This window comes from Bacillus sp. JJ675 (assembly GCF_036963165.1).
GTDB lineage: Bacteria > Bacillota > Bacilli > Bacillales > Bacillaceae > Bacillus > Bacillus glycinifermentans.
Genome location: NZ_JBALMR010000052.1, coordinates 1 through 45,520, shown reverse-complemented (window position 1 = coordinate 45,520; position 45,520 = coordinate 1). Strand labels below are relative to the sequence as shown.

Genomic DNA, 45,520 nt, shown 5'->3' with positions numbered 1-45,520 from the left:
TTAGGGGAGCATATCAAACAGCTTTTCCAATTTTTGAAGCGCAACAAAAACCGCAAAAAAAAAAAGCCTGAAGCAAAGAGGGGGACTTTGCTTCAGGCTTGATAATGATGACTATATAACCCAAATGATAAGATACAGCTCTTCCAGACTTCGATTCTATTTTATGCAAGCCTTCGGACAAATGTATCCTCTCTTGCCCAGGTCTCCAAAATGTTTCAGTTTTTAAAACAAACTGCAGGAGAGCGGAAAATATGGTGTGCCGGTCATTTCATTTGGTTTTCGAATGTATTCACAAGATCTTCCATCTCGTGGGTTTTGACTCTTGCCATTAATGATTCGACAGCAGTCTCAACTTTTTTGCCGTCAAACAAAACCTTATGCAAGGCTTCTGTAATCGGCATATTGACATGATACTTCTTTGCAAGCTGATATGCCGCCTTTGTTGTGCGTACCCCCTCAACGACCATCCCCATTTCATTCAGAACTTCTTCAAGTTTGAAGCCTTTACCCAGCATATTACCGGCGCGCCAATTTCGTGAATGGACACTCGTGCAGGTGACGATCAGGTCTCCGATTCCCGTAAGTCCGGAAAACGTTAGCGGATTTCCGCCCATTTTCGTGCCTAAACGGGCAATTTCGGCCAGTCCTCTCGTAATCAACGCGGCTTTCGCATTATCACCGTACCCGAGGCCGTCTGCGATTCCCGCGGCAAGGGCAATGACGTTTTTTAATGCGCCGCCGATCTCAACGCCGATGATATCCGGATTTGTATAAACGCGAAAATTCTGATTCATAAACATATCCTGTACCGCCTGGGCAGATTCAAGGCATTTCTTCGCCGAAACGGTTACAGTTGTCGGGTGTCTCAATCCGACTTCTTCGGCATGGCTCGGGCCGGAAAGGACGACGATATCCTCCCTCATGTCCTCAGGGATTTCCTCTTCCATCATCTCCGAAATTCTCAGCAGCGTATCAGGCTCGATGCCTTTTGATACATGGACGAAAATTGCCTTTTGTTTGATAAAAGGAATCGCCTTTTTTAGAACTTCGCGGATCGCTTTCGTCGGAACGGCGACGATGATCGTTTTCACATCGGTCAATGCCGTTTGCAAGTCCGTCGTTCCGCAAACCTTTTCAGGCAGTTTGACGCCTGGCAGGTAGTCTTTGTTTTCATGCTGTTCATTGATTTGCCGTATCAGTTCTTCGCGATGCCCCCATACGCACACATCGTACTGGTTGTCCGCCAAAACGAGCGCCAATGCTGTTCCCCAGCTTCCGGCCCCTAGCATTGCTACTTTAGTCATTTCATTACACCTCTTTATTTTCTTGCTCTTGCAAAAATCTTGATGGGTGTTCCTTCAAAACCGAATGCGTCCCGTATCCGGTTTTCCAAAAACCGTTCATAAGAAAAGTGCATAAGCTCCGGATCATTGACAAAAACGACAAAAGTCGGAGGCTTGACCGACACTTGGGTCGCATAATAAATCTTTAGGCGCTGCCCGTTGTGGGTCGGCGTCGGATTCATGGCGACCGCATCCATAATAATATCATTAAGGATGTTGGTTTGCACCCTCATCGCGTGGTTTTCGCTTGCCGTGACGATGGCGGGCATCAATGTATGGATCCGCTTTTTGGTCAATGCGGACATGAACAAAACAGGCGCATAGTCTAAAAATTGAAAATGTTCCCTTACATTTTGTTCAAATTCCTTCATCGTACGCTCGTCTTTTTCCACAGCGTCCCATTTGTTTACAACGATAACGACGGCTTTCCCGGCTTCGTGGGCATAGCCGGCAATCCGCTTATCCTGCTCAATAATGCCTTCCTCGCCATCCAAGACGACAGCTACGACGTCTGAACGGTCGATCGCCTTTAACGCCCTGAGAACGCTGTATTTTTCTGTTGACTCATATACCTTTCCTTTTTTCCTCATTCCGGCGGTGTCCACGATGACGAATTCGCGCTGATTGTACGTAAATTTCGTGTCAACGGCGTCCCGCGTCGTTCCGGCAATATTGCTTACGATGACGCGCTCTTCCCCAAGCATGGCGTTGACAAGCGACGATTTGCCGACGTTCGGCCGTCCGATCAGGCAAAATTGAATCACTTCATCATCGTATTTCGTCTCAGGCAAGTTTTTAAAATGCTCGCTGACAGCGTCAAGCAAATCGCCGAGACCGAGACCGTGCGTACCGGAAATCGGATACGGCTCGCCAAAGCCGAGCGAGTAAAAATCGTAAATGTTCGCTCTCATTTCCGGGTTATCGACTTTATTGACCGCCAGAACGACCGGTTTTTTTGTCCGGTATAAAATCTTGGCCACCTCCTCATCGGCCGCCGTGACACCCTCGCGTCCGTTTGTCATAAAAATAATCACATCGGCTTCCTCGATGGCGATTTCAGCCTGGTGGCGAATCTGCGCCAAAAACGGCTCATCTCCGACTTCGATTCCGCCGGTATCAATCAGATTAAATTCATGGTTCAGCCATTCGGCCGAGCTGTATATCCGATCCCGGGTCACACCGGGTGTATCTTCCACAATCGAAATTCTTTCACCCGCAATCCTGTTAAAGATTGTGGACTTCCCAACATTGGGCCTTCCAACTATGGCTACGACAGGTTTTCCCATAGTACCCTTCCTTTCAAGTCTCTTCAAAGCATTCTTTTCAATATTCATCGTGAAGAAAGAAACCCTTCTTTTCTTATACAGAAGGGCTTAACTCATATATTATATCAATTTCTAAAGAGATCACAACTCTAATTAAAAATGTTTCACAATCAAAAAGAGGTCATCTCCTATCCCGTGAGCGATTCCGTCTAGAATGGCTTCGAGATTTTTGGCATACTTGTTCATTTCTTCGGCATCATCGCAATAAAACACGGCTGTTCCGCCAATGACGCGGTCCTTCCTTGTCGTGACGACCGCCAAAATATAGTTTTGAAGTGAAATCGAATCGCTCATCGGATCACCTTACCATGCTTTTCTTTTATAAACTCCATCGGGAGGCGTATCGCGTTTTCCAGCGTCGGAACGTCCCCGATCACCCTGATGGCCGTCTTTTTATCCTTAATGGCAGGAAGAACGAAAATCGCAACCCGTCCGTCATTTAAATCCCTTTTTGCCAAAGGCGTAAGGGACGGCTCGCCTGAATCGCGGTACACCCCGAGCACATTTGACACATCAAACAAGATAGCCTGCCGCTGTCCGAGATTTGCGAGGGTGACGGCTGAATTAAAATTTTTCGGTTTCAGGACAAAGCCCATTCCGTGCTCCAAAATGAGCTTTTGCTTTTCGGGAATCCCGATGTTCATAATGTAAATATCGTCTACATAAAGCCCCTGGCCGTCAAAGTGCAACGGTTTATGTTCAATGTCTGCAATATGCTTAATAAAACTTCCTGACATCAAGATTCGGCCGATGATAATACAGATGAGCGCCGTCCCAAGCCCGGCCCATACGGATTTAAAAAGGATGTATGCCAAAGTCGTCAGAAGCGATGTAAAAATGACGATGTAATTCCTGCTTTCAAAAGCGATCGCAATCCCTTCTATGTACGTGCTCCCTCTTGATACAAGCTCATAGCCGTCGAGCTGTGTCAAGGTTTCCCTTTCCATATTGCGGACATCCCGGAATTGGGTCGCAGCCAGCGTCAAAAACGTAATGGCTGTATAATCCGATTTTAAAATGGACGGAATGATGACCGCTCCGATTGCAGCAGCGATCATCGCCTGGGCAATATGTATCGTTTTCCCGTGAAGATAAGTCGGATATTGGCGGTAATCCGTCCTCAGCATATACACTCTGACGACAATCCCGGCGATAATACCGAGGATGATCGGATAGGTAAATTGACTCATGACATTTTTGTTGCTCCTTTGTTCAATCGCTTCCATTTTTGGTGAATCTGATGGACGAGACGTTCGTACTGGGAGACGCCGTAAAGCAAAACAATGCCCGCCGAACACATTGAAAGCCACGAATATCCTCCGACAACCATGCCATCATAAAGCTTCCTGATGATGAGCGAATACAGCAGCTCTCCCTGGCACATTCCGAGCACAAACAGCGCCAGGCGGTTCACGAAGCTTTTTTCAAATGCCGCGGTCATGATCACAAACAGGATGATGATCAGCCACTCAGGCTTTAGGATAAACCAAACAGGATCATATAATGCAAAAAGAAACAAAAATCCGTAAGCAAACACCATTGAAAGATGCAAAAGCAAGCACCTCATGTTTTTATGGATCGCCGCATACCCGCCGAGCATATAAGCACCGGCGTAAAACAGCAAATAGGCGGCATTAAAAAACAAGACGAGTCGCACCTGATACATACTTAAAATGATGTTGAGCAAAATAAATGCCGAGGTAAAAAAACGGGTTTTGTTTTTCTCAAGAATAAAAGTGGTCAAAACCCACAAAAACCACATCGACCAATAATAATAGAATTCTTCCATCATTTCATCCTCCATGTTTAGTATGGGGGGATGAAAGACATTTTAAACATCGATAAGGAGGGTCATACGTTGGGAAAAGACAGGCAGGAAAAGAAATTGAAGAAACAAAGGCGCACCGAATCTGACCGCGATCAGTCCATCAGCCATAATGGGGCTACCTCCCTTGAAAGTGCAGAAGAAGCGCGCAGGCGAAATCCATAAACGGCCGACGTCCTAAAGATAAACCGCCTGGGCAAAAAGGTTTGATCCGCCCGTGATGACGGGCAGATTCCTTATGGGGTTCCGATAAACAAAAAAACTCCTCCGTACGCTGCTTTGCCTCTTGTCAGCGCATGGAGGAGTTTTACAATGTCTCACGGTACACGGCTTAACGCATGCTGTAGGTTGAAGGGTCGACTCCCCTTGCTTTCAGCCAATGATACGTATCCCCTTTTAAAACGAGAGGGGATTTTTTTAGCTCTTCTATCGTTCGGCAGCCCAATACCGTCATGATTCTTTTGAGATCCTTTATGAGGCCGGCGATTTCTTTAACTAAAGCATCCTCGCCGGACGATGTCAGCACTTTAAGGAAATATCCGGCCATTCCGGCCGCCGAAGCTCCTAAGGCGATCGATTTTGCAAGGTCAAGGGCGTTTTGGATTCCTCCTGAGGCGATCACCGCCCGGTTCTGAAAAGCGGAACTCACCTCTGCAATGCTGGCAGCCGTTGATATGCCCCATTGGTTAAAAAAATCAACCGCTTTATCCCTGCGCAAATTTTCGATTTCAGAAAAATTCGTTCCGCCGTAGCCGCCGACATCAACCGCAGCAGCCCCCGCCTCAAACAGCTTGGCAGCTGTTTCCCTGCTCATCCCGAATCCGACTTCCTTTACAGAAACGGGGACGCCGACAGTGCTGCAAATCTCCTCAATTCGGCGCAGTCGTCCGGAAAAGCTGCGGTCACCTTCCGGCATCACGATTTCCTGAATGACATTGAGATGAATCTGAAGCATGTCTGCTTCGATCATATCTACTGCTCTTTGCGCCTGTTCTACCGTCGCTTCGCTTCCTAAATTAGCGAAAACGAGGCCCTTCTGGTTTTCCTTTCTGACAACCTCATAAGAAGGCCGTTCGCCGGGGTCTTTCAAAGCGGACATTTGCGATCCGACAGCAACCGGTATGTTCGTTTCTGCAGCGGCTCTAGCCAGCGCTCTGTTGATCTCAAGCGTAGTCTGTCCTCCTCCGCCTGTCATCGCATTGATAAAAATAGGCGAACTTAAGAACAGTTCGCCTATTTTTGTTGCAGTATCAATTTGTGACAATGCCGTTTCCGGAAGGCTGACGTGAACAAACGTGATATCATCGAACCCTGTCAGGCGCTTTTGTCCCGTGGACAGGGCGTGTTCAATGTGTGCTTTTTTTCTCTCTGCTCGCGTCACCATCATCACCAATTTATTTTAGTTTATTCAGCTTATCTCCGAAAATTTCTCCGAGCTGGAAGCCTGAAGACTCTTCCTTCGCCTGGTATTGGCGGTAGTCTTCCTGCTCTGTCTTATCGTTTTCTTCGAGCTCTTTCATGCTTAAAGAAATCCGCTCTTCTGCTTCATTGACGTCAAGAACTTTGACTTTCACGTCTTGACCCTCTTCAAGCACTTCGTGAGGCGTTCCGATGTGTTTATTTGAAATTTGGGAAATATGAACGAGTCCTTCAACGCCAGGAAGCACTTCTACGAATGCCCCGAAGCTTACCAAGCGCTGAACTTTTCCGTCAAGAATGTCTCCCGGCTTCACTTTTTCACCGATATTGGCCCATGGTCCGGGAAGCGTTTCTTTAATGGACAGCGAAATCCGTTCGTTGTCGCGGTCGACGGAGAGCACTTTCACTTTTACTTCCTGTCCTTCTTCAACGACGTCTGACGGCTTTTCAACATGGGAATGTGAAAGCTGGGAAATATGAACAAGTCCGTCAATGCCGCCGATGTCAACGAAAGCACCGAAGTCTGTCAGGCGCTGAACCTTTCCTTCAAGAACCTGCCCTGCTTCAAGCGTTTGCAGGAATTCCTGTTTCTTTTCTGACTGTTCTTTTTCAACAACCGCACGGTGTGACAAAATCACGCGGTTTTTATCTCTGTCAAGCTCAACGACGATCAGCGAAAGGGTCTTTCCTTTATAATCCGTAAAGTCTTCCACAAAATGCGCTTCGACAAGTGATGCAGGAATAAACCCGCGCACGCCTATATCAACGACAAGACCGCCTTTGACGACGTCTTTTACTTCGGCTTCAAAAACTTCTTTTGACTCAAACTTTTTCTCTAGGTCTTCCCAAGCGCGGTCTGCATCAACAGCACGTTTAGATAAAATCAAAGCGTCGTCTTCCACTTTTGTTACCTTTAATTCAAGCTCATCGTCTACCTTGACGACATCTGATGCTTTTTCAACATGAAGACTTGATAATTCACTGATTGGAATAATGCCGGTTTGTTTGCAGTTGGGAATGTCAACGTCAACATGCTTGTCCTCAACTTTTGTCACAATTCCCTTCACCACATCTCCAACCTCTGGTACTTGAACATCAATTTGATTCATTTCCTCTGTCATTTCAATAACCTCCTTGGTCCAAACCTGCACAGCTTTTGTAAAACGGTTATACCGAACTGAATGTCACATCAATCCGGACAGCCGAATATGTATTAAAGAACCATTCAAAAATGGATATTTTGAATGTTCTATAAAATGATTTATTATTACTAACTTCTAATAAAAGCATGTGTTTGTCAAGTCAAAACATGCGGACAAAAAATAATTTGCCCGATTTTTTTATTTTTGAGCCTTTTTGTCTACAATTTGCAGGATTTTCCCGGCCACTTCATCGATGGACAATGAAGTCGTGTCGATTTCGAGCGCGTCATCCGCTTTTTTCAGCGGGGAAATCTCCCGCTCGGAATCAAGTTTATCGCGCCGCCGGATCTCCTCTGCAAGCGTTTCATAATTCACATTGTACCCCTTTTTGACGTTTTCTTCAAAGCGGCGTTTTGCCCGTTCTTCGACTGATGCCAGCAGGAAAATTTTCACCTCTGCATCAGGGAGGACGTGGGTTCCGATATCACGGCCGTCCATGACGACTCCGCCTTTTTCGGCAAGCTGCTGCTGCCTTTTCGTCATCTCTTCGCGGATTCCTCTGTGCTTGGCGACAATGGAAACCTGGTTGCTGACTTCGTCCATCCGGATCGCTTCAGTTACATCCTCGCCCGCAATATATACCTTCTGCGCCCCATCTTCGGAAACCGTAAGATCGATTGCCGATTTTTGGAGCAGCTCTGTCAAGGCTGCCTCATCATTCAGATCCACGCCTTTTTGCAGCGCCAAATACGTAATGGCCCGGTACATGGCGCCGGTGTCGATGTAAACATAAGACTTTTTGCGGGCCACGATTTTTGCCACGGTGCTTTTTCCGGCTGCGGCTGGACCGTCGATTGCGATACATAATTTCTTTTCCATAATTCCTCTCCTTGCTCTCTGGTACTCCTTATAGGATTGTATCATGTTCTAAGCGAAAAAGGGGAGATTTTCATACGATTTACGGCTTAAATGTCTCGATCCATTCGCCGATATTCGTTTTATTTACGCCTTCATACTGCACAACCTTCGACAAATACGGTTCAGCCTGTGAAAAATGAAAAAGAAGCTGTACGGATAATAGAACAACGCCTTGAACGATGAGCAGTTTTAATAATAAACGCTCAAATGTTTTCATAGAATTCCTCCATCGAATATCGCAGGGCCGTTAACGGGCCTCCATACCTTCAGTATGGAAATGTTCAGGGCTAATTATTCCGAATGCCAAAAAGGAAAAGGCACCTGACCGCCTTTTCCTTTCGTTTTTACAAACTTTTATATATCGGTTCTACATTTTTCATCTTTTCGATTTTTTCTTCAGTGCCGTCATTCGCATTGAGGAACATGCGGAATGTGTCGTTTTCGATCGTCCCGAGAAATTCGTAGCACAGGACTTCCTGGGAAGCTTCATTTGTAATCAGGGCAAGGCGCGTTTCCTGAACCTTTACATTCGAATTCAGCTTCGCTTTCGCTTTTTCCGGCGTTAATTTCGGTTTCGGAAGATTCCTTTTTCTGTGGGCAGTCAGAAAATCCTTCGCGGAAAAACCGACGATTTCCCCGTCGTCGAGTGCGACCTTCATGCGGATGCTGTCAGGATAGAGCCACACGCCGTTTTGAACGGGAACGAATGAAAAAACGCCGACACCGTCGTATTGCGAGCTTTCATCCATTTTGAGATCGCGTGTCTCATAGCCGTTCTTTTTCAAAAATTGAAGCGCGCGGTTTGATGCATCGTTCAAACTGATTTTTTGATCTTTGATTTTTTTGTTTTGAATCAGGTAAACAGGATATCCGCCTTTTGCGGTGATGTCCATATAAATATCGGATTTTTGGTCGGGATCCTGCATGCTGACCGTGTAGACGTCCTTGTTCGTCCTCTTGCCGCTTTTCGCTACTTTAATGTTATAGTTTTTATCCGGTGCAAACTTTTGCGCAATCTTTTTCGCCTCGGCTTGGGTTATTTTATTCCCTTTTAAATGGTTGTACCCTTGTTCTTCTTTTTTCACGTTTGTCATCGTTGCCGGGCCAAAATCGGATTCTGAGAACCCGTTTGCGGTTTTTTCCACCGTTTTGAAGCCGTCAATAATCGTGTTGTCGCTTTGTTTTTGGCCTGATGCAAGCGCAAGCTCAACGTCCATCCACCTCAAATTATTGCCCATGATCTTATGCTGGACACTGCGCAGTTCGTCCTGGATATCTTTCGATTTTTCATAAAGCTTGTTTAAAGATGCGTATTCTTTTTTATTCAGCGGCTCTTTATCAAGGTCGCGTACCGCTGTTTTATAGCTGAAATCCCCTACGCTCGCCAAAAAATCTTCCGTTTTGTTAAACGGCATTAATGTAAGGGGAAGCTGGCTGACGTTGTTGTGCGCTTCAGACGTCGTTCTCCAGACTTCCGCCAATGCAGGGGAAAGGGTTTTTTTGCTGTTCATGGCAAGCGTGCTGCCGATTTGATCGTGGAGCTTGTCCACCTGATACGTTAAATCGTGGAATGCCCGCTGATAATTGTTTTCGGCATGTAACAGAACAGCGTCTTTCTCCTGGTGTTCTTTATAGCCCCAGTAGCTCGTTCCGACGATGGCGACTCCTAAAATGGCGATTAAAATTCCTCTGATCATTTATAACACCTCGCTTTTATTCACAGAAAATGTGTTTGCCTATCCGTTTAATTTGCGGTCTTCCCCATATCCACGGACTTGTGGCCGTGTCAGGGTTGAAATAGTATAAGGCATTTTCTGAAGGGTCCCATCCATTGATGGCATCCAACACGGCTTTTTTCGCGGTTTTATCCGGCGTCATATAGATCTGTCCGTCGGCTACGGAAGTGAAGGCAAGCGGCTCGAAAATAACGCCAGCAACCGAATCCGGGAAAATCGGACTGTTGATCCTGTTTAAAATAACAGCCGCAACCGCAACCTGGCCGTCGTACGGCTCACCGCGGGCCTCGCCGTAAACCGCCTTCGCCAACAGGTTGATGTCATTGCTTGAAAAACCCCCCGGCATGTTGGCCGCAGCGGCATCGTATTTTTTCGGAGCCGCCTGTTTTTTCTGCTGCTTTGGCGCTGCCTGCTTCGGCGCCGGTGCCGCCTGCTTCTGCTGCTGTTTTTGCGCCGCATACTGCTTCGGCGCCGCCTGCTGGCGCTGTCTGGCCTCCGCTCTTTTTCTCGCCTGCTGCTGCACCTCTTTCGAAGGCTTCGTCTGGTATTTCAGCGGAATGCTACCGTAATGCGTAAACTTATTCCCTTTTCTAATCTGTTCATGCACATAAGCGCTGTAGTATTTTGTCGTATTGACTAAATGTTGTTTTGTTTTCGGTCCGACAAGACCGTCTGTTTCCTTTAATCCAAACCGGTCCTGAAAATTCCGGACAGCCCAGTAAGTCGCCCATCCGTACACACCGTCGATTTTGCCATTATAATAGCCGTTATATTGAAGCCTTGCCTGAAGTTCGATCACATCATCCCCTGTCGCCCCCCGCTGTATAACCTGTTCAGTAAAGGCGGAGCTTTTTTGACTGAATGGAAGTGAAAGACTTACTGCCATCATCGTACAAAAAATGACATTCAAACAAAAAGAACCTTTCGACTTCATGTTTAAGCCTCCTCCAGCATTTTTGTATCCATATCTTTTGTAGAGAGGCAGATTTTATACACGCTTTCCTTTCTGTTTCAGCACCATTAAAATCTGGTGATACTGTTTGTTTTGCAAAATAAAAAAGCCGCCTCTATCAGGCGGCTTAGAGATCGAGCGGACGCTCTCCGACATTGACGGAACGTGCTTTTTTTGCTTTTCTGAGGCCGAACCACCAGAGAAACGCCATAAAGGGAAGCATAAAATAAATCCAATTTCTGAGGGCCAGCAGGATGTAGTCATAGAGACCGTGAAGCGCGGCAGGTATAAAAAGCGACAGACAAAGCCACTCGGCCTGCTTCTTCCTTTTTGAAAAACGGGCTTTGCCGATATAAAAGCCCATAATAACGCCGAATAAGGCATGGCTTGATACAGGAAGCAGCGCTCGCATGAACGCGTGTTCGACGCCGTTTCCGATTAAGTACAGAATGTTTTCCAATGTGGCAAACCCGAGCGAAAGGCTTGTCCCGTACATGATTCCATCATAATGTTCATCAAAATTGGCATGCTGGTAGACGCTGAACATGAGCAAAAACCATTTTAAAAATTCTTCCAAAAATCCGGAAGATAAAAATGAAATAACAAAATTGCTCTCAGAAATGTTTTCTTTTTCCAAAACATACTGGATAAACATCGTCGGAAAGACGAGCAAAACCCCTACTATAAAAAGGCGTACGACCATATGAATAGGCTCTGTTTCGTACTTTTCCTTTAAGTAGAAATACATCAGCAATGCGATTCCGGGAGCGACGCCTGCGGAGATAATTCCGAACATGAGAAACCTCTTTCCTTTTCTTCTCATTCTATCCTACCATGATTCACAATGTTTTGAAATCGATAAGGATTCAGCGGCTAATAACAAAACCTGTCTTTAATGCCGCTGTCATAGCTGGCCAAAAGAACCGCCAATTTTATTCTCGCTTTTTTGCTATCGTAATCTTTTCCGAGAATGACGCCTTTTTTCACCAGATCATAGCTGCTGCCGACATAGTCGTATGTCGTATAGACTTCTCCTTCCTCCGCGCTCGTCGTGATCACGATATGAATGCCCTTGTTTAAAGCAGCCTCTATATCAGCCACCATTTCCGGGGTGACCTGTCCCCTTCCGACGCCTTCAAGGACGATTCCGGCAGCACCTTCTTGAGCGGCAGCGCGTATGAATTTCCCGTCCGCGTCAAGATAGCTTTTCACGATGTCGACGACAGGGAGAGGTTTTTTTAGACGATGGACGTCCCGCCTTAGCGGTTTCTGATAGACGTACACTTTGTCATTGTCAATGATCCCAAAGTATCCGAATCCGAATACGTCGAAGCCTTGAAGGTTTGACGCATGAACCTTTTTGACATAGCGCGCATTGAAAATCCGTTCATTGAAAACGACAATCGTTCCGGCTCCTTTTATATCCTGACTGCATGCCGTATAAACAGCATGCCTGATATTCGTATATGCGTCGCTGCCCTGCTCTTCCGGCGGGCGCTGCGAGCCGGTGACGACGACCGGACGGTCATCGCTGATCGTTAAATCGAGAAAGTAGGCGGTTTCTTCAAGCGAGTCCGTTCCGTGCGTGACGACGGCTCCGTCATACGTTTCGTCTTCGAAAGCCTTTTCTATCGTGCTTTTCAGCTTCAGCAGGTCGTGAAATGTAATGTGCATGCTCGGAAGCTGCAATGCCGGATATACGTCAACTTGTACATCTTCCGGAAGCTTGCAGATCCGGGCCAGCTCCGTCCCGCTTATGGCGCCTGCCGCAAGCCTCCCGCTTTCGGTTTTCCGGCTTGCGATCGTTCCGCCTGTCGTAATAAGAGCGACTTTATGTTTCATCTTCGGATGCCCCTTTGCGTCAAAATCTGTGCTGCTGCAAAAAAAGAGAGAGCACATCTAAATATAGAATATGCTCTCTTCCTTTTTATATCCGTTTGGCGATTTCTGCGGCGATCAGACCGCCGTGGAAGCGCCCGTTTTCGATAAAAATTTCGTTTGCATTGTTTCCGGCAGCGATGACGCCGGCGATGAAAATGCCTTTTTCATTCGTTTCCATCGTTTCTTCGTTGAAAAACGGACGGCCTGATTCCGCATCAATCTGAATCCCCATTTTCTTTAGAAAACTGTGATCCGGATGATAGCCCGTCATCGCAAACACAAAATCGTTTTTAATGGTGATTTCTTCTTTTGAATCAATGGTAAAAGTCAGCTGATCCTCTGTAATTTCCTTGACGGCCGCGCGAAACTCCATCCGTATTTTCCCGTGATTGACAAGGGATACGAATTCGGGAAGAATCCACGGCTTTATGCTTGAGGAGTATTCCGTTCCCCTGTATAAAACGGTCACGCGCGCACCGGCTTTGACCAGCTCCATTGCCGCGTCAACGCTTGAATTTTTTCCGCCGATGACTGCAACGTCTTTATCAAAATAAGGATGAGCTTCTTTAAAATAATGAAAAACCTTAGGCAGATCTTCACCCGGCACGTTCATATAGTTCGGGTTATCGTAGTATCCCGTCGCCACGATGCAAAACGAGGCCAAATACGCATCCTTCGACGTCTCGACTAAAAACCGGTTATCTTCCGTTTTTGTTACGGAATGAACTTTTTCGAAAGCATTGACTCTTATATTTTTCCGTTTGGCAACTTCCCTGTAATAGGACAGGGCCTGATTTCTGACCGGTTTGCGGTTTTCGGTAATAAATGCAACATCTCCGATCTCCAGCTTTTCGCTGGAGCTGAAAAAGGTTTGATGCGTAGGATAACGGTAAATGCTGTCCACAATATTTCCCTTTTCAATAACGAGGGGCTCTATTCCGATTTGCTGCATCGCGATGGCCGCTGAAAGCCCGCAGGGGCCCCCGCCGATAATGATCACTTTTTCTTCTTTCATGTTCCGTTCAACTCCTGTCATGTCCGGCAAATCAAAAAAATCTCCTATTTTATGATAGGAGATTTTTTGCGTTGTTGCAAATGGTTGGGCTTAGATCCAGCCTCTGAATCGGGATGCCTCCGCCATTTTGCGGACGCCCACCATGTAGGCGGCAAGCCTCATGTCGATTCTGCGGTTTTGCGCCATTTCGTAAATGTTGTTAAACGATTTGACCATCATTTTTTCCAGTCTTTCTTCGACTTCTTCCTCAGTCCAGTAGAAGCCCTGATTGTTCTGTACCCATTCGAAGTAGGATACCGTTACACCGCCGGCGCTTGCCAGCACATCCGGAACGAGGAGAATACCGCGGTCAGAAAGAATTTGCGTCGCTTCAAGAGTCGTCGGGCCGTTGGCGGCTTCCACGACGATTTTCGCTTTTATGTTATGCGCGTTTTCTTCTGTAATCTGGTTTTCGATCGCGGCCGGCACCAAAATGTCACAATCAAGTTCAAGCAGCTCCTGATTTGTAATCGTGTCATTGAAGAGCTTTGTGACGGTTCCGAAGCTGTCGCGGCGGTCCAACAAATAATCGATGTCAAGACCCTCAGGGTCATATAAGCCGCCGTATGCATCAGAAATGCCGACAACTTTTGCACCTGCGTCATGCATGAATTTCGCAAGATAGCTTCCCGCATTTCCGAACCCCTGCACAACGACAGAAGCCCCTTTAATATCGATGTTTTTCTTTTTCGCCGCTTCTTTAATACAAATCGTAACCCCTTTTGCTGTCGCAGATTCTCTGCCGTGAGAACCACCTAAAACGAGCGGTTTTCCGGTAATGAAACCCGGAGAATTGAATTCGTCGATTCTTGAATATTCGTCCATCATCCATGCCATAATTTGAGAATTGGTAAATACATCGGGAGCCGGCACGTCTTTTGTCGGTCCGACAATTTGGCTGATCGCCCTGACGTAGCCTCTGCTTAAACGTTCAAGTTCAGGAAAGGACATATCCCGCGGATCACAGATGATCCCGCCCTTTCCGCCTCCATATGGAAGGTCAATGATCCCGCATTTCAGACTCATCCAAATAGAAAGCGCTTTAACTTCTTTTTCAGTGACTCCCGGATGAAAGCGGATGCCTCCTTTTGTCGGTCCTACTGCATCATTGTGCTGCGCACGGTACCCCGTAAAAATTTTCACTGATCCATCATCCATGCGAACCGGAATTTTAACCGTTAAAAAACGAATCGGTTCTTTTAATAATTCATACACTTCTTCTGGATACCCCAATTTTTCAAGCGCCTTATGTATCACCGTTTGCGTTGATTTTAAAACATCGTGTGCATTTTCCTCAGTATGACCGGTGTTTTGATCGGCTACCATGATAAGTTAACCTCCTAAAGTCTTTCTGGCATGTTGTCCTTTCAGAGAATAGTATACACCCTTGCACTAATCATGCAAAGGACAAACAGCCCGTTTTCATAAAAAATATTCGAGAAAAATCATTTTTGTACATTCTTATTTTCGACAAAAAAAACTGCTGTTTAACACAGCAGCACATCTTTTGACATCCAATTATTTAAAGTACGTCTGAATGGTCTGAACGGCGTTGTTGTCCATGATTTTCTTCCCGTACTCCTGAAGTCTGTAGATCGTTAAGGTCGTCGGATTACCGTACTCGGCCAAAATCGAGATCACGCCGTCAACGGAATGGGAATCGAAATCATCGAGGCTCAAAAAATACCGGCCTTCATAATGATAGACCGTCCCGCCCTGGATTCCGATCCTGTCGAGATTTTTGGACAGCTCAATCAGATGTTCAAACGTTTGAAATTCATATATAATGTCAACACTTTCGCCAAGCTTGACCTGCATTTCTATATAATCCTCATCATACTCATTATCGTCTTCATCCGCTTCCTGGTTTTTCGTGACAATGATGACCATTCCTTGTGCTTGAAGAGAATACACTTCAACAGCAATTGGGCCATTTGCTTCAAACCCGAGCTCTGTATTCGCTTCGTTCATCATGTCTTTAAACAGCTGCTGAACTTTAAATGAGTCTTTCCAAAGGTCTTCTTTAGTCAGCCCCCGGTCTGTCAGATCGTCAAGTGTCAGAAAGATTTTAATCTTATTATAATTTAGACGCTCAAGCCGCATAACGTTCCCTCCTGCCTCTTCTTGCACACATCATTTATCTTATTATATGGAGATGATGAGTTATAGGTTCTTAATTTTGATACCAGTTTACACCGTGTTTCAGCGGAAGACAAGCACTATGCCGTCTTTTCGGAAAAAAAGCCGATCAGGCGCCTATCCGCAACCGTCTGTCTGCACTGGAGCCAGTTTGATAAGATGTGTTTCCGGCCTAGCTCCGAGCCTCAAAGGAAGCCTTGTCGTTCCATAGCCGTTGCTGATCAGATAGCGGGTCCTATGAATCGTTCCCGTCCCGCCTTCTTTATATAGTCCGAATCGGCCGATGCGAATCTGGCCTCCGTGCGTATGGCCGCTGAGTATGATGTCAATCCGGTCCTCCTCATGTATTTGATGGTGTATTCCAGGATTGTGTGACACTAAAAGAGTCGGAGCGCCGGGATGAATATTCCGCACCGCCTCCGGCAAGTCGGCAAATCCGATCCTGAGGTCATCCACGCCGCAAACATTCACGATCTGCCCGCGGTGGTTGAAAACAGCCGATTCATTGCGCAAAGCGGTCACACCGTATGTTTTGAACAGGCGAACAAGCCTTGCCTGATTGATCTCGTAATCGTTGTTTCCCCACACAAAAAACGTTTTTCCCAAACTTGTCAGCCTTTTGATATTTTCTTCAATCCTCGCGAACGGAACGCCCCGCTCTGCCAGATCTCCTCCAATCACGACGAGATGAACGCCGTGCTCCTTCACCTTTTGAATGATTTCCCTGCTGACCGTGCGTCTGTGGATGTCAGAAATAAAAAAGACGTTAAGCGGATCTTTTCCGCGCAAGCGCCCGAGCGAAAAACCTGCGTGCATTACACGGTCTTCTTTGGCGATGGCTGACATTTTCCAGATCAAAGCGGATAAGCAGACGAAAACAACGGAAATGAAACTGACGAAAAAGATCATATGAGAATACCCCATTCTTGTTTTCTTTCTTATATAAGACGCCTGATAAAAAAAGACGTTTCTCTTCACAAAAGAAAACGTCAGCCCTTTTTTATTTGCTTTCAAAATACAAATTGATATCATAGTGCTGTTTCATCACTTTAAAGACCGTTTCCCTCGATTTCCATTCCTCGGGCTGAGGCCATAAATCGGTGCTTTTCTGAATAATCTCACACCTCAGTTTATGAAAATCCCCTTCCGCTTTCTCTTCCTTCTTTTTAAAATAATGTGCCGTACTGTATGCGAAAGCGGCTGCCAATATCCAAAACAGGTAAATGGAATCGTTCAGCAATTCGGCAAGGATGCCGTTTCGGCCAAGCCCTTTTCCAACTGCGAACAGGCAGAACGATACGGCGCAAACCGCGGCTGCCACGAGCCACTTAAGCGATTGCTTTCGATAGTTTTCATACTTTTCTTTTCTTTTGATTAAGCCGCGGAGCATTTGCTTTGTAGGTTCATCGGTAAAACGGTCCAGCTGATCAAGCGCGCTTCCCACATTCCTCACACCTTGTCCGATTTGTTTGTACAATATATATGAACGGGTCGGCGCATTCATGCAGGGGGCCTTAATAAAAAGGAATTTTCAGCACCTGTCCCGCATACACGTTATTGCCGGACAACTGATTATAACTGCGGATTTTTTCCTCGCCCGACCGGTCTTTATAATATTTCATGGAGATTCTGTAAAGGGTCTCCTTTTCTCCAACGGTATGCTGAATCACCTTTTTCGGTTCGGGCGCCTTTTGAACCGGCGCTTTTACGACATTTTTCTTTTCTATTGCGGTCTTCTCCCCGGCTTTTTTCTCTGCTGCAGCAGGTTTATGAACTTTTTTTTCTACTTTTGACGGCTTGTCCTCAGTTTTTTTCTCGTCTTTTGGCCGCTCTTCAGCCGCTTCTTTTTTTGGCTGGTCATCAGCTTTTCCCTCTGTTTGATCAGCCTTTTCCTCCTGAAGAGCGGCGGCTTGATCTGTTGAGTCCGCCAGTTGATCAGCCGCCTGGTCATCTAGAAAGCTTGTATCTTTCGATTTTTCATAAAATACATCGTCATATTGGTCAGGATTCGTATCGCTTTGATTCATCATGTACATGAACACCAGGAAGACGATGATTGGAATGAATAAAAATATGACTGCAAGCGAGGTAAATAAAGGATTCCTTTGTTTATTCTTTTTTTTCCCGTTTTTCTTTTTTTCACGATAAGACTGTCTGGAGGGGAGCTCTTCTTCGGGGAATTGCGGCTCTTCTTGCGCTTTTAGGGCAAGTTCAGCCTGAGCCTTTTCCCGCTCCATCTTCTTTCTCTCTATCCTCGACATCTCCGCCATGTAATCTCCTCCTTACGTGTTGAAAACGAATCTGAAACGCACTTGCAGCATCGATCAGGAAATGCGCCGTGACAGGGACGAATAAATTATCCGTCTTTAAAAAGCTGATCCCGAGCAAAAAGCTGATCAGAACAACCATGACAAAGAGCAGCCATTTTCGCAAATAACGAAAATGCAAAAGCGCAAAAATGATGCTTGCCGCCCAAATGCCGAGATGAGTCTGGACGATCCCTCTGAACAATATTTCTTCAGTGAACGCGATGAAAAGGGTGAGCACGACAATATGAAAGTATGAACGGCTTCGAAAAAGCTTTTGATTTATCCCTTCATCGTCATACATATGCTCGGGAACCCATTTCATCACTGCAAGGTCAACGGCAATGACGAAAACAGCAAGCGGCACGCCGAAAGTGAGAATTCTGATGTCGCGTACGTTCCACAGCGAGAAAAAATCATTGATATCATCGAACAAAAAGACGCCCGTCAAGACCGCCGTACAAAGCATCAGAAGCTGGGAAAAATAAAGCTGTCTCAACATTTCCCTGTCTGACAGCCGGCTGATGATTTCTGTCTGCTTTTTCAGCATATCCGATCACGGCTGGCAGCAAATATCGTATCCAATTCCTCTTCCCATGCTGTTAGTTGGTTCATAAATGGATGATCTCCTTTAGTTTCATAATCTTCAAGATTTAATCCGCAGTGCGTGCAGCATGCCGTGTTACCGCTTTTTCCGGCGCTTAAGGTTTCATTAAAATAAGAAAGCAGCCCTTCCCGAAAGCACCCTTTGCTTTCTGTGATCTGTGCGAAGCCTGCCATTTTGTTTAGTTTTTGCTGTCTTCTAAAGTCCATTTCCTGATAAATAAGCTCTCTCGCCTTATTCCCCAAATGGCGAAATTTGAAAAACAAATGGGAGAAATGCCGGGCCTGTGTTTCCGTTAAGCCGGATTGCTCAAGGCTTTCCCTTGCGCCGCGTTCGTCCCGGACATCGGCAAGTTTTTCGTATAAAAAGTCGATTGTCTGTCTGGTGAGAGCTTCTGTCTGAATGAGCTGTTCCTGGATTCCCCTATCTCCCGGAGCCTTCAGCAGGATGCTGACGCTCTGTTTCCCATCCCGGCCCGCGCGCCCGATTTCCTGCATGTATGCTTCGATCGTTTGCGGAAGGTTGACATGGATCACATATCTGACATCAGGCTTATCAACTCCCATGCCAAACGCGTTTGTGCAGCAGACGATGTCAAGCTGATTGCGGATAAACTGCTGCTGAATCAGCATTCTGTCGCCAGCGTCCATTCCGCCGTGGTAAAACTCCGTTCTCATCCTCGTCTCTTCGGCGATCTTTCCGGCCAGTTCTTCGGCCCATTTTCTTGTCGGACAATAGACGAGGCCGGGGCCTTGAAGCTTGCGGACAAGTTCAATCAGCCTTTCGTTTTTTCCGGCGGTATCCTGGACCTCCTCGAGATGAAGGGCGATGTTCGGCCGATCGACCGAATGAATGAGATAGCGGACTTCGTTCAGCCCGAGCATGCGCGAGATGTCCTTTAACGTCTCTTCTGTCGCCGTCGCTGTAAGCGCCAGTGTGACGGGGCTATCAAGCTTTTTTTTGATGTCTCCGAGCTTCGAATAATCAGGCCTGAAATCATGCCCCCACTGCGAGATACAGTGGGCTTCGTCGACGACGAAAAGGCTGATTTTCATCGTTTGCAGCCGCCTTACCATCTGCTCAGACTGGAGAGCTTCCGGCGATATATAAAGAAATTTAAGCCTGTGGAGCTGTTTTAAAATGTATTCTTTTTCCTGATGGGTTAAGGCGCTGTTATAGGCAGCCGCCCTTTTCTCTCCCCGCATTTTCAATTGCTGCACCTGATCTTCCATTAAAGAAAGGAGAGGGGAAACGATCAACACCGTTCCGTCCGTCAATAGCCCGGGAAGCTGGTAGCACAGCGATTTTCCTCCCCCGGTCGGAAGCATCGCAACCGTATCCTGCCCTTCAAGCACGCTTTTCACGATTTCTTCCTGTCCTTTTTTAAAAGAGGTGTAGCCGAAATGGCGGCGGAGAGCCTCATGAAGCTTATCCATGCCGCGTCACCGTTTTCGACAGGGCGAGACGGATTTTAAAATAGCTGTATCTGCCCCCGAGCCCTTCTTTAATTTGCCTGATTTTATTCGTTTGATTGCGTTTTGCATAATCTGCAATGATTCTTTGTTCCTCTTCCGGCACGTATGTTTCAATTGAAAAAGCCGGATCGTGAATCGCGATTTCGACGATGTGATCCTCGATCGTTGCCGTTTTTAATTTTCGGATTTCCGCGATCCGCTCAATCGATTTTCCTTCTTTGATGAGAAACAGCGTTTTCCTTGTCGACTGCGTGAGCCCGTCTTTAAATGGTATGTCTTTGATCAGCGTTTCAAAAAGCGGGCTTTCACCCTTTTGAACGGATTGAATAAAATAGTGCAGAACATCCCAAAACAGAGCATATATGTACCATTCATCCTCACGCATCTTTTCCGCAAGCTGTTTACACGTAAAGCCGATCTTGGCAGCCGATGTCAGGGAATGTACAAAGACGGCGGCCTGCCGGTCGTCATCTAACGCTGACAGCTTTTCCTTCAATTCCGTATGAAAATGCGCTGCCAACTCATCGGCATTCCGGTTTCTTAAGTACCGCCTGACCCAATTTTGAATCTGGTAATCTTTTGTGATCGGCAAATAAAACCGCTCCCGATACCGTCTGTTTGACAGCACTTGAATCAAAAGGGACATCCTTTGCCACATGATATTTGCAGCCGCCTGATAATAGGCGCCGTGAAAATGCCGGGGCCAGGGATGGATGCGGAAGCAGCGTTCCAGTTCCTTTTCTCCTCTTTCAGTGACGGCAAAAGCGCCCGTCTCGTGTTTTTCGGTAATGAAAGATTCCCGCAGCAATTTTTGAAAACTGCCATTCAACCGATCTCGGGAAAGGGACGTACAAAAGCCGAAATACTTTGAGACGGCAAATAAACCGGCGTCCTGAATCGTCTGTGATGACCTTTTCCCTTTTAATAAATGATATACGGCGCTCGGCGACCGTTCTCCCCGCATTGATGTGAGAATGTCCAGCACAACGGCGTCAAAAAAATGAACCGACATAGCATCACCTACATTCTTTTAGGACAACATTCGATATTTTCTTCTTATTATTTTAACAGATTTTGCAGAGAAATCGACGTTTAAAGTCATCTAAAAGGGGCATGTTAGCAGTAGAACCCTTGTGTGATAAGCATTCTCAATATTTTTAAGTTGAAATGTAGGATTAACACCATTACAATAAGGAATGGGAATAGGTTTCATATCGGACCGATAGAGGGTTAAAACCATTTGTTCCAACGAAGAACCATCTGGGAGGTTTTTTATTTATGCCAAAATATACAATTGTAGACAAAGATACGTGTATCGCATGCGGCGCTTGCGGTGCAGCGGCTCCTGATATTTATGACTATGATGATGAAGGAATCGCGTATGTCACGCTCGATGACAACCAAGGCGTCGTAGAAGTGCCTGATGTCCTGGAAGAAGACATGATGGACGCATTTGAAGGCTGTCCTACTGACTCGATTAAAGTTGCGGATGAGCCGTTTGAAGGCGACCCGCTGAAGCACGAATAGAAAAAGCAATATCCGGCGAGAGTGTCTCCGGCCGGATATGTTCATGAAAAAGCCCGGCGAATGCCGGGCTTTTGTTGTATTAATTAATGCTGTCTTGCCACCTGTACATTTTCTTTCAGCCAAGGTCTCAGCTGAAGGAAAATCGGTGTGGACACCAATGTCACGACAAGGCCTTTAATGAGATTAAACGGCAGAATGCCTGCTATAATCGTCGTTTTCAGTGCGCCCCCTGATAATGCTGGAGCATGTAAGAACCAAGTGTATGCAGGGATAAACAGAACATAATTCAAGATGCTCATCAGGGCGGCCATTAAAACCGTACCCAGAACAAGAGCAGCTGCAAACCCTTTGGCAGAGTTCGTTTTTTTCAGCATAAAAGCGGCCGGCAGTATAAACAGCGTTCCGGCGACAAAGTTCGCTGTCTGATCGATCGGTACGCCTGATGCGCTTCCCGCAATGAAGTAGTTCAGCACGTTTTTAATCGCCTCAACGGCAATTCCGGCGCCAGGGCCGTATAATATGACAGCAAGCAATGCCGGGATATCGCTGAAATCGATTTTTAAATACGGATACGCCCCCAAAATCGGAAAGCTCAGCATCATTAATACGAATGCAATACTGCTCAGCATACTGATGGACACTAGACGTCTTACTCTGTTGTGCTTCATTTGTCTCTTTCTCCTTTTCGATCACATCTCACGAAAAGAGGAATGGTTCTAGCCCCCGTCCACAAACAAAAAACCCGCTTTTTGCAAAAGCGGGGCCGTTTACAGACAGGTCAAATAAACGTTTCGAAATATGTATTTCAAAACGCAGGAACCTCCATCTTCTCCCATCCAGACTATACTGTCGGCTTCGGAATCTCACCGAATCCTGCCTCATAAAGGCTCGCGGGCTTAGAGCAAAAAACTCATCACCGCCGGTAGGGAATTTCACCCTGCCCCGAAGATTGATCATATTAAATTTTATTTTCGATATTATTATAGTGTAGTTGTGAAGAAATGTACAGATGAAAGCTCAAGTCTCTTTCATCAGCAGAATGCATTACCCGCACACCGTCTAAAATCCGCACATTCACACTTTTTTCATTTTTAATTTTCGTCTTTTACACTTGAAACTCATTGACACCATTCTCGTAATATGGTAAATTATCAGATATTTATGACGTTTATTTAGGAGGAAATCTTACATGTTTCGAGTATTGGTCTCAGATAAAATGTCAAGCGATGGACTTGCACCATTAATGGAAGCAGATTTTATTGAAATTGTTCAAAAAAATGTCGCGGAAGCGGAAGACGAGCTGCATACTTTTGATGCTCTTCTGGTAAGAAGCGCAACAAAGGTAACGGAAGAGCTGTTTAAAAAGATGACCTCATTGAAAATCGTCGCGAGAGCGGGAGTAGGCGTTGACAACATTGACATTGACGAAGCGACGAAGCACGGCGTAATTGTGGTGAACGCGCCAAACGGAAACACCATCTCAACGGCGGAACATACATTTGCAATGTTCTCTGCACTAATGAGGCATATTCCGCAGGCGAACATCTCCGTCAAATCGCGCGAATGGAACCGTTCAGCTTTTGTCGGGTCAGAGCTTTACGGAAAAACGCTCGGCATCGTCGGAATGGGACGGATCGGAAGCGAAATTGCGAGCCGCGCCAAAGCGTTCGGAATGACGGTCCACGTATATGATCCGTTTCTGACCCAGGAAAGAGCGGACAAACTCGGAGTCAATGCCAACAGCTTTGAAGAGGTGCTCGCCTGCGCGGATATCATCACAGTTCACACACCGCTGACGAAAGAAACGAAAGGCCTCTTAAACAAGGAAACGATCGCAAAAACGAAAAAAGGCGTCCGTCTCGTCAACTGCGCAAGAGGCGGGATCATCGATGAAGCGGCCCTTCTTGAAGCGCTTGAAAGCGGCCATGTCAGAGGGGCGGCGCTTGACGTTTTTGAAGTCGAGCCTCCTGTGGATTCCAAATTGATCGATCACCCGAACGTGATTGCCACTCCGCATCTGGGAGCTTCGACAAAAGAAGCCCAGCTGAATGTAGCGGCGCAAGTATCGGAAGAAGTTCTGCAGTATGCGCAAGGAAACCCTGTAATGTCAGCGATCAACCTTCCGGCCATGACAAAGGACTCTTTCCAAAAGATCCAGCCGTACCATCAATTTGCCAATACGATCGGAAACCTTGTATCCCAATGCATGAATGAGCCTGTGAAAGATGTGGCCATCCATTATGAAGGATCCATTGCAAAGCTAGAAACATCATTTATTACAAAAAGCCTTTTGGCCGGATTCCTGAAACCGCGCGTTGCTGCAACGGTCAATGAGGTCAACGCCGGAACCGTCGCGAAAGAGCGCGGCATCAGCTTCAGCGAAAAGATTTCTTCCAATGAATCCGGTTATGAAAATTGCATTTCAGTTAAAGTAACAGGCGATCGTTCGACGTTTGCTTTAACTGCAACGTACATTCCGCACTTTGGCGGACGCATCGTCGCTTTAAACGGATTTGATATCGATTTCTATCCAAACGGTCACCTTGTCTACATTCATCATCAGGATAAGCCGGGGATGATCGGTCATGTCGGCCGGATTCTCGGCGATCATAACATCAATATTGCGACAATGCAGGTGGGACGGAAAGAAAAAGGCGGCGAAGCGATCATGATGCTTTCATTCGACCGCCATCTTGAAGACGATATTTTAAACGAACTGAAAAACATCGACGATATCGTTTCGGTTAAGGTCATCGACCTGCCGTAGCAGCCGGCGGAGCCCTGAAGCAATCAGGGTTCCGTTTTTTTACGACGAACGGTCCACCCTGATAAGGAGCGGCTGCTGCGGGTAGATGGTCTCCCCTTTCAGTCCGTTCCACTCTTGAATTGCTCCGGCGGTCACGCCCATTTTTTCGGCAATGCGGTAAAGCGTATCACCTTTTTGAACAATATAAGTGCGCTGCTTTTCCCGGCTTTCGTCGAGACGCAACGTCTGACCGGCGTAAATATTCGGGTTTGCAAGGCCGTTCATCTCCATCATTTTCTCGACGGATAACCCGTTTTCCCGGCTGATCTTCCATAGCGTGTCCCCTTTACGAACGGTGATCTCGCTTTTTGTCTCAGCGCTTCCTTTATTTACATGAACCGAACTCGGACGGAACGCCTCCTCGCTGTATACGGTCAGCGGGTTAATCGCGTTTTTCTTATTCTCAGTCCAAGCGCCTTGATGGATTTCAAAGTGAAGATGCGTTCCCGTCGATATTCCGGTATTTCCGATGATTCCGATTTCCTCTCCTTTTTTCACGCGGTCACCTTTTTTCTTTAGCCGTTTGTTCAAATGGGCATAGACGGTTTCATACCCGTTGTCATGTTTGATGAAAATGACTTGGCCGTATGAGTTCGATGCATACGATTTACTTACGGTTCCATCTGCGGCAGCTACCACCATTTCTCCCTCAGGAGCCGCGATGTCGAGTCCCTTGTGTTTGCCGCCCCTTGTGCCGAACTTATCCGTTATTTCCCCTTTAATCGGTTCGGTCCAACTGCTTTTAGTTGCCGATGCAGACGGAACCGCGATGCAAGGCCATGTGATCAGTAATACGCAAAATAGGTATCTGAACGGTTTCAAGTGTTCTGAATCCTCCTCTGATGGTGCCGGCTGTTTTAGCTTTCTTTTACGACAGCTTAGTATAATTCCAAATGACGGTATTTTATACATTTTATTCATCAAAAAAGAGACTCCTCATCAGAGTCTCTTTTTCAGCCTTTTATCGTAATCGGGTTCGGCGCGTACGGAACGGGAATCGATTTTGTCAAATCATAGCTGCCGATCTTATCGGTGTTCGCATTCGTAAATTTTACTTTTGTATAGCCGAAATCTTTTGCCGTCAGGAGCAGGCCTTCCAGCATTAAAATATCATCGGATTGATTTTGAATGTCCGCAGACGGTGAAAAACGAATGATCAGCTCTTTTCCGTTTTCTTCAACAGCCTGAATCGCACGGTCGCCCGATAAAATGGATTTGATATGAGAGCCGCTTTCTCCGTGCTGCATCTGGCTGATCGCTTCATTTATACTTTGATACGATTCGCGTGACGGCACAAGAAACTGCTCACCGTCAGAATCTTCATATAGGAAATAGCCCCTTTTGGTCTTCTGCTCGATTGACAGATCCATAAGAAGTCCGTATGAATCAATAGTAACGCCCGGTTCGCCGTTTGAGACAAACTGAACAGTGTCGCAGGAACCCCATTTAAAGGTTTCATTAATCACTTCTTTCATCAGCTCGAAATCGTCCGTGGAGATTCCGGAAATGTCCTTATTCACTTGCAGGGTGACCGAGTGGCTTTCCGTTTGCTCACTGAATGTCACATGTTGAAAATAAGATGTGTCCAATGGCTCAAACTGATCGGCATCAAGCCGGGCGTATTCGTTGAGCGCGTCTTCAACCGTCTTCATGCCGGCTTTTTTCCTAATGCTGACCGGCACGACGACCGACTTCGAATCATCGGGAAATGCAAAGGTGATATAGTTGTCTTTTTGATCGCTTGGAACGACATATGTATTTGCGGGTTCAGACCGGTCGGCAGCCGTCTTCGTTTCCTTATGCTTAGCTTCCACTTTGCTTTGGCTGCCGGAAGCAATGTCAGGATTTTCACCGTTTTGCTTTGTCTGGTCAACCAATTGAGGAGTTATCAGCATAAGAAGAAAGAGAACGCAAACTGATGCAGCAAATGCCCCGAACCGTTTTTTTGAGGGAGTTTTTTTCGGCTGTGCGTGAAGCAGCTTTTGATAGATTTGATACGGTGAACGATCATCCTTAACCGTTGGAAGTTGGCTTAGTAACATCTTTAGCCGTTCTTCGTTCCATTCTGACTTCTTCATTCCTTTGCTCCTCCTTCAAAAGCTCCATCTGTTTGCGAAGTACCTTCAGACCGCGATGCTGAGTCGTTTTCACCTTGCTTTCAGAAAAATGTAAAGCTTGGGCTGTTTCTGCAATCGAATACCCTTGAATAAACCGAAGCACGATGACAGATCGTTGATCCAATGTACATTTATCAAGCGCTTTAAAGATTTCATTAAGATTTTCATTCTGCATCAAAATGTCCTCAGGCAAGGGTTGCCGGTCTTTTACATCCTGCTTCTCCCAGTCAAACGTCCCCATGATCCGCTGGCGGATCGTCTGCTGTTTTCTGAACCAATCGATGGCGACATGCCTTGCGATTGAAAGAAGCCATGTTTTTTCGCTGCTTCTGCCTTCAAATGTTTCATACGAATGCAGAACGCGGATATAGACTTCCTGGACTAAATCTTCAGCCTGGCTTTTGTCTTTTACCATATAAAATAAAAACTGAAATAAATCTTGGTGATATGTATCATATATTTTCTGAAAGGTTTCTTCCACTTGAAACCCCTCCGTTCAATTTATTGTCGTTTGTCAATCATAAAAAGTTACATTACAACTATTACAACTATATTACGAAAATATGAAAATGGGAAGGGAATTTCCCTAAAGTTAAACTAAAATTTAACTATACCACATTATAAAAGCACCTGCTCTAAATGAACAGGTGCCAACGATTACAACCGCCCTTCAATTAGGCTTTTGTTCTTGCGGACGGCGTTGTTGATCTTGACAGCAAATAAGGTTAATTCTTCCTGAGATTGACTGATTTTCATCGTGCTATGATTTTAAGTTCAATTGCCGGCGAAGCTTTTTCGAGATCTCCTTTCTCTTTTCGTCGGTTACAACATGGAACCATAAGCCATCAATTTTTTTATCTTCACCTTCAATTTCGAATTGTTTAATATCCTTAGCAGCTTCTTTATAAGAGCTTTGATATCGATCATGTTGTCCAGCGTCAAGTTCGTTTTTACGTTTTTTTCTAATGCAGTTAAAATCTCTTAATAGTTTGTTAATCCCTTATGAAGGCAGGGCAATCGGTTCATCATCTTCAATAAGCAGTATTCTGATTTTATCCACAAAAAATCATCATTCCCTGTCTCATGCTTTATATTTATCTAGATATCTCTTATGTATATATTACAGCTCATTACTCAACAATTTAAATTTGTTAGATATTTATTATTTTAGTTTCATGACCGTCTTCACTATGATAAATTCATTAGTGACCCCACCGGCATATGTTTTTGCTTCGTTTATCCGAACAATTCTCCAAGTACTTTCCTATATTCTTTCCGCCGGAAACTGTTGGACATCTACGGTCTCTGCAACAATTCCCCTGCATTCAGTATTGCTAGATTAAATGTTTTTCCGCCCGAGTTAACAAACAGGCATTTATGCTTTTGATGACTAACATGCTGCTTCCTGGTTCTAACTCTCAACCTAGGTTCTATACGTCCATTATGGGGAAGTTACTTTTCCATCAAATTGCATGGTTTGCTTCCGAATGACTGAGCACCTGTTCTGGATGAACAGGTGCTCTCTGTTTCTTATGGAACAATATTCTTCGTCAAATTTGGCCAGCATCTTTCTTTTTTCTTGGAATGTAGAACGTAAATGCCGTGCCTTCGTTCAGCTTGCTGTGGACGGTGATCGAACCGTTATGGGCATCGACAATATTTTTGACGATGGCAAGTCCGAGGCCTGTTCCGCCTTTTCCTCTCGTTCTCGCTTTATCCGCTTTATAAAAACGCTCGAAAATAAACGGCAGATCTTCCTCGGGAATGCCGCTGCCCGAGTCTTTCACGGCGACTTTCAAGCCGCTTTCGACGGATTGGACATCAACGTGGACGTTCCCGTTTGGATTGGTGTGACGGATGGCGTTATCAATTAAATTGGTCAGCACCTGCTCCATTTTATCCGGATCAAACATGAATTTGGCTTCGTGCAAATCCAGGTGATGGGTAAGGCTGATCTCTTTTTCTGCGGCTACGCCGTAAAACTTTCTGAACACCCTTTCGAAAAACTCCCGGAGATCCACGTTTTCAACGTTTAATGAAATATGCCCTGCTTCCATTCTTGCGAGGTCGAGCAGATCGTTGACAAGCCTCCCCATCCTCAGCGATTCGTCATAAATGACCTGGGCAATTTCCTTTTTCTCTTCCTCGGAACTCGCAATATCATCGACGATCGCTTCGCTGTATCCTTGGAGCATTGAGATCGGCGTCCTCAATTCGTGGCTGACGTTGGCGATAAAGTCTTTTCTCAGCTTATCGAGCCGCCTTTCCTCGGTCATGTCCCGCAGAACGGCAACCGCTCCGCGCACATGGGACTGATTGTAGAGCGGGCTCATTAACAGCACCCACGTTCTTCCCTGCAGCGTCATTTCGATCATTTGCTCTTTTTCCGTGCTGACGGTGTTTTGGAACAGCTCCCGCGCTTCAGGAGGAAGTTCATCCCCCTCCTTTACATTCATGTGCTGCTCATAATACCATGCCTGCAAAAACCGTTCGGCAGGAGGGTTTGTAACAAGGATCGTTCCGTCGATGTTGATGGTGATGACCCCGTCAGCCATACTGCTTAAAATATTTGACAATTGTTCTTTTTCCTGATTCAAAGCCGTAATGTGGAATTTAAGCTGACGTCCCATCTGGTTAAAAGCGATGGCCAGTTCCCCGATTTCATCCTGTGTTAAGATCGGGATTTTCGTATCAAATTTTCCTTTTGCCAGGTCCTGAGCGCCTTCCCGCATTTTTCTGAGCGGATAGGTGACCCGGCTTGACAGGAAGAAAGCGAAGAACGTCGTTAACACGATGGCGATCGCAGCGGCAAAGAGAACATATCTTGTCGTATGTTCTGTCGTATCCTTGACCGCGAGAAGCGACTGGGAAAGAAACACCATCCCTTCACCCTTCCCTTTTCCATAAGGCACGCCGACGATCAGCTGGTCGTTCTTCTGGTTTTTCAAGGACAGCCTTTTTTGCACCTTTTCATGATTGGCGAGCGCGCGGCTTAAATCAGGGTCGCCTTTGATCTCCTTCAGCGTAATGGAAGACAGCTTTTTATCCTGATTCGGCGAATACCAATATTCGTTCTCGTTTTTAATGATGGCGATCGCTGTCATCTCGTCAGCAAGCTCCCAGGTGATCGATCTGGCGACTTTCTGATCGTCATGGTTTTCAATAATGACAGCCACTTTGTTGGCGAGCTTCGTCAAATCCGCCTCGGCTTCCTGGACATGATAGTTTTCGATAAATTCAAGCAGAAAAAAGGTTAAAATAATCAGAACTAATGAGACTAAGAGAAGGATGGTAAACCATAGTTTACCAACGACGCTTTTCCAAAACTTCATTCGTTTCCGACCTCAAATTTGTAACCGACACCCCAGACCGTCACGATTTTTTTGGCCGCTTTCGGAGAGACTTTGTTCAGCTTTTCACGTAAACGTTTGACATGAGTATCTACCGTTCTTAAATCCCCGAAAAACTCGTACTGCCAAACTTCCTTCAGCAGCTTTTCCCGATCGTATACTTTGTCAGGCGTTTTCGCCAAAAAGTAGAGAAGCTCGTATTCCTTAGGCGTCAGGCTGACTTCGGTTCCGTCCGCCATGACCCGGTGGGCGTCATGATCAATTGACAGATGGTTAAAAACAAGCACATTTTTTGCCGTCGTATCCGTATTGAGATAAGAGGTTTGCGATGATCTCCTAAGAAGCGCTTTAACCCTCAGCACGACTTCCCGCGGGCTGAACGGTTTCACGATATAGTCATCCGTTCCGACTTCAAAGCCCTGCACCCGGTTGGCTTCTTCCCCTTTCGCCGTCAGCATGATGATCGGCGTTGCTTTTTTATCGCGAATTTGACGGCATACTTCAATGCCGTCCGTACCCGGCATCATCAAATCAAGCAAGATCAAGTCGTAATGCTGGCCAAGAGCTTTATCGATGGCTTCATCTCCGTTCTCGGCTTCTTCAATTTTGTAGTTTTCCCTTTCGAGATACATTTTTAATAGACGTCTGATTCTTGCCTCATCATCTACTACTAATATTTTTGTCTCTTTTGTCTGTTCCATCGGTAAACCTCCCGAAATTGAATCTTCTTACATTCATTTTAGTAGAAAAGCTGCTGTAATCCAAGTGAGATTTGCTTTCCAACGTTTGAACGCCTAAAAATACCGGAGGTTCAAGGATGATCCCGAACCTCCTTAACACGAGGGATCATGCGTAGGAATGCAGACCTGCGATCACCAGGTTTACAAAAATAAGATTAAACATAATGATGGCAAAACCGATGACAGCGAGCCAGGCTGATTTTTCTCCGTGCCATCCTCTTGAAAGCCTGAGATGCAGATAGGCGGCATAAAACAGAAAGGTAATGAGCGCCCATACTTCCTTCGGGTCCCAGCCCCAGAATCTGGTCCAGGCAATCTGCGCCCAAATCATCGCAAAAATGAGCGCGCCCAACGTGAAAACCGGAAAGCCGATCGATACCGACCGATAGCCGATTTCATCGACGAGATCAAGGTTGACGTTTTTCACCAGCGGCTGAAGGAGCGCGCTGATCCGTTTTCTCGCGATCAGTCTGATGGCGCCGTAAAGCAAGATTCCTACAGCAAACGACCAGAGGACGGTATTTAATTTCCTGCCGGAAAATATCGGCGGAACATTGACGATCGGCTCCATTTTCCCCTCTGTCAACAGCTCGCCTTTGTTCGGTCCGATAAGCGGCGGAAGCTCATAGACCATCGTTTCTTCTACATTCTCTTTGTTTATCCACTTAAACTTTGCCTCATAGCCGCCGATTCTGAATGCACTTGTCACAAGGATAAACGCCAGGGTGGCAACAAGCATAAACATTACGAATTCGAGCCAGAACGTTTTTCTGCCGGGATTCGACTGATCCACATGCTTGAGCAGAAAAATGACGCTTGCGACAAAACTGACCGCAAGAATCGCCTGACCAAGCGCTGCCGTCGTTACGTGAATGTACAGCCACCTGCTTTGCAAGGACGGAATCAGCGGTGTAATATCGGTCGGGAACATGCTGGCGTATGCGATTAAAAGCAGCACGACAGGGAGCGTAAACAACCCTAAAGCTGATAACTTGTAAATAAAATAGATGATGATGAACGCCAAAACGAGCATCATGCTGAAAGCTGTTGTAAATTCAAAGAGGTTGCTGACCGGCGCATGACCGGACACGATCCATCTCGCGATAAAATAACCGAGTTGGCATACAAATCCTGAGATCGTAATCAAGACGGCGATCGACGCCCATCGATTCTTTTTTTTCGGCGCGGATGTTTTGCTTCTGATCGAGCCCCCAAAAAAGAAGACCGCAGCCAGATACAAAAGAAATGCCGCGTACAATAAATTCCCGCTGAGCTCTGCCATGAAAACCCCTCCCTATGCTGGCCGTTTATTTTCTTCTTTGAACAGTTCTTTTTGATCAGCCGGTTCGGATATTCCCGTATCGGCCAGTACGGCCTGCAGATCTTTTTTCAGTCCGTACCAGTTTTTGTTCGTGTGGCCGGCGACGAGCACATCCCCGTCTATCGAACGCAGCCAAATCCGCCTGTGGTGCCAGTACATTCCTTGAATGACCCCGATCATAAAGATTGCGCCGCCGACCATCAATACCCACAGCGTCAAATCTTTTCTGACCGTCAGACCCGACAGGTTCTTTGTTTCTACATGGTCAAATTTCATTTTATATTTGTTGTCTTTAGATCCTTCTATCGTCTCCTGAATCGCCACAAAGCTTTTCTCCCCGCCGGGCTTGTCAGGAGCGCTGATCTGGAAAACAAAAGCCGGATTGTTCGGGTTTCTCGTTTTTGTGCTCGGCTCTCCGTCTTTATTGAAATAAAAGTCCGGAAGATAGCTTGCCAGATGCACTTTGTAACCGTTGCCAAGATCATAGTCCTGCTTCGGTTCGAACAGATCGATTGACACCTTCCCGAACGATTTCCCCGTGTCTTTTTCGATCAGCTGAAACACCATTTTGCTAAGCTCGCCTTCTTTGTAGGTGAGCTGATAAAGTGCATAAGAACCGAATTTCAGCGGCTCATTGACTTTGATTTTGCCGTTTTTCACCTTTTTTAACTTTGGCGATTCGCCGGGCAGACTGCTGTCTTTTCTTTCATACAGCTCGACATCGGTTTGATACGATTTGGCGACCATCCCGTCTCCCGCTTTGTTGATAGCCTCTGAAAATACCTTTTTCTCATTTTCGCTGTTGTACATTTCCTTCGTAAACTTGTTGCTTTTCAAATAATACTGCCCGTCTGTTCCAGGGATCGGAGCGGTTTCCCCTTCTCTGATCCAGAGATTTTCGTCGACGTACATGCCCGGAACAAAGCGGAGCATGACGCCGATGAGGAAAATGATCAGCCCGATATGATTGACGTATGGCCCCCATCTCGAAAAGCGGCCTTTTTCGGCAAACAGATTGCCGTTTTCCTCTTTTACCCGGTAGCGCTTTTTTTTCAATTTCTCGATGATGTCCGTTCTGACTTTTTCGGAAAGCTCCGTTTCCGTCCGGCTGAACAGCCTCTGTCTCTCCATAAAGTTCGGGTTTCGGGTGACCCCCTGATTTTTCAGGGCCCTGTATAACGGGACAACCCGGTCAAGGCTGCAGATGACCAATGATACGCCGATTGAGGCGACCAGAATAATAAACCACCAGGAACCGTATAGATTATGAAATCCTAGAGTATAATAGATTTGTCCAATCAGTCCGTATTGTTCCTTATAATATGTATCAGCCTGCGCTCCCGGCGGCAAAAATATCTCCTGCGGAAAAATCGTTCCGAAAGCCGATGCCGTCAAGGTAATGACGATCAGCCAGACGCCTACCTTTACAGAGGAAAAGAAGTTCCAGATTTTATCGACGATCGTTTTGTTATACGTTTGTGAACGTCTCGCGCTCCCGTCATACCGCATGTCCAGCAATTTTGCATCCTGCTTTTGCAGCGGCTTTCCGCACGATTCGCACAAAACGGTCCCAAGCGGATTCACATGCCCGCACTCGCATTTGATTTCTTTCATCATGAAGACCTCTCAGGTTTTATCATATTCATATAATCATGGATCATGCTCTCTGTCATAGTGCCTGTCACAACCTTTAGGATCTTTCCGTCCGGATTGATCAAAAATGTAGTCGGAAGCGGCGTGACATCATAAGCATCCAAAACCTGCCTGTCTTTATCAAGGACGACCGGAAAATTGACCCCGTATTCGTTCATAAAGTTACGGACGGCCAGATTTGATTCCCCGACGTTTACTGCGACGATTTCAACCCCTTGATCTTTGAACTCCTTATATTGGTTCGCCATATATGGAAATTCCTTTTTGCACGGCTCACACCATGTTCCCCAGAAGTTTAAAAACACCCCTTTGCCTTTGAGATCACTCAGTTTCAGACGGTTGCCGTTAACATCCTCAAGCGAAAAGTTGGGAGCCTTCTCTCCTGCCGCTACGCTCTCTTTATCATCGAATACAGCGCTGTATAGCGTATAGCCAAGCGCAGCCAGCAGCACAAGAAGGATGACTGTCCGAATGTAAAAACGCTTTTTTTTCATAATCCGCCCCCTCATTTAGACACTCAGTACTATTATAGCACCTCTAAACTGACACACATTTTTCCTTTTTTGAAGGTTGTGTGAAAATTTAGAAAGCGTGTTTCCCGTGCTCCGCCATTGCTCTGAGCCGTTTCACTTCATGAGGCGTCAGCTCTCTCTTTTCTCCCGTTTTTAAGCCTTGCAGGTTTAAAAAAGCATATTCTTCCCTTTTCAGCTTCAGCACTTCATGGCCGATCGCATCAAACATCCTGCGGACTTGGCGGTTTCGCCCCTCATGAATCGTGATCTGGACGATGCTTGTCTGTTTTTTCTTGTCGATGGACAGCAGCTTGACCTTTGCAGGAGCGGTTTTGCCTTCTTCAAGCCGGATGCCGCGCTCCAGTTTTTTTAAGTGTTCTTTTTCGGGAATTCCTTTTAGTTTTGCCACATACGTTTTATCGATCTCATATTTCGGATGCATGAGCTTGTTGGCGAATTCGCCGTCATTTGTTAAAAGGAGCAGTCCGCTCGTATCATAATCAAGACGCCCGATCGGATAGATGCGCTGCGGGATCTCTTGAAAAAAGTCGGTTACCACTTTCCGGCCTTTATCATCTTTGACCGCTGAAATCACGCCTCTCGGCTTATAAAAGAGAAAATAAACGGGTTCTTCGCTTTCCAGCTGGATTCCGTTCACTTCAATGCGGTCTGAGCTTGTCACTTTGGTGCCGAGCTCTCTGACCGTTTTGCCATTGACGGTCACTCTTCCTTCTTTTATCAGCTCTTCCGCTTTTCTTCTCGACGCAATTCCGGCGTGAGCGATTACTTTTTGAAGTCGTTCCATATCTTTCACCTCATGTATTATCTTACTTTTTTCCAAACGAACAAACAAGCATGCCTTTTGTGCAGGCAGCATGTCTTAAAAAGCACAGCTTCCGCACTTAAATGTATCCTTTCTTACGCAAAAAGTAAAACGGTTTTAACAAAGAAAAAAAAGCGCCCTTTTTCAGGCGCTTCCAAACAGTAGCGTCACGATGATGATGGATGCGATGATCCCCGCTAAATCGGCAAGCAGTCCCACCTTTAAAGCATCCCCCATTTTTTTGATTCCAACCGCTCCGAAATAGACGGTCAGGACGTATAGGGTCGTATCCGTCGATCCCTGCATCACGGAAGCAAGCCGGCCGATAAAAGAGTCCGGTCCGTGGACAGCGATTAAATCGGTCGTCATGCCAAGAGCGGCCGTCCCCGATATCGGCCGGATCAAAGCAAGCGGCACGACCTCCGTCGGAATTCCGATGGCTGAAAAAACGGGCTTTAAGAGATCCATAAAAAAATCGAGCGCTCCGGAAGCCCGGAAGACCGTGATCGCAACAAGCATTCCGACCAGGTACGGGATGATGGAAAACGCGATTTGGATTCCTTCTTTTCCCCCTTCGACAAAGGCCTCATACGTCGGGACTTTTTTCCACGTGCCATATAAAAGAATCGAGGCGATGATAAACGGAATAAGGGCTAAAGAAAGCCAATTGATGAACTCCAAATGCTCACCCCTTTTTGTTTCTTCGATAATAAAAATACCTGTCGATGATGATGGCGAAGATTCCTGAAATGAGCGTGGCTAAAATCGTCGGACCGACGATATCTGTCGGCGCTTTTGCGTCATACGTCATTCTTACGGCGATCACCGTCGTCGGAATGAGGGTGATGCTTGAAGTATTCACCGCTAAAAACGTAATCATCGAGCGGCTTGCCTCAGACCGGTTTTGGTTCAGCGATTTCATCTGTTCCATCGCTTTAATGCCGAGCGGCGTCGCCGCGTTTCCCAACCCGAAAAAATTGGCCATTAAATTCGATAAAATGTACCCCATCGCCGGATGATCCGGGGGAATCTCCGGAAACAGCTTCGAGATGAACGGCCGGCACATGCGGCTGAATTTTTCGAGAAGCCCCGCTTGTTCGGCTATTTTCATCAGCCCCAGCCAAAATACCAAGACGCTCATCAGTCCGATCGCGATCGTGACCGCCTCTTTAGCACCTTTGAAGACGGCCTCATTGACTTCCTGAACCGTTCCGTTTATAAGCGCGAAAACAAGGCCGATAACGGTTAAAGCTACCCAGATTATATTGACCATGACGGACCGCCCGCGACTTTTTTAAATACGGATTGAAAGGTTTCCATAAACGATTTTTTCGGTTTTTTGTTCCGCTCGTTTTCGTAATAAACCGGCAGTTTTGCGATCGTTTCTCCGCCCAGCTTCACATTCATTTCGCCGACGATGTCCGGAATCGCCCGTTTGTCTTTCCGCCACTTCTTTTTCGGCTCAAGAAGCTTTGTCTCGATCTTCACGTCTTCTTTTTCATCATCATTCAACAAATATGTAACATCCCTTTTAATGAATGCTTTCGTTCCGTAAAACGTATCCTTCAGTTCGGGGATGTCGCCTTTTTTGGCGAGTACATAGGTTTTATAATGATCGTGCACATAGTTGAACATCGCGATGTGATCGTTCCAATCGTCCGGTGCGTTTATCGTGACGGCGATCAGATCTGTTCCGTCTTTGGATGAGGTTGATACGAGCGTCCGTTTCGCAAGCTTTGTATAGCCCGTCTTGCCTCCGGTGCTGTACCGGTAAAGACCGGTCAGGAGCTTATTTTTGTTTTTCCAGATGCCTTGCATCGTTTCCGCTTTATACCGTTTCGTGCCTGCGATCTTCCGATACGTCTTATTCGTCATCGCGTATTTCGTTAAAAGCGCCATATCGTAAGCGGTTGAATAATGATCTTTATGGTCATCAAGTCCGTGCGGGTTATGAAAAACGGTGTTTTCCATGCCGAGGTCTGCCGCTTTTTGATTCATCATATAGACGAAACCTTCCAGGCTTCCGCCGATATGCTCGGCGATCGCAACGGCCGCATCGTTTCCGGACCTCAGCATCAAACCGTATACGAGGTCTTTGAGCTTTACCTTTTGCCCGCTTGTTAAATAGATGGAAGACCCTTCAGTCCGGACCGCTCTGTCACTGACCGTTACCGTCTCCTCCATTTTTCCCGACTCTATCGCTAAAATGGCTGTCATGATTTTCGTGATGCTGGCAATGCGCCGTTTTGTATGCTCATCCTTTGCAAATAGCACCCTTCCGGAGTTCCCGTCGATGATAATCGCGCTTTTTGCGCTGACATCGATGAAGGGCTCTGCTTTACTGTTTTGATGCGAAGAGAAAAAAAGAGAAAACGTGATGAACACTGCTGCAGCTCGTTTTAGAAAGCGCATTTTCTCACGTCCTTGCCTGTGGTTTGTACAAGTTTATGCGCTTGTCTTACAGTTATGAACATCAATTGTCCGATTTCCGCAAAAAAACTCCCCCGCAAAGGGAGAGTTTCTTTTTATCTGGATTGAACCATTTTCATCCGATAGTCCGTCCCGTAGTATTCCAATTCTTCTCTCATCGATTGATATCCGGTTTCAAGAGAAGCCATCAAATTCTTTAATGAGGCTGGTGCCGGTTCGCGAAAGCGAATGGCGTTTTTCCCCGTATACGCTGCTCTAGAGTCTTCGTACCACGTATCTTTTTTCGGCGTAAAAAATTCTTCTATGCATCGATGATAAATCTGATAGAGCATCCTTTCGGCAGCAGCATCCTGAAAAGGCTCCTGCTGCAGCCTGATGCGGCAGGCCTCAAGCCCTTCTTCACAGTAAACCGAAAGCCTCCTTAAATTGCTGAGGATCTCGCGGTAATAATCACCTCGCCCCGGCTCTTCCTTTTCCAATGATGCGAGCGTTGTATCATTTAAAAATGCGCTCAACGCCTGAACGGCCTGTGATAAAAATTTTTGCGCCTGTTCGGTTTGGGCTCTTGCCATTGAATGTTCCATTGTTGTCGGCAACCTTCCCCTCATTGCTTTGTTACAATCGTATTCAAATAAACATAAAAAATACGATAATATATATTATCATACTTCGGACATAACGTGAATCTATTTTATATCTTCAAACGTTTGATTGAAATTCTCAAAAAACAAATCGGCTTCTTCCTGAACCCCGTCTTCTTCGACGTTTTCAGGCAGAGGTGGAAGCTCCTCGATCGCTTTTAAGCCAAACTGCTCAAGAAACGTCTCGGTCGTTCCGTATAAAATCGCCCGGCCGGGACCATCCGCACGTCCGACTTCGCACAAAAGCGCTTTTGCGACAAGACTTTGAAGAATCCGTTCTGATTTGACTCCTCTGATGTCTTCTATTTCGGCTCGTGTAATCGGCTGTTTGTAGGAAACGATCGCCAGCACCTCGAGGGCTGCCTGGGAAAGTCCTTTTGACGGGGCTTCGATCAATTTTTTTAAATAGACGGCAAAGTCTTTTTTTGTTGAAAGCATGTACGTATCTGCGTATTCGACAAGCTCTATGCCTCTGTCTTCTTTTTCGTAGCTTTCTTTGACGTCCAGCATGATATCCCGAAGTTCGGTTTCATCAACCTCCAACACGGACAGCAGCTGTTTTTTGGTGAGTCCCTCGTCTCCCGCCGCATACAGCAAAGCTTCAACGATAGCCTTCCAATTCACGATATCAAGCGTCATGAATCGCTTCACTCCCTGTTATGTAAATATCGGAAAAATTGCGTTCCTGTTCAATAATGATCAGCTGATTTTTCATCAGCTCCAAAATCGCTAAAAATGTCACCACCAAATGCTGTTTTTGTTCGAAAGGGAACAATTCCATAAAGTGCATTCTTTTCCCCGACGATTTCAAGCATTCGACAATCTGGGTCATCCGTTCTTCGATCGGAATCTCCTGCCTGGAAATTCTCGTTTCCGAAGGACGGCTGATTTTTTTTCGGTTCAGCACCTTTTGAAACGCGCCGAGCATGTCGTATACCGTAACAGAGAGCTTCTGTTCGCTTAATTTGACTTCCTTGGCGTATTCGCTTAAATCGCTCGGAGGTTTGGCAAACGATTTTTGCCTCTCCTCTTCGCGCTCTTTTAAAGTCTGTGCAGCGCTTTTATATTTTCTATACTCTATCAATTTTTCGATTAATTCGTCTCTCGGATCCTCTTCTTCTTCCAGCATCATCTCTTCATCAAACAGTTCCTCCTCCTGTTTCGGGAGAAGCATCCGGCTTTTAATGCTGAGAAGAGTGGCGGCCATCACCAAATACTCGCTTGCCACGTCAAGCTCAAGCTCGCGCATCGTGTGCACATATAATAAATATTGCTCGGTTATCTTCGCAACAGGTATGTCATATATGTCGATTTCGAGCCGGTTGATTAAGTGCAAAAGCAAATCTAAAGGTCCTTCAAACGCCTCGATCTTCACCTGATATTCCATGATCATTTCTCACCATTTTCAAATCGCTTCTAAGCCGGCTTCAAACTGGCTACCCTTAAGTATAAATTACGCGTCTGCATGAAGTCCAATATAATTTAAGAAACGACGGCTTCTGTCTATACAGATTGAGATAAACACACATAGAATAACCGTGTAAAATCGTTGATGGAATAGGAGAAAACAGCACGGGAGCCAACGCCTGCGGCGGAGGATTCGCTTTGATTGTCATTCTGTTGGAGCGTCTGGATCTGTTAATTCCGTTCGCTCATGCTTTTCATCTGCCGGGGTGCAGGCGTGATTTTTCCTCCGTCTCTTCTCTGTGATACACTTGAATGGAAGGGTAAAAGGAGGATGTCAGATGTATCCTGAAAGCTATATCGATTACTTAACCGAGTTTCATGGCGCGAGGGATTATTTTGAGTGCCATGAAATTTTGGAGGAGCATTGGAAAAAGGATCCTCCGGGAAAACGGAAAATATATTGGGTCGGCTTGATTCAGCTTGCCGTCGCCCTCTATCATCAGCGGAGAAACAATTTCACAGGAGCGGAGAGGCTGATGGCAAACAGCCTCCGTATTCTTGAAGCCGAAAAAGCTGCAGTCGAGTCTCTCGGCTTAGATCATGAGCGCTTGGTCAGCCTTCTGCGGGAGACTCTTCAGCATATAGAAGCACGTTCGCCTTACGAAAGCATCATGCTCCCCATCACAGATGAAGCGCTGATCGAAGCCTGCCTGAGAGAGTGCGGGCGGAAATCCTATCATTGGGGGCAAAACAGCCGAATGACGGATGATTTCCTAATTCATAAACACAGGCTGAGAGACCGGACAGAAGTGTTTGCTGAAAGGGAGAAGGAAATCGCACGGCGAAAAAAGAGCAGAGGCTAATGAATCGCCTCTGCTCATTTGTTGTATGTGATGTCTTCATTTTCGTGATCCTGACAGCGTTTAAAGAATCCTTTTGTTAATTCATTCGGAACCAGCGGTTTAGGTTCAAACATTTGTGAAAGGGCGGAAACCATCTTTTTGCCGATTCCTTGGTGACGGTGAGACGGATTGACACTGATATGCTTGATTTCAACTTCTTCATCTTTTTTTTCAACCCCTACACAGCCGACAATGTCCTCGTCTTCCTTCCAGAGGAACAGCTGTCTGTCAGTGTCCGTTTCATAGTCTTTCATTGTCTGCTGAAGCTGCTTGACGTCCTTCTCATTCGGCATGAACGAAAGGAGACCCATCGCAATCTTTTCGAATGACTTTTTATAACGAATTAACATAAATACCCCTCAATATATCAAAATGTGGATCTTAACGAAGGCTGGTCGCTTCACATCACATTATAAACATTTTTATAACCTTTTTAAACTCTTTTTCGGGAATTAATGAAGCGACCGGGTCAGGTTCGCCATCTCAATCGCCGCTGCGGCGGCTTCGGCGCCCTTGTTTCCGGCTTTTGTTCCAGCCCGTTCAACAGCCTGTTCGATCGTATCTGTCGTCAGCACGCCGAAGATCACCGGAACGCCCGTTGACATGCTGCTCTGCGCAATTCCCTTTGCCGCTTCGTTGCACACATAATCATAATGACTTGTCGCACCTCTGATCACCGTTCCAAGCGTGATCACGGCGTCGTACTTTTTCGTTTCAGCCATTTTTTTTGCGATCAATGGAATCTCAAATGCGCCGGGAACCCAAGCAACATCAATGTCCTCTGATTTAACCCCGTGTCTTATCAGCGTATCTTCCGCCCCGCTTAACAGTTTGCTCGTAATAAAATCATTGAATCTTGAAACAACGATACCGATTTTCAAATCTGTTCCAATTACATGGCCTTCAATTTTATTCATATGAATCCCGTCCTTTTTTGTGAATGTTTTTATATTAAAAATGAAGCAAATGCCCTAATTTTGTTTTTTTCGTTTTCAAATAGTTTTCGTTATCTTTCTTCATTTCCATCTGCAACGGTATTCTGTCAGCAATCGTCAAGCCGTATCCTTCAAGCCCTGCGATTTTTCTCGGGTTGTTCGTCAAAAGCTTCATGTTTTTCACGCCGAGATCCCTCAGAATTTGGGCGCCGATTCCGTAATTTCTTAAATCGGGCAGAAAACCGAGCTGTTCGTTCGCCTGGACCGTGTCGTATCCTTCTTCCTGAAGCTTGTACGCCTTCAGCTTATTGATCAGGCCGATGCCTCGCCCTTCCTGTCTTAAGTAAACGAGCACGCCGCGCCCTTCCTTTTCAATTTGCGAAAGCGCTGCGGCAAGCTGCGGACCGCAGTCACAGCGGTGCGAACCGAACACATCGCCTGTCAGGCACTCTGAATGAACGCGGACTGTCACCGGCTCATCGTCAAACGGGACATCGCCTTTTACAAGGGCGATATGCTCTTTTTGATCGATGTCGTTCGTGTAGCCGAACACCTTGAACGTCCCGAAATCGGACGGAAGCGTAATGCTTACTTCGCGGTTGATCAGCGTTCCCCTGCTATAGCGGTACTTGATTAAATCTTTAATCGTAATCATTTTCAAGCCGTGCTGATCGGCGATTTTTTTCAATTCGGGAACCCTTGCCATCGTCCCGTCTTCATTCATGATTTCACAAATGACGCCTGCCGGTACGGAACCGCATGCCTCGGCAAGGTCGACCGCTGCTTCCGTGTGCCCCGCTCTTTTTAATACCCCGCCTTTTTTCGCAATCAGCGGGAAGATATGGCCGGGTCTTTTAAAATCTTCGGGACGCCCGTGTCTGTCGATAAGGGCTTTTACGGTCAATGACCGTTCCTGGGCGCTGATTCCCGTCTTTGTATCGCGGTGATCGACGCTGACCGTAAAAGCGGTGTGGTGGGAGTCGGTATTCTCGTCCACCATCGGATGCAGATCGAGCCTTGAAGCGATCTCTTCATTGAGCGGCGCACAGATCAACCCTCTGCCGCAAGTCGCCATAAAGTTGATTACCTCCGGTGTCGCGTATTCAGCCAGCGCGACGAAATCGCCTTCATTCTCTCTGTCTTCATCATCGACGACGATGATGACTTTACCCTGTTTCAGATCGTGTATGGCCTCATCAATTGTATGAAACATAAGCCGCTCCTCCTTTCGTTTAAAACCCGTTTTCCTTTAAAAACGTTTCGGTGATTGTTTTCGTCTGTTTTTCTTCATTTGTCCGATGGAGAAACCGGTAGATGTATTTGCCGATCATGTCGCACTCAACATTGACGATGCTCCCGACCTTTTTTTCGGAAAAAATCGTTTCGTCGAGCGTATGCGGAATGAGCGAAACCGTAACCTCATCGTCCGTTAATCCGAATATCGTCAAACTTACGCCGTCAACTGCGATTGAGCCTTTCAAAACGAGCATTTTGGCAAGCGCGGGGTCCAGTTTTAAATCATAGTATATGGAGTTTTCCGCTTTTTCTATCCTTACGATGGAAGCTGTGCCGTCAACATGCCCAGACACCATATGCCCGCCGAAGCGGCCGTTTGCCGCCATGGCTCTTTCAAGATTGACGGAGCTTCCGATTTTTAAAGCGCCGAGCGATGTTGCTTTCAGCGTTTCAAGCATGACATCTGCTGTGAACTGATCTTTTTTGTAGCCGGTGACGGTCAGGCAGACTCCGTTGACCGCAATGCTGTCACCAAGCTTGACATCCTCGGTCACCTTCCTCGATGCAATGACTAAAGACATGGCGTTTCCGATCTTTCTCATGTCTTTGATGGTTCCGATTTCTTCAATGATGCCTGTAAACATGGGTCACCACCCTATTCTGTTAAAGGTTTTGCCGAAAGTTTCAAATCCCGGCCGATTTTGGTTATGGATGTGAATCGTAATAAGGGGACATCTTTCATCGATTGAAAGCCTTCACCGGAGATGGCGCTGGGAGAAGAGAGCCCTCCGATTAATTTCGGGGCAAGATAGAAGATGATTTCTTGATAAAGCCTTTCTTTGACAAAGCTTGCGTGAACGGTTGATCCTCCTTCGACATACACCGACGTGATGCCGTTTTCCGCCAGGTGCAAAAGCACATCGCGCACGGAAATCGTCTCCGTGTCCAGCACAGTGACCCGAACGCCTTTGTCTTCCAGAGACCGGACGGTTTCGGGATCGGCATTGGCGCCTGCATAAATCCAAGTAGGCGCTGCTTTGTCATGAATGACTTTCGCTGCAGGCGGGATCGTCAAATTCGTGTCAAGGATTACACGGACCGGCTGATGTGCCGTACCGGGCAGGCGGCATGTCAGACTCGGGTCATCCGCTTTGATGGTGCCTACGCCGACTAAAATGCTTTGATGATTTTTCCGGTACGCGTGTGCATCCAGCCTGGCTTCTTCTGAGGTGATCCATTTGCTGTCACCGGTGGCCGTGGCTGTTTTGCCGTCGAGGCTAACCGCGGCTTTCAGGGTGACATACGGCATTCCCGTCCGCATAAAATGCATGAATTTTTCATTCAACTCTTCCGCCTGTTCTTTGAGAACGCCTGTTGTGACTTCGATCCCCGCTTCTTTAAGCATGCTGATTCCCCTTCCCGATACAAGGGGATTCGGGTCTTCGGCTGCAACAACTGCTCTCTTCAAACCTGAGCGAATAATCAGCTCAGCGCAAGGCGGCGTTTTCCCGTAATGGCTGCACGGTTCAAGCGTGACGTATATCACCGCTCCCTCGGCATGCCGGCCCGCCATTTGAATGGCATGCACCTCGGCATGCGCTTCACCGTATTTTAAATGGGCGCCCATTCCGACGATCTGTCCGTCTTTGACGACGACCGCTCCGACCAGCGGATTTGCGCGCGTCTGGCCCTCGCCCTGCTTTGCAAGCTCTAATGCGAGATTCATATAGTGCTCATCCGTCATCGTATTCCCTCCCTTCTTTTTAGCTTTACACAAAAAACCCCGGAATATTCGTTCCGGGGTCTGATTTTCATGCATGAGAAATAAAACTATGCGGTACAGTTTTTTTACATAGTTTTCTTCATCCTTCTCCCATCCAGACTTTCACTGTCGGCTTCAGCTTTTCACTGAATCCACCGCCTGCATGTAAGCAAAAGCGGGTCACGGGCTCTAAAGCGTCATCGCTTTACTACCGCCGGTCGGGATTTCCACCCAGCCCCGAAGGATACAATCGATATTTTCTTGTCCTTATGCGTATTATAGCCACAGAAAATTCAAATTGCAATGAAAACAGCTCTGCAAAATAAAAACTCCCCTTGCGGCAAGGGGAGTTAATTTGTGACTTTGACGACTCTGATCAACCCGTCGATTCTGTTGGCATTGCTGAAGTAAGCCTTTACTTTGTCTCCTTCTTTAATGTCGGACAGATTTTGATCAAGATTTTTCGAATTGAAGATAATTTTTGTGCCGTTATCCGAAATTCCTTGATACTCCGTTCCATCGATCTTAGTGATTTTATATTCGTAAACGGTATAGTTTTTTTCTTCAGACGAAACCGTTTGGCTGAGCGCCGTCGAAACATCTTTCATGCTTCCGTTTTTTAAATAATAAAAGCCTCCTGCCAGGACAGCCGCCAAAATAAGCAGGATTGTAAGCTTGACTCTTATTTTCCCCATGGTCAAAACCTCCAGAACACGTTCTGAACTATCTATATGTTTTTCCCCTTCAATTGATGAAATCAAAACATATTCGTTTCAGACGGAAAAATACGTAGTTTTTAAGTATAACGCAAAATGAAGCCGAATCGTTTCATTTTCCCTCGAAATACTCCTAATAACCTACGAATATACATTCTGTTTTCAGGGGCGCATGGTGAAACAAGATGAAAATCACGACAAAAAGACGATATAATTTCCAATCAAATAACGAAAATAAACGGCTTAATTCCCGCTGTGTATAGAACAGTTCCTTTTTTGAAGACTGCCGGCAATCTTTTCAAGATCTTTTCTTATTCATCAGAAACGGCCTCCTTTTCCCGGCATCTAAATATGTCAAAAGACCTAGTGATTTAATCGAAACCAAAAACCTGTATCGTTTCTCACTTTTCGTTTTGATCTATACATACACATCATACGGTTTCTTCTAACAATATACGAGTGTTTCGGTTATTTGTTTCAAAAAATAAAAAAGATCCCTGACTTTGATATGATCCCCTCATAG

General features: G+C 46.2%; 48 protein-coding genes, 1 pseudogene and 2 riboswitches. Of the genes and pseudogenes, 4 read left to right on the top strand and 45 right to left on the bottom strand.

Annotated elements, in window-relative coordinates:
* Positions 1 to 263: 263 nt before the first annotated feature.
* The 5 genes from V7126_RS14400 to V7126_RS14380 all read right to left on the bottom strand — a co-directional run bounded on the left by V7126_RS14400 (position 264) and on the right by V7126_RS14380 (position 4,457).
* A complete protein-coding gene (locus V7126_RS14400) occupies positions 264 to 1,304 on the bottom strand; it encodes an NAD(P)H-dependent glycerol-3-phosphate dehydrogenase (RefSeq protein WP_046129866.1) in 1,041 nt (346 codons plus the stop codon).
* A gap of 14 nt (positions 1,305 to 1,318) precedes the next feature.
* Positions 1,319 to 2,629: a ribosome biogenesis GTPase Der gene (der, locus tag V7126_RS14395; RefSeq protein WP_335497663.1), complete on the bottom strand. Its 1,311-nt coding sequence runs from the start codon at positions 2,627 to 2,629 to the stop codon at positions 1,319 to 1,321.
* 132 nt (positions 2,630 to 2,761) lie between these two features.
* Entirely contained in the window at positions 2,762 to 2,962 is a 201-nt protein-coding gene (locus V7126_RS14390) for a capping complex subunit for YIEGIA (RefSeq protein ID WP_046129864.1), read from the bottom strand.
* Positions 2,959 to 3,858, bottom strand: coding sequence for a YIEGIA family protein (locus tag V7126_RS14385; RefSeq protein WP_046129863.1), 900 nt, complete (start codon positions 3,856 to 3,858; stop codon positions 2,959 to 2,961). The genes V7126_RS14390 and V7126_RS14385 overlap by 4 nt, the downstream gene beginning before the upstream one ends.
* The gene (locus tag V7126_RS14380) at positions 3,855 to 4,457 is read right to left on the bottom strand and encodes a YphA family membrane protein (RefSeq protein WP_046129862.1); all 603 of its coding nucleotides are present in this window, start codon (positions 4,455 to 4,457) and stop codon (positions 3,855 to 3,857) included. Before V7126_RS14380 ends, V7126_RS14385 begins: the two co-directional genes overlap by 4 nt.
* A gap of 69 nt (positions 4,458 to 4,526) precedes the next feature.
* Between V7126_RS14380 and V7126_RS14375 the strand changes: the two genes are divergently transcribed.
* Positions 4,527 to 4,658, top strand: coding sequence for a YpzI family protein (locus V7126_RS14375; protein ID WP_335497662.1), 132 nt, complete (start codon positions 4,527 to 4,529; stop codon positions 4,656 to 4,658).
* A gap of 166 nt (positions 4,659 to 4,824) precedes the next feature.
* Here V7126_RS14375 and fni read toward each other — a convergent pair whose 3' ends face one another.
* The 17 genes from fni to V7126_RS14290 form a co-directional block, all read right to left on the bottom strand.
* Entirely contained in the window at positions 4,825 to 5,874 is a 1,050-nt protein-coding gene (gene fni, locus V7126_RS14370; protein ID WP_175077311.1) for a type 2 isopentenyl-diphosphate Delta-isomerase, read from the bottom strand.
* Between the two features lie 13 nt (positions 5,875 to 5,887).
* Positions 5,888 to 7,033 (bottom strand): 30S ribosomal protein S1, encoded by a 1,146-nt coding sequence (gene rpsA / locus V7126_RS14365; RefSeq protein ID WP_046129861.1) that lies wholly within the window; start codon positions 7,031 to 7,033, stop codon positions 5,888 to 5,890.
* 219 nt (positions 7,034 to 7,252) lie between these two features.
* The gene (cmk, locus tag V7126_RS14360) at positions 7,253 to 7,933 is read right to left on the bottom strand and encodes a (d)CMP kinase (RefSeq protein WP_175077310.1); all 681 of its coding nucleotides are present in this window, start codon (positions 7,931 to 7,933) and stop codon (positions 7,253 to 7,255) included.
* Positions 7,934 to 8,012: 79 nt separating this feature from the next.
* The gene (locus tag V7126_RS14355) at positions 8,013 to 8,189 is read right to left on the bottom strand and encodes a YpfB family protein (RefSeq protein WP_096891849.1); all 177 of its coding nucleotides are present in this window, start codon (positions 8,187 to 8,189) and stop codon (positions 8,013 to 8,015) included.
* 127 nt (positions 8,190 to 8,316) lie between these two features.
* Entirely contained in the window at positions 8,317 to 9,669 is a 1,353-nt protein-coding gene (ypeB, locus tag V7126_RS14350) for a germination protein YpeB (RefSeq protein ID WP_046129859.1), read from the bottom strand.
* Between the two features lie 16 nt (positions 9,670 to 9,685).
* A complete protein-coding gene (sleB, locus tag V7126_RS14345; protein WP_048352915.1) occupies positions 9,686 to 10,642 on the bottom strand; it encodes a spore cortex-lytic enzyme in 957 nt (318 codons plus the stop codon).
* Between the two features lie 145 nt (positions 10,643 to 10,787).
* Complete coding sequence (prsW, locus tag V7126_RS14340; protein WP_175077309.1) at positions 10,788 to 11,456, bottom strand: glutamic-type intramembrane protease PrsW; 669 nt, start codon at positions 11,454 to 11,456, stop codon at positions 10,788 to 10,790.
* 77 nt (positions 11,457 to 11,533) lie between these two features.
* Positions 11,534 to 12,502, bottom strand: a complete 969-nt coding sequence (locus tag V7126_RS14335) for an asparaginase (protein WP_175077308.1) — start codon at positions 12,500 to 12,502, stop codon at positions 11,534 to 11,536.
* Between the two features lie 85 nt (positions 12,503 to 12,587).
* Positions 12,588 to 13,556 carry a YpdA family putative bacillithiol disulfide reductase gene (locus tag V7126_RS14330; protein ID WP_048352952.1) on the bottom strand — a complete coding sequence of 323 codons (969 nt, stop codon included), beginning with the start codon at positions 13,554 to 13,556 and terminating at the stop codon, positions 12,588 to 12,590.
* Positions 13,557 to 13,646: 90 nt separating this feature from the next.
* Positions 13,647 to 14,921, bottom strand: coding sequence for an NAD-specific glutamate dehydrogenase (gene gudB / locus V7126_RS14325; protein ID WP_046129855.1), 1,275 nt, complete (start codon positions 14,919 to 14,921; stop codon positions 13,647 to 13,649).
* A 192-nt stretch (positions 14,922 to 15,113) separates the two neighbouring features.
* The gene (locus V7126_RS14320; protein ID WP_046129854.1) at positions 15,114 to 15,698 is read right to left on the bottom strand and encodes a genetic competence negative regulator; all 585 of its coding nucleotides are present in this window, start codon (positions 15,696 to 15,698) and stop codon (positions 15,114 to 15,116) included.
* 153 nt (positions 15,699 to 15,851) lie between these two features.
* Positions 15,852 to 16,643, bottom strand: coding sequence for a metallophosphoesterase (locus tag V7126_RS14315; protein ID WP_046129853.1), 792 nt, complete (start codon positions 16,641 to 16,643; stop codon positions 15,852 to 15,854).
* A gap of 91 nt (positions 16,644 to 16,734) precedes the next feature.
* Complete coding sequence (locus V7126_RS14310) at positions 16,735 to 17,124, bottom strand: YpbF family protein (RefSeq protein ID WP_046129919.1); 390 nt, start codon at positions 17,122 to 17,124, stop codon at positions 16,735 to 16,737.
* Between the two features lie 124 nt (positions 17,125 to 17,248).
* Positions 17,249 to 18,004, bottom strand: a complete 756-nt coding sequence (locus tag V7126_RS14305) for a LysM peptidoglycan-binding domain-containing protein (protein WP_046129852.1) — start codon at positions 18,002 to 18,004, stop codon at positions 17,249 to 17,251.
* A complete protein-coding gene (locus tag V7126_RS14300; RefSeq protein ID WP_046129851.1) occupies positions 17,946 to 18,590 on the bottom strand; it encodes a CPBP family intramembrane glutamic endopeptidase in 645 nt (214 codons plus the stop codon). The genes V7126_RS14305 and V7126_RS14300 overlap by 59 nt, the downstream gene beginning before the upstream one ends.
* Positions 18,584 to 20,080 (bottom strand): RecQ family ATP-dependent DNA helicase, encoded by a 1,497-nt coding sequence (locus V7126_RS14295; RefSeq protein ID WP_046129850.1) that lies wholly within the window; start codon positions 20,078 to 20,080, stop codon positions 18,584 to 18,586. The genes V7126_RS14300 and V7126_RS14295 overlap by 7 nt, the downstream gene beginning before the upstream one ends.
* Positions 20,073 to 21,131, bottom strand: coding sequence for a helix-turn-helix domain-containing protein (locus V7126_RS14290; protein WP_046129849.1), 1,059 nt, complete (start codon positions 21,129 to 21,131; stop codon positions 20,073 to 20,075). Before V7126_RS14290 ends, V7126_RS14295 begins: the two co-directional genes overlap by 8 nt.
* Before the next feature lie 266 nt (positions 21,132 to 21,397).
* Between V7126_RS14290 and V7126_RS14285 the strand changes: the two genes are divergently transcribed.
* Positions 21,398 to 21,646, top strand: a complete 249-nt coding sequence (locus tag V7126_RS14285; protein WP_046129848.1) for a ferredoxin — start codon at positions 21,398 to 21,400, stop codon at positions 21,644 to 21,646.
* An 83-nt stretch (positions 21,647 to 21,729) separates the two neighbouring features.
* Here V7126_RS14285 and V7126_RS14280 read toward each other — a convergent pair whose 3' ends face one another.
* Positions 21,730 to 22,314, bottom strand: a complete 585-nt coding sequence (locus V7126_RS14280; protein WP_046129847.1) for an ECF transporter S component — start codon at positions 22,312 to 22,314, stop codon at positions 21,730 to 21,732.
* Positions 22,315 to 22,466: 152 nt separating this feature from the next.
* Positions 22,467 to 22,600, bottom strand: a riboswitch (FMN riboswitch).
* A gap of 235 nt (positions 22,601 to 22,835) precedes the next feature.
* On the opposite strand from V7126_RS14280, the gene serA reads away from it, so the two are divergent.
* Positions 22,836 to 24,413 (top strand): phosphoglycerate dehydrogenase, encoded by a 1,578-nt coding sequence (serA, locus tag V7126_RS14275; RefSeq protein ID WP_046129846.1) that lies wholly within the window; start codon positions 22,836 to 22,838, stop codon positions 24,411 to 24,413.
* A gap of 39 nt (positions 24,414 to 24,452) precedes the next feature.
* On the opposite strand, the gene V7126_RS14270 is transcribed toward serA, so the two are convergent.
* The 16 genes and pseudogenes from V7126_RS14270 to V7126_RS14195 form a co-directional block, all read right to left on the bottom strand.
* Complete coding sequence (locus V7126_RS14270) at positions 24,453 to 25,274, bottom strand: M23 family metallopeptidase (RefSeq protein ID WP_046129845.1); 822 nt, start codon at positions 25,272 to 25,274, stop codon at positions 24,453 to 24,455.
* Positions 25,275 to 25,405: 131 nt separating this feature from the next.
* Positions 25,406 to 26,530 (bottom strand): hypothetical protein, encoded by a 1,125-nt coding sequence (locus tag V7126_RS14265; protein ID WP_046129844.1) that lies wholly within the window; start codon positions 26,528 to 26,530, stop codon positions 25,406 to 25,408.
* Entirely contained in the window at positions 26,466 to 27,050 is a 585-nt protein-coding gene (gene sigX, locus V7126_RS14260) for an RNA polymerase sigma factor SigX (RefSeq protein ID WP_046129843.1), read from the bottom strand. The genes V7126_RS14265 and sigX overlap by 65 nt, the downstream gene beginning before the upstream one ends.
* Before the next feature lie 279 nt (positions 27,051 to 27,329).
* Positions 27,330 to 27,571 (bottom strand): annotated as a pseudogene (locus V7126_RS14255) (LytR family transcriptional regulator); the annotation flags it as partial.
* A gap of 548 nt (positions 27,572 to 28,119) precedes the next feature.
* Positions 28,120 to 29,901 carry an ATP-binding protein gene (locus V7126_RS14250; RefSeq protein ID WP_046129842.1) on the bottom strand — a complete coding sequence of 594 codons (1,782 nt, stop codon included), beginning with the start codon at positions 29,899 to 29,901 and terminating at the stop codon, positions 28,120 to 28,122.
* A complete protein-coding gene (locus V7126_RS14245; RefSeq protein ID WP_046129841.1) occupies positions 29,898 to 30,620 on the bottom strand; it encodes a response regulator transcription factor in 723 nt (240 codons plus the stop codon). The genes V7126_RS14250 and V7126_RS14245 overlap by 4 nt, the downstream gene beginning before the upstream one ends.
* 145 nt (positions 30,621 to 30,765) lie before the next feature.
* Positions 30,766 to 31,941 carry a c-type cytochrome biogenesis protein CcsB gene (gene ccsB, locus V7126_RS14240; RefSeq protein WP_175077303.1) on the bottom strand — a complete coding sequence of 392 codons (1,176 nt, stop codon included), beginning with the start codon at positions 31,939 to 31,941 and terminating at the stop codon, positions 30,766 to 30,768.
* Positions 31,942 to 31,953: 12 nt separating this feature from the next.
* Positions 31,954 to 33,594, bottom strand: a complete 1,641-nt coding sequence (resB, locus tag V7126_RS14235; protein WP_175077302.1) for a cytochrome c biogenesis protein ResB — start codon at positions 33,592 to 33,594, stop codon at positions 31,954 to 31,956.
* The gene (gene resA, locus V7126_RS14230) at positions 33,594 to 34,130 is read right to left on the bottom strand and encodes a thiol-disulfide oxidoreductase ResA (protein ID WP_175077314.1); all 537 of its coding nucleotides are present in this window, start codon (positions 34,128 to 34,130) and stop codon (positions 33,594 to 33,596) included. The genes resB and resA overlap by 1 nt, the downstream gene beginning before the upstream one ends.
* Positions 34,131 to 34,215: 85 nt before the next feature.
* On the bottom strand, positions 34,216 to 34,950 hold the full coding sequence (gene rluB / locus V7126_RS14225; protein ID WP_175077301.1) for a 23S rRNA pseudouridine(2605) synthase RluB: 735 nt from the start codon (positions 34,948 to 34,950) through the stop codon (positions 34,216 to 34,218).
* 162 nt (positions 34,951 to 35,112) lie between these two features.
* The gene (locus V7126_RS14220; protein WP_046129836.1) at positions 35,113 to 35,649 is read right to left on the bottom strand and encodes a spore maturation protein; all 537 of its coding nucleotides are present in this window, start codon (positions 35,647 to 35,649) and stop codon (positions 35,113 to 35,115) included.
* A gap of 4 nt (positions 35,650 to 35,653) precedes the next feature.
* A complete protein-coding gene (locus V7126_RS14215; RefSeq protein WP_046129835.1) occupies positions 35,654 to 36,241 on the bottom strand; it encodes a nucleoside recognition domain-containing protein in 588 nt (195 codons plus the stop codon).
* Entirely contained in the window at positions 36,229 to 37,380 is a 1,152-nt protein-coding gene (locus V7126_RS14210; RefSeq protein ID WP_216899603.1) for a D-alanyl-D-alanine carboxypeptidase family protein, read from the bottom strand. Before V7126_RS14210 ends, V7126_RS14215 begins: the two co-directional genes overlap by 13 nt.
* Positions 37,381 to 37,493: 113 nt before the next feature.
* Complete coding sequence (locus V7126_RS14205; RefSeq protein ID WP_046129833.1) at positions 37,494 to 37,982, bottom strand: YpuI family protein; 489 nt, start codon at positions 37,980 to 37,982, stop codon at positions 37,494 to 37,496.
* Positions 37,983 to 38,084: 102 nt separating this feature from the next.
* Positions 38,085 to 38,678: an SMC-Scp complex subunit ScpB gene (gene scpB / locus V7126_RS14200; RefSeq protein ID WP_046129832.1), complete on the bottom strand. Its 594-nt coding sequence runs from the start codon at positions 38,676 to 38,678 to the stop codon at positions 38,085 to 38,087.
* A complete protein-coding gene (locus tag V7126_RS14195; protein ID WP_175077313.1) occupies positions 38,668 to 39,429 on the bottom strand; it encodes a segregation/condensation protein A in 762 nt (253 codons plus the stop codon). Before V7126_RS14195 ends, scpB begins: the two co-directional genes overlap by 11 nt.
* A 355-nt stretch (positions 39,430 to 39,784) precedes the next feature.
* Here V7126_RS14195 and V7126_RS14190 point away from each other — a divergent pair, with 355 nt between their 5' ends.
* The gene (locus V7126_RS14190) at positions 39,785 to 40,309 is read left to right on the top strand and encodes a DUF309 domain-containing protein (protein ID WP_175077298.1); all 525 of its coding nucleotides are present in this window, start codon (positions 39,785 to 39,787) and stop codon (positions 40,307 to 40,309) included.
* Between the two features lie 14 nt (positions 40,310 to 40,323).
* Here the strand turns inward: V7126_RS14190 and V7126_RS14185 are convergent, their stop codons facing one another.
* The 6 genes from V7126_RS14185 to V7126_RS14160 all read right to left on the bottom strand — a co-directional run bounded on the left by V7126_RS14185 (position 40,324) and on the right by V7126_RS14160 (position 44,976).
* Positions 40,324 to 40,698 carry a GNAT family N-acetyltransferase gene (locus tag V7126_RS14185; protein WP_046129829.1) on the bottom strand — a complete coding sequence of 125 codons (375 nt, stop codon included), beginning with the start codon at positions 40,696 to 40,698 and terminating at the stop codon, positions 40,324 to 40,326.
* 102 nt (positions 40,699 to 40,800) lie between these two features.
* Positions 40,801 to 41,265 carry a 6,7-dimethyl-8-ribityllumazine synthase gene (gene ribH, locus V7126_RS14180; protein ID WP_046129828.1) on the bottom strand — a complete coding sequence of 155 codons (465 nt, stop codon included), beginning with the start codon at positions 41,263 to 41,265 and terminating at the stop codon, positions 40,801 to 40,803.
* Between the two features lie 34 nt (positions 41,266 to 41,299).
* A complete protein-coding gene (locus V7126_RS14175) occupies positions 41,300 to 42,496 on the bottom strand; it encodes a bifunctional 3,4-dihydroxy-2-butanone-4-phosphate synthase/GTP cyclohydrolase II (protein WP_046129827.1) in 1,197 nt (398 codons plus the stop codon).
* A gap of 19 nt (positions 42,497 to 42,515) precedes the next feature.
* The gene (gene ribE, locus V7126_RS14170) at positions 42,516 to 43,163 is read right to left on the bottom strand and encodes a riboflavin synthase (RefSeq protein ID WP_175077297.1); all 648 of its coding nucleotides are present in this window, start codon (positions 43,161 to 43,163) and stop codon (positions 42,516 to 42,518) included.
* Positions 43,164 to 43,174: 11 nt separating this feature from the next.
* The gene (gene ribD / locus V7126_RS14165) at positions 43,175 to 44,263 is read right to left on the bottom strand and encodes a bifunctional diaminohydroxyphosphoribosylaminopyrimidine deaminase/5-amino-6-(5-phosphoribosylamino)uracil reductase RibD (protein WP_046129825.1); all 1,089 of its coding nucleotides are present in this window, start codon (positions 44,261 to 44,263) and stop codon (positions 43,175 to 43,177) included.
* 117 nt (positions 44,264 to 44,380) lie between these two features.
* A riboswitch (FMN riboswitch) is annotated at positions 44,381 to 44,530 on the bottom strand.
* 101 nt (positions 44,531 to 44,631) lie between these two features.
* Positions 44,632 to 44,976, bottom strand: a complete 345-nt coding sequence (locus V7126_RS14160; RefSeq protein WP_046129824.1) for a hypothetical protein — start codon at positions 44,974 to 44,976, stop codon at positions 44,632 to 44,634.
* Between the last annotated feature and the right edge of the window lie 544 nt (positions 44,977 to 45,520).

What these genes read in the sequence shown, in the direction of transcription:
- V7126_RS14400 (WP_046129866.1), bottom strand. Translation starts at nt 1,304, where the DNA reads ATGACTAAAGTAGCAATGCTAGGGGCCGGAAGCTGGGGAACAGCATTG.
- der (WP_335497663.1), bottom strand. Translation starts at nt 2,629, where the DNA reads ATGGGAAAACCTGTCGTAGCCATAGTTGGAAGGCCCAATGTTGGGAAG.
- V7126_RS14390 (WP_046129864.1), bottom strand. Translation starts at nt 2,962, where the DNA reads ATGAGCGATTCGATTTCACTTCAAAACTATATTTTGGCGGTCGTCACG.
- V7126_RS14385 (WP_046129863.1), bottom strand. Translation starts at nt 3,858, where the DNA reads ATGAGTCAATTTACCTATCCGATCATCCTCGGTATTATCGCCGGGATT.
- V7126_RS14380 (WP_046129862.1), bottom strand. Translation starts at nt 4,457, where the DNA reads ATGGAAGAATTCTATTATTATTGGTCGATGTGGTTTTTGTGGGTTTTG.
- rpsA (WP_046129861.1), bottom strand. Translation starts at nt 7,033, where the DNA reads ATGACAGAGGAAATGAATCAAATTGATGTTCAAGTACCAGAGGTTGGA.
- cmk (WP_175077310.1), bottom strand. Translation starts at nt 7,933, where the DNA reads ATGGAAAAGAAATTATGTATCGCAATCGACGGTCCAGCCGCAGCCGGA.
- V7126_RS14355 (WP_096891849.1), bottom strand. Translation starts at nt 8,189, where the DNA reads ATGAAAACATTTGAGCGTTTATTATTAAAACTGCTCATCGTTCAAGGC.
- ypeB (WP_046129859.1), bottom strand. Translation starts at nt 9,669, where the DNA reads ATGATCAGAGGAATTTTAATCGCCATTTTAGGAGTCGCCATCGTCGGA.
- sleB (WP_048352915.1), bottom strand. Translation starts at nt 10,642, where the DNA reads ATGAAGTCGAAAGGTTCTTTTTGTTTGAATGTCATTTTTTGTACGATG.
- prsW (WP_175077309.1), bottom strand. Translation starts at nt 11,456, where the DNA reads ATGTTCGGAATTATCTCCGCAGGCGTCGCTCCCGGAATCGCATTGCTG.
- V7126_RS14335 (WP_175077308.1), bottom strand. Translation starts at nt 12,502, where the DNA reads ATGAAACATAAAGTCGCTCTTATTACGACAGGCGGAACGATCGCAAGC.
- V7126_RS14330 (WP_048352952.1), bottom strand. Translation starts at nt 13,556, where the DNA reads ATGAAAGAAGAAAAAGTGATCATTATCGGCGGGGGCCCCTGCGGGCTT.
- gudB (WP_046129855.1), bottom strand. Translation starts at nt 14,921, where the DNA reads ATGGTAGCCGATCAAAACACCGGTCATACTGAGGAAAATGCACACGAT.
- V7126_RS14320 (WP_046129854.1), bottom strand. Translation starts at nt 15,698, where the DNA reads ATGCGGCTTGAGCGTCTAAATTATAATAAGATTAAAATCTTTCTGACA.
- V7126_RS14315 (WP_046129853.1), bottom strand. Translation starts at nt 16,643, where the DNA reads ATGATCTTTTTCGTCAGTTTCATTTCCGTTGTTTTCGTCTGCTTATCC.
- V7126_RS14310 (WP_046129919.1), bottom strand. Translation starts at nt 17,124, where the DNA reads ATGCTCCGCGGCTTAATCAAAAGAAAAGAAAAGTATGAAAACTATCGA.
- V7126_RS14305 (WP_046129852.1), bottom strand. Translation starts at nt 18,004, where the DNA reads ATGGCGGAGATGTCGAGGATAGAGAGAAAGAAGATGGAGCGGGAAAAG.
- V7126_RS14300 (WP_046129851.1), bottom strand. Translation starts at nt 18,590, where the DNA reads ATGCTGAAAAAGCAGACAGAAATCATCAGCCGGCTGTCAGACAGGGAA.
- V7126_RS14295 (WP_046129850.1), bottom strand. Translation starts at nt 20,080, where the DNA reads ATGGATAAGCTTCATGAGGCTCTCCGCCGCCATTTCGGCTACACCTCT.
- V7126_RS14290 (WP_046129849.1), bottom strand. Translation starts at nt 21,131, where the DNA reads ATGTCGGTTCATTTTTTTGACGCCGTTGTGCTGGACATTCTCACATCA.
- V7126_RS14285 (WP_046129848.1), top strand. Translation starts at nt 21,398, where the DNA reads ATGCCAAAATATACAATTGTAGACAAAGATACGTGTATCGCATGCGGC.
- V7126_RS14280 (WP_046129847.1), bottom strand. Translation starts at nt 22,314, where the DNA reads ATGAAGCACAACAGAGTAAGACGTCTAGTGTCCATCAGTATGCTGAGC.
- serA (WP_046129846.1), top strand. Translation starts at nt 22,836, where the DNA reads ATGTTTCGAGTATTGGTCTCAGATAAAATGTCAAGCGATGGACTTGCA.
- V7126_RS14265 (WP_046129844.1), bottom strand. Translation starts at nt 26,530, where the DNA reads ATGAAGAAGTCAGAATGGAACGAAGAACGGCTAAAGATGTTACTAAGC.
- V7126_RS14250 (WP_046129842.1), bottom strand. Translation starts at nt 29,901, where the DNA reads ATGAAGTTTTGGAAAAGCGTCGTTGGTAAACTATGGTTTACCATCCTT.
- V7126_RS14245 (WP_046129841.1), bottom strand. Translation starts at nt 30,620, where the DNA reads ATGGAACAGACAAAAGAGACAAAAATATTAGTAGTAGATGATGAGGCA.
- ccsB (WP_175077303.1), bottom strand. Translation starts at nt 31,941, where the DNA reads ATGGCAGAGCTCAGCGGGAATTTATTGTACGCGGCATTTCTTTTGTAT.
- resB (WP_175077302.1), bottom strand. Translation starts at nt 33,594, where the DNA reads ATGAAAGAAATCAAATGCGAGTGCGGGCATGTGAATCCGCTTGGGACC.
- rluB (WP_175077301.1), bottom strand. Translation starts at nt 34,950, where the DNA reads ATGGAACGACTTCAAAAAGTAATCGCTCACGCCGGAATTGCGTCGAGA.
- V7126_RS14215 (WP_046129835.1), bottom strand. Translation starts at nt 36,241, where the DNA reads ATGGTCAATATAATCTGGGTAGCTTTAACCGTTATCGGCCTTGTTTTC.
- V7126_RS14210 (WP_216899603.1), bottom strand. Translation starts at nt 37,380, where the DNA reads ATGCGCTTTCTAAAACGAGCTGCAGCAGTGTTCATCACGTTTTCTCTT.
- V7126_RS14205 (WP_046129833.1), bottom strand. Translation starts at nt 37,982, where the DNA reads ATGGAACATTCAATGGCAAGAGCCCAAACCGAACAGGCGCAAAAATTT.
- scpB (WP_046129832.1), bottom strand. Translation starts at nt 38,678, where the DNA reads ATGACGCTTGATATCGTGAATTGGAAGGCTATCGTTGAAGCTTTGCTG.
- V7126_RS14190 (WP_175077298.1), top strand. Translation starts at nt 39,785, where the DNA reads ATGTATCCTGAAAGCTATATCGATTACTTAACCGAGTTTCATGGCGCG.
- V7126_RS14185 (WP_046129829.1), bottom strand. Translation starts at nt 40,698, where the DNA reads ATGTTAATTCGTTATAAAAAGTCATTCGAAAAGATTGCGATGGGTCTC.
- ribH (WP_046129828.1), bottom strand. Translation starts at nt 41,265, where the DNA reads ATGAATAAAATTGAAGGCCATGTAATTGGAACAGATTTGAAAATCGGT.
- V7126_RS14175 (WP_046129827.1), bottom strand. Translation starts at nt 42,496, where the DNA reads ATGTTTCATACAATTGATGAGGCCATACACGATCTGAAACAGGGTAAA.
- ribE (WP_175077297.1), bottom strand. Translation starts at nt 43,163, where the DNA reads ATGTTTACAGGCATCATTGAAGAAATCGGAACCATCAAAGACATGAGA.
- ribD (WP_046129825.1), bottom strand. Translation starts at nt 44,263, where the DNA reads ATGACGGATGAGCACTATATGAATCTCGCATTAGAGCTTGCAAAGCAG.
- V7126_RS14160 (WP_046129824.1), bottom strand. Translation starts at nt 44,976, where the DNA reads ATGGGGAAAATAAGAGTCAAGCTTACAATCCTGCTTATTTTGGCGGCT.